Here is a 55293-nt window from a genome sequence, read left to right as displayed (position 1 = left end):
AACCGCGACCCGGTCCACATCTACTCCATAGTCGATCCGCGCGGGATCTCCCACCGGCGGCAACGACCTCGAACGAGACGACCACCCGTCGAACTGCTCTGCGGAACGGTTGGTCAAACCCCCGGACATGTCTGGGTATTCGTTACTGGAAGCGAAAGGCATTGCAGTGCAATGAGAACTTGCAACGAGACGTGTTCAGTGGGACGAATTGCCGGGCGCATGTTCGGGTGCCACTGATTGAGCGGTCGGGCCCGTTCGTTTTGGTGTGGCTCGTGGTGAGGTCCGCAGTGTTGCCGGTACCGTCGCTGTATGGCCTACACCGCCGAGCAGTTGCGTGGCCTCGTCGACGCCTGCGAACAGTTCCGCGGCTCCCGGGCGCCGTCGGGCTACCGCGAAGGCTTGGCCCTCTGTGTGATCGACTCGATCCAATCGACAGGGGTTAGGTATTCCAGTGTCGAGAAGGTCGTCACCCGCTATCGTGCGTACCGCCGCGAGCAGGGTGGTGACCCGAACCTCGACGGTGTCCTTGAGTTGCTGGCCACCTTCGATGAGCTAGATGGCCCGGAGGGGTGGGCATGCAAGATCGGCAACAACAATCGCACCTCAAGCCGCAGTGGGGTTCTCAAGTCCCAGGTGATCGGTGATGCAGCCAGCGTGCTCGACGAAGCGGGGATCCGTACCACCGCCGACCTTCGGGCGGCGGCCGAGGACGAGGCGCAGCTCGCAATTATCGAGGCGGCTTGGCGCGCGATGGCCGGTCAAAAAAGCGGCATCACCTGGCACTACATGCAGATGCTGGCCGGGATCCCGGGCGTGAAGCCAGATCGGATGATCTGCCGATTCATCGCCGACTCATTGGGACTCACTCGCCGCGGCGTCACGCCGCCGTTCGCGCTGAAGATCCTGACGGCCGCAGCGAAGGAGATGGGCATGTCGCCTACCGATCTGGACCACGCTGTGTGGCAATTCCAGCGAAGCCGTAAGTAGTGACCGCGCCCGGGATCCTGTCGCCTGTCACGCCCGGTATCAGGGTGCCGTTACGTCACTGGTGACGAAACATATTGCCGCGCAATCGGTTACGCCGATAATATAGATTATGTCAAGTAGTACTTGTCGAAAGTGCAATGTGTCTCTTGACTTCGTGAGGCGCCACCTCGATACTCAAGTTGTGGCAACGGCACGTCTTGTCGAACTGATCGACACCCACAAGCACACCTACGGCGTCAGTGACGCCGAGCTGGCTCGACGAATCGGTGTCTCGCGGCAGAACTTAAATCTCTGGCGGACCAACGGCGTGCGCGGGCTGCCAGCCCGGACCACACTCGACGGCATCGCTACCGTCATCGGTCAGCCGTACCTGACCGTGCTCCAAGCGGTCCTGCGAGACGTGGGTTATCTCGACGACGGCCGGCCATGCGAACTCTGAAAACCAACAAGTTGGCGTTAGATAGCAACGTGACCAGAGTCGTGACAAGGCCAAAACGATTGACAATCGCGATCTTGATAGGCGTATCACTGGCCATTGGTGCGTGTGGAACATCTGTGGAGACGGTGGTGGAAACTAGTACCGTGATGTCGGTGACCACTCAGACAGTCACAGTAACTGAAGAAAATCGGCCGAATTTGGACTGTCAGGCACCCGCAATCAATCTGTTTGAAGTGACCTGGGAGAGAAAGTTTGGTCCCGGGATCCCTCCTGCGCTTGGGCCGCGCGACCCGATGGGCTTCACCTACTTTGCGGTCTACACCCCGCGGACGGCCGAAGTTCGGTTGCTCAACCTATCCCCCCACCGGATCGATACGAGAGGGATAAATTTTCAGGTTTCCTGGCAAATCCCGGAAGGCGCCATCATCTCGAACCGATACAACTGGGGTTTGCCTGCCAATACGCTGGTGGATCGTGAGTTCGGTTCTGTGCCTGCGGAGCCGTCTGGGGTTACGCAATTCCGTGAGGCTAAAAAAGTGGACGGCGGCGAAATTATCAGCTTCTCGCGCGACTATTCTGGAGAGTGGGATGCGCGGGTTATTGGTGGTGCCGAGCCCAGGACCTGGATAGAGCCTGACGGGATTGACTGGTGGTTTGCAGACAAGGACGTGCGCCAGCGGTGTGGCCAGAAGGAACCTTGACTCGAGTTTCACCATGGCGACCTGAGTCAGGCCCGGTAGCCAAGACCGCTTGCGGGAGAACGTAAAGAAACATTTATTAGTGTTAGCGATGCTCTCGCCGGGAGCATAGTCGTCTCGCGAAACTGACATAGTGCAAACTGCATCGTGCAACCTTATTTCCTGTCCTTGGGTACGGGTTTGCCCACAACAACCGCTATCGAATGACGGGACGAGGCATGGCAGGCGAGGAAGCACGGTACGAGGTCACTGAGATTAAGGCGATCCGGGGCACTGAGTCGAAAACGATCACAAAGAAGCAGCAGGAAGGTTGGGAGTTGGTCACCCAACAGGAGGGCCGTCTGCGAACAACCATGACCTTCCGTCGACCGAAGCGAAAAACCCCTTGGCAATTGTGGGCCGCGCTCGGCGGCGCCGGTGTCATCCTGGCAGGCATCGTTACCGTGGGGGCGCTGTTGGAAGACGACAGCGAGGCTGCCACGGCCGATGCCGTGGCAGCCTCGAGCGCCGAGCAGTCCTCCCCGCCGCCTGCTCCGGAACGGGAAGCGGAATCCTCAGCGTCGGCTAACCCGATGATCTGCGATACGGAGCCAATTTTTGGAGATCCATGCAAGTTCGGCCAGACCGCGATCTACAGCGACACGGTGCGTGCGGGCGAGGTGAAGCTGGAGATCACCGTGGGCGCTCCGGTCGAGTTCAAGCCGAGTGAGGACGCGAGCACTCTGTATGACCGATCGCCGCAGGCCGTGAGCGTCTACTTCCCGGTCACCGTCAAGAACATATCGCCGGAATTACCCCTCACTGACTGGATCCATACCGATGCGACAAACGCCGAACAGGGTGAAGCCGACACCGCGTCAGTGAGCGACGGCGACATCGACTTTCAGGCGGTCGGTGGAGTTGGCGGACTGCCTGTGGGCGAGTCGTTGAGCGTCAAGGATGGCTGGACCATGGCAACGCTTGACGGTGTCGAGTACAGCCTGTCGATTGATGGTCTGGCCGGATACACCATCACGTTCACGCGGTGATCCTGAGGTGACGGGCTAGCTCGCCGGGAACGATCGTTACCGCGACCGCCAGGTCCGCAACCAAGCAGCCCTGCGCGCTCCACTCGCTGTCTGACCTCGGGCCTACTGTGTCAACAAACGGGGGAAGTGGCCGCCAAACCTGCCGAGAGGGGTTGTTGTGAGTCTTGCAGCGGATCGGGTGTGGAGCGTGCGTGACGCGGTGCTGCTCTGGCTTTACGAGACGAAAATGAAGGGGCACCGGGCCCCGGTCGTTAACCTCGAAGACGTCGAGACCACCGCGGAGTGGGCTGCCGAATCGATCACCCCCGCCGAGCTCGTCGACGCCACCAACTACCTCAAAGCCGAGGGATACATCGCTGGTAGTGGAGCATTCGGCGGTGGTATTCCTCGGCCGATGATCACATCGGCCGGCGAGAACCGTGTCGCGGCCGGGTTGTCGGTCCGTCCCGGCCCGGAACGGCCAGCAAACACCACCGGCGTCACCAACAACTACACCGTTAACACTCACGCCCCAACCAACGTCGCGATTGGCAGTTACGATTTCACCCAAACGGTAACGCCGTCTAGTGAGCAGGCCGACCGATTGCTAGCCGTCGCCGACGCACTCGACAGCTTGGTGGCCTCCTCGTTACCAGCGATTGACCCCGAACGAGCGCAAACGATTGCCGGCGATCTAAGAACAGCGGCCGCCGAGCCGGAGCAGGACAAGAACAGGCTCGTGGCTATGCTCGCGGCCGCCATCGGCACCGTCGCCACCGCGGCGGGGAGTGAGGTGGGCCAACAGGTGACCGAGTTAGCCGTCAGCGCAATACAATCGCTGGGCTGAGGAAACCCCGTTCGCGAAGACTAGCCGTCACACCCCGCGCTCCCAGCGACCCGTTCAGTCAGGGAGAAGGTCAAATGCACTCATGGTGGAGACGGTCGGGCCGGTTATCGCGCTAACCGGGACGCCAACCTAGCTAGGAACTCGTGCGTCGAGGCCGCTGGTGTGCAGTCACTGAGAGGTGTGCGACCGCCTGCATCTCCTGAGTGCCGGTCGCAGATCATCGACTCCTGCCCCGAGACGCAACACCGGTACCTTCCCGGTCGAGCCTTCCCCCGGGGCTCCTTCGCCACCGACTACGATCGCTCCATGACAACCGCGGCGAAGAACAACAGCCTTGGGTCGGCCAGAACGGCGAAAAACGACGAGTTCTACACGCAGTGGGCCGACATCGAGCGCGAGATGAACGCCTACATGGAGTACGACCCCGACGTATTCCGAGACAAGGTAGTTCTCCTACCCTGCGACGACCCGGAGTGGTCCAACTTCACGAAGTTCTTCGCCCTGCATTTCGGGGAGTACGGCCTGAAGCAACTAATCTCGACGTCATACGCTCCCGATAGCAACCTAGATCTCGCGACCTACCAGCCGACGCTCTTCGAGTCAGCCGACCCCAAGTTCGACGAGGCCAGGACCCGCACCAACGGCAAAAAATTCGTACTTGGCCCAGAAGACATCAACGGTGACGGCAAGATCGACTTCGATGACCTTCAGTGGGAGTACCTCGACGGCGATGGCGACTTTCGCAGCGACGAGGTCACGCTGCTACGCGATCAGGCCGACATCGTCATCACGAACCCGCCGTTCAGCCTCTTCCGGGAGTTCATCGGCTGGCTGGTCGAGGCTGACAAGTCGTTCGTGGTCATCGGTAGCGGTAACGCGCCAACGACCAAAGAGATCTTCCCCCTCATCCGTGACAACAAGCTCTGGCTCGGCTACGGATTTGCCCGCGGCAACGCGTACTTCCGCGTGCCCGAAGGTTGCGAGAACGAGTACGCCAGCGGCGTCTTCGACGTATCCACCGGTCTAGTCAAGTTCCGTAACGTCAACTGGTACACCAATCTTGAACATGGACGCCGCCACGAGCCGCTACAGCTGATGACGGAGTCCGACAACGTTAAGTTCAGCAAACACAAGGAGGTGCGCGGCTTTGGCTATCAGCGATACGACAACTTCGACGCCATAAATGTGCCCTTTACTGATGCGATCCCCAGCGACTACGAGGGCGTCATGGGCGTCCCTGTCTCATTCCTGAGTCGGTACAATCCCGAGCAGTTTGAGATCGTCGGCATCACGACTAGCTACGACGGGCAACAGTCCAAGCGGTACCCGAAGCAAATCCAAATCAGCCCCAATGGGACGCGGAAGGACGTCGGCAAGCTCAACGATGCACCTTCGATTAGAGTCGCCTCCCCACCGGAGGGAAAGACCTACTACGAAGTCGAGGGTGAGACGTACGTCCTTGCGTACCACCGGATTCTCATCCGACGGAAGACCGCCGCATGAAGACCGATCTACAGCAGTACACCGTCGCCCAGGTAACTGAGGGCTTCATTTACAACGAACACGAAGGCAAAGGCCTGTTTGGCCTCGACGGCAAGCTCATCATTCAACCCGAGTATCAGCGCCACTACATCTACGGAGACGGCAAGAAGGACGTCGCCGTCATCGACTCCCTGCTGAAGGGGTATCCACTTGGCCTGATCTACTTCAACGTTGCCGATCCGTCGACAGGTGTCATGGAGGTCCTCGACGGACAGCAGCGCATTACAAGCGTGGGCAGGTTCGTCGTCGGCAAGTTCGCAATCACTGTCAATGGCCGTATGCAGACCTTCAGCTCACTGCCCAAGAATCTTCAGGACAAAATCACCGAAAGCCAGCTCCTAGTCTACGCGTGCGAAGGCACCGAGACAGAGATCAAGGAATGGTTCCAGACAATCAACATCTCCGGCGTGGAACTGAAGCGCCAAGAGTTATTGAACGCCATCTACTCTGGTCCGTTCGTCACTGCCGCCAAGGCCGTGTTCTCGAACTCGAACAACTCGAACATGCAGAAATGGCAGTCTTATGTCAAAGGAGATCCGAAGCGCCAGGAGATTCTCGAAGAGGCACTTCAATGGATCTCCGACGCTCAGGGCGTCAGTGTCGAGACCTACCTCGCCACACACCGGCACGACTCCAATTGCAAACAGCTGGAGACGTACTTCCTGACCGTCATCGACTGGGTTAGCGCCACTTTCGTCCGACCTCCCGACAGAGAAATGCGTGGGCTGGATTGGGGCCGGATCTACGAGCGCTACCACTTGAAGTCGTACAGCCCGACGACGCTCGACGCCGAAGTCGACCGCCTCCGAGCTGATGAGGCTGCTACCAGCAACAAAGGCATTTACGAGTACCTCCTGAGCGGGGCCACCAGGCCAGAGTTGCTTACGATCCGGCTGTTCGACAAGAGGGTTCAAACCTCGGCATACGCGAACCAGACCAGCGCCGCCCAGAATGCCGGAATTTCAAACTGTTCAATATGCGCATCCGGCACTAACGCCAATGCCACCCGAATCTACAAACTGGGCGAGATGGAGGCCGACCACGTCACCGCCTGGTCGAAGGGCGGTGGCTCGGTGCTGGCCAACTGCGAGATGCTATGCATCACCCACAACAGGGCGAAGGGCAACAAGTAGAGGCTGCCGCGACATCAAGCCCTCTACCGTGAACACCTGGTTGCGACTGGTCAATACTGCGGGACAGCTACGCGTCGACCCTCGGGCTCGTTGCGGCACGTGACCCGGAAGGACGAGGGTGCATCTGCGAGTGAGAAATCAATCGTGGCATTGCGCTCAAGCTTGGGCGCGTCGTAGCGGACGCCGACAGTACCGCTGCGGCCCTCACGGTCGATCTCCACGTCGTACTGCGTCTCAGTGCCGCGGTTGCGTAGGCAGAAAACGTGCTCGCCGGAACGTTCTATCCCCCAATCGATTGACTGTGGTCCAGCGCCGACGACGGTCGCGCTCATTGCCTCGATGGCTACCGCCTGCCGGTTCGCGAGTGCAAGAGCAGCGGCCGCCCGCTCCTCGGCGTTGTTCGCGCGCGTCTCAGCCGCAGCGGCCGCCGCTTTAGCGCCCCTTGACTGCCATAACGCCAACAGTGCGAACACGGTGGGAATGACGAGCCCTGCAAGTGCGATTGTGTCCGACGATTCCATGATGGACATCGTCACAGACCACAGCGACCAACCGCAGCCTGAACAACGACCGCAACACAAAAGGCCGGCCACAGAGAGTGCGGCCGGCCATCTGCATCCCCCGCAGGTCTTAGTCGATGCGCGGGATCTCCACGCCCTTGCCCGCGAGCTCGTCGACCACCTCGGGCGACGCCGTATGCCAGGTGTCTGGATCCAGATCACCCCACGGAACCCCAGCCACATCACCATGAGTGACCTGCTGATACGCATACTCAAACCGATACTGCACCGCCAGATAGTCCATGCCGCCCTTGGTCAGCACGTGATAGTACGTCGGGACCGCCCGGTCAATCTTGACCCGATACTGCCGTGAGAAGCCAACTTTCAGCGCCCCACCCTCACCACCGTTGGTCCCCAGGACCCCGACGTCGGCCTTCCCCGACTGCGGATTGACCGGCAACACATTCGCCGACCAACCACCCACAGGCTTGCGTTCACTGTCCTGCCGCACCTGCAACGGCGTATCCCACCCAATCGGCGGAGACGCCGGATTCAACCCCTCCGGCCCCACTCGCACATCCGAGATCCGCAACGTCCCCCGAGAATCCCGAGCACCATCGCCATACAACGGCTCCCCCGGCAACCCCGAATGCAGCACAATTCATTTCGTCACGGGTGACGATACATAGGTGGATCTCAAGCTAGGCCGTCGTCGCCGAGCTCGGAAGTTTTGATAACGACGCCGTCTAGTTTTTGTTCAGGTGAGTAGCTCGACGAGGCCGACGACGCCGAGCAGCAGACCGATCACCGCCGCCATGGTCAGGACCATGGCGAGGTCGGCTCCGATCAACGACCCCGACGAGCGCGTTCGGCGGTGATCGCTGCGTGTGGTCGGCGGGCGCAGCGGTACCGGATCGACGGGATCGTCGGCCGCAGCGATCTCTTCGGGCGGGTTCGTGGTGCTCATCGAACACCCGGTGTCGTAGTGTCGTACCGTCCCGGGTGCTGTCCGGCCGGGATACTGATCATCGGGCCTACCACCAACGACATGGTCGGCACGCTCGCATGATGGCCGTCCTTCATCCTGCGGCGTGAAGGTGAAGGCACCTGTCTTGGCCACAGTCTTCAGCCGTCCTGTTGGCGGCGTCGACGTTCGAGTTCAGCCTGGCGGCGTTGCTGCTCGGCGCGTTCACGAACCTGCCGCAAAAACTGTGCATCAGCCGCGGGATCTGCCGGTTCGAACCGGCCCCGCTCGTCATACTCCGGAAAACCCAACGCACTCGCCCGCCCAGAGCCTGATGGCCGCCCATGACCACCCGATACCGGCCTACCGGCCACAAACCACACGATCGAACCCACCAGCGGCAACACGATCACCAGCAACAACCACCCCCACCGCGGCAACCCCCGCACACCCGCCTCACTACCGATGATGTCGATCAACGCCGCAATCATCACCACCAGCACGATCAAACCCATGTACGGCATCACCAACCCCCTTTTTGCCATTGATGCTAAACCACTGTCCCGCAGACACATTGTCAACACTGTGGCCTTGTTTCATCCATTCGCAGGACGCGAACCCCCACCGCACTGGTGTACACGCAAGCGGCCAGACGGAGTGGCCTCACCGACTCCCCAAGAGCTAAGGCCACCAAGCAAGTAACTCGCTGCGAAAAGTCACCCACGAAGGCCCCCGAACCGCTGATCCGCGGCAGGGACTACCCGCCCGCATCGAACCCATGATTGCAGTCGTACAGATTGACCGACCGATCCGGCAGCAGAATCTTTGGCCTGGCGGTGGCCGCGTGTACGTCTGCGACTACGAGGCTATCCGCCTTGCTTGTGATCGCTCGTGTAGCTTGAGCACGTCTTAGATCAAGTGGCGGCGGAAGACGGTCTGGTGAGTTCTGAGGTAGACGTATCGGCCCGGTTAGCGCAGATGGCCCAACAGCTGCGTGTCGCCGGCGAGGACGAGGCATCAGCAACGACCAGGGTCGCCCGGGCCGCGATCGAGACCATCGAGGGCGCCGAATATGCCAGCGTCACACTGGTCTCAGCGCGCGGGGTGATCACGACCCCGGTCGCAGTAGGTGATCTGGCCCGACAGTGCGACAGCCTGCAGCAACAATTCGGACAGGGACCATGCCTTACCGCAGCCGCGGGAAACGACACAGTCGTGTGGATCGATGACATGACCACCGAGACTCGGTGGCCCGCATTTTCCCGCGCCGCCGACGATCTCGGCATTGCAGCGATGGCCTGTTTTAGCCTGTTCGTCAGCGAGGACGGCACCTTCGGCGCCTTGAACGTGCACGGCACCACTGCTGGCGTGTTCGATACACAGGCGCGATCACTCGGGGAACTGTTCGCCGCCCACGCCGCAGTCGAGATGGCGTCGGTCCGCGCGAACGACCAAATCCGTGCCGCGCTGACCACCCGAGACACCATCGGCCAAGCCAAAGGCATGCTCATGGAACGCTACGGCGTCGACGACTCCCACGCATTCCGACTCCTGACCACAATTTCGCAGGAACGCAACATCAAACTCGCCATCATCGCCCAACACGTCATCGACGCCGGCCCAAACTGACCACCCGTTGACGGCCTGCCACGATCGCCGGGTCTCGTGCGGAATGACCGCATCGGACCAGCTTGGCCTCGCAGAAGACCTGGTGTCCCGCAGCAGGCCCCTTGCACGGGCTATCGAGGCGGCAACGAACCGGCCACCTGCACGGGCGGAGTAATTGATTAGTATATTTAACTTCTATGAAGCGATTGTTAGTCGGTGTGTGCTGTACAGCATCGCTAGTGGCATGTGGCAACGATACGCACGCGGCCGATCCGGCAGTTGTGGGTTCAGATGAGGTCCCGATGGCTGCCGTAGTGGATACGGGCATAGCTGGCGTTGTCATGCCGCCTGAGGCGATCGCTATCGGTGAGCCAACGGCGTCTACGGCGGCTTACGACCTCCCTGGCTGGCAGTTCGAGGACGCGACGAAGTGGATTGGAGATCGGCTTCCTCCAAAGCAGATCGAAGAGCTGCAGCTTCGCACTGCGCAGGCACAGCCCAATTCCAGCTTTGAGTGGTGCTGGCAATCCCCCGACCGCCCGTTTCAGGTGTTACTTGTCTCTGTCTTTCCGAGCGATCCCGTCAACGTGGTTGTCGCCGATACAGACGACAACCCGGCGGGGTGCTGACCTCTCAACTGATCGCTTACCCAGCCGTCTACACCGGGATTCGGTGAAGCCGCTCGCGGCGTCTGATTACGACCAGCCTTCATCAGGCCCTGACTGACCTGATCAGCGGCCGAAGTGGATGCGGGCCGACTAGCGGCGCTTCCCATTGGCACACGGTCGTGCGGAGTTCACACCACCACAGGCACATGGGGTCGGGACGAAGATAGGCGTGCAGCGATGGAGCGTTGTTACGATCTTTCGTGTCGGCACAGCCGATTCACCAGTCTTCCAACTCGAAGTTCTGAGGCGAGCAGCAACTATGGCGAAGAACAGACTGTGCAGTTCATCGACCTGTCGCGCCGGGGCAGGGCTGCCCATGCTTTGTCACAGGTGACGAAACATGGGTGGCCGAACCTTGTCCCACCACAGCGACAGCTGTTCTTCGAACGGGTCACTGTCGCGCGTCGGACATTCCCAAGGCGGCGAGCCCGACGGATTCGGTATCGGCCGAAGCGGTGCACGGGTCAGTCGACGACGACGTTGAGGCGTACGTCCCCTCACGTTGCATTACACAGACCGCGTTGGAACCCGGGCGCGTGTGGCGCCCTGTTAGCGATGTGCATGTGGCTGGAGGTTCGGCCGCCACTAATCCACGTAGTTGTCGAGGGTGCTTAGAAATGAGTGACGCGGCACGGGTTCACGTTCACCTACACAGGCCGAAAGTATTACGCGATGCCCCTCTCTCGCCTCGCTGCACAGCACGGTTTTCGAACTATCAAGGTCAGCTCGGACTCTCGTTGGTACTGGCATTACGGGCCCACGAGTGGGCCGGGGAGTTCCGGCAGGTGCCGATGTCCAAAGACGGCGTGGCGTTCGCCGACGTCAACCGCATCCCGGTGTACCTCCGGGACGCCGAACGTGTGGTGAAAGAGGTTCCCTGGCCGCAACTGTCGGCCGAGGAGTTCGCTGACCAAGCGGCCCGTGTGTACGCCAACATCAACTTCGCGCACGGCTTCCGGGAGGGCAACGGCCGGGTAGGGAAACTGTTCGTCGCCCAGCTCGCTGAAAAGACTGCGTACGCGTTCGACTTCGAGGCGATCGACCCGCGGCTATGGAACCAGCAGTCCAGGTTTTCAGTTCCCGACCTCGGTGAGCACACGCCCCACCACCACGAGCTCACCCCTGTCTTTGCGCGCATCATGATCGACCGGCCCACACCGCCGCCGGCAGTGACCGACGTCAACGAAGCAGCCCGGGCGGCCGCCCGGTTCGCCACCCGCGATCACCCCACCAATCCTCGACGTGCGGCCACCCGCCCGACGACCGGACAAGGCCCCTCGTCGACCTCGTACCGGCCGCCGGCGCACTATCGCCGAGACCCAGGCCGCGACAACGGAACCGGCTCCGGCCGCGACTGACCGGTCCTCACGCCTCTTTGGCGGTGGCGGTGTTGGTGGCCGGGTAGTAGCCGATCCCATCGGGGTAGGCGTACGTGACGACACCAATGATCGCCACCCATGCGTCCTCGAGTGCGGCGGCCACCTCAGCAGAGGTTGACGCCGCCAGAATGCGTGCGCAGTCGCCGACCGTGAGCATGGCGTGATGCTGATTGCCGATCGCGGTCAACCATTCGCGGCGGTGTCGATCGCCGAACACCGCGTGCATGATCTGCCGGCCGTGGTCGGTGGGGTGTGCATCACCGTTAATGGCCACCGCATGTGGATCGGAGATGTCGGCGGCCAGATGGTGCAGCTTGGGGATCGATGCAGCCGGATCGGCGCGCTGGCCCAGTTGCACGAGCCCTAGGCCGGCGAGGTCGAGGTGATCGGCGGCCGAGAAGTCGACGATCACCCCCGCCGAGGGCAACAACCCAGCGTCCCGGATCCACATACCGTGCGTGTCCGGTGGGGTGTGCGCCCGCAGCGCTTGCTTGCGGCGCCGGCGCATCCGCTCCGTGGTTTGGCGGCGTTTGCGGTCCCGGCTCATCGCAGGGTGCCCCCGCCCATCGACAGCACGAGCACGGTGGCGGCCACGATCACCGCGCCGCCCACGACCGAACCCACCGCGCCGCGGCGGTCCTGGGCCCAGCGCAGAGCAAACAGGCCAACCACAACGCTGACAGCACCGAAACCACACATGACTATGAGCAATTTTTCGTAAAACATGCCCCGCTACTCTGCGGCCGGTGACGAGCCCGCTGTCGTGGGCTCGCTGGCGTGGCTGGGTTGTTCGCTGCGATCGGAGTTCGCGACGGACGCGGGTCGTGTGGTGCGACGCGGGCGACGAGGGCTTGCCGGTTTCGCGGTGCCCAGTGGGTCGACGTCGAACGGTTTGAGTGTCTTGTGGTTGAAGCCGGCAGCCTTGGCTTCGGTGAGCAACGTGTTGAGCGTGCGCAGACGCTCAGAGTCGGCGGCCAGGAACGCATCGCGCTCGTGAGTCAGTGTCTTGTGGGTGTTCATGATCTCGCGCAGCACAGTGACTTTGCGTTCTGCTTCGGCGCGGACTTGAGCCTCGATGGACTCGAAATTGATAGCAGTCGATGACGACATGACGGTTTGTCTCTTCTCTCGTTGACGGCATAAACGGAGCCTGGAATTACCCGTCCAGTGGCGGGATGGTGTGTGAGCGCAGACGGCAAATCAGGCGTTCACAAACCTGAGGAACCAGGTGGTCCCTCACTGTCATCGTAGCGGTGCACGGTGACCGGTGACGAGGTTCGCGCGCGGGGGTCAGCACGGATCTGTTCGACCTTTCACGTCGGTACCTAGTTTGGTACCATTGTAGGTACCGCCAGGTAGTAAGAGTGCTGTCTGCAAGGGAATGGGGAGCCGTACTGATGCCGTCGTTGAACATCACTTTTACCGATGAGGAACACCGTTTGCTCGCCGAGGCTGCGGCCAAGAGTCAGGAGTCGCTCAAGACGTTTGTCCATGACGCGGCGATGGAGCGGTCGAGTGCGTACCGCGAACGCGTGGTGGAGATGTCGGCGCAGATTGCGTCGTGGTCGGCGGAGTTGAATGAACGGCTCGCGTGAGCGTGCCTGTGGTGTTTCTTGATCGGTTCGCTGTGCTGGCGGCCGGTTCGGCGGCGTGTGGGTTCACCCCGGTTGTCGGGGATGAAGGGTTGTTGGCGGCTGCGATTGCCCGCCCGCAAGCCACCGCGTTCGGGCTCGATGCCTACCCCACCTTGTGGGACAAGGCGGCGGCGTTGATGCACTCGCTGGCCAACAACCACGCGCTGCTTGATGGCAACAAACGCACCGCGTGGGCGAGCGCCTGGTTGTTCCTGGCGATCAATGACGTGGTTGATCTGTCGGCGCCGGCGGCCATGGATGTAGACGCCGCCGAACAGTTCGTGTTGTCGGTGTCGAGTGGTCAGATGCCGTGGCAGAAAGTCAGCGAAGGGCTCCGCACGTTCACGCCGTGACTACGGCCCCGGCGATCTGTGGCGGTCGGCGAGGTACACGATCAGCGCGCCGACCGTGTGGACGATGAACCATGCGTCGTCGAGGCTGGCGTCAGCGTCGCCCTTGTGTGCTTCACCGTGATTGCGGCGTGAAGCAATCCAGTCCCCGATCTTGAGTACGGCGGCGCTCAGGGGGCTGTCGGGACCGGTCAGAACGCCCGAGAACTTCACAGCTTTCATCTGCTCGCCCAGGGTGCTGCCGGAATAGCCCAACGCGGTCAGGGCATCTTGCAGTGCGGTGCCGGCGTCGGTGATGGCATCGCCGCCATCACCGTTACGAATCTCCTTCAGTGCTTTGAGATAGGTGCCCTCTGCGACCGCGAACTCCGGGCGGCCGTGCAGCAGATTCAGTGTTGGAGTGATGACGTTGTGGTGCAGAACCTCCGAGTTGCGGCTGATGATCTGACTCGTCGCTGTCAGTGCGAACGCAACGCCGTGCGCATCGAAGATGTCGTTGACCCGCCGCCGAAATGCCTCGGGGCTCGTCGCTTCACCATCGGGATTGATGACTGTCCTTGGTCCCCTTCTCGCCGGCCTTGGTTGCAGCCTTGAGTGCGTTCTCATACTCGGCGCGCAGCACCCGGTGCTGGGCCTCGAGTACAGAGAGCACGACGGCGTCGGACAGCGTCCACGTCTGGATCCCGTGCTCGGGGATCTCGCTTGGGCGCACGTCTGATTGGCCGAGTGAGTTCTCGATCATGTTGCTGACCTGATTGCTGAACGTGTACTCGACATCGCCGAATGTCTTTGACGCGGAAGGGTGCCACCAGATGGCACCGGTGTGATCGCGCCAGGCCGCATACAGCTTGACGCGCACCCGCTTGTCCAGCGATGTGGTGGAGAACGGATCGCCCGCCGCTGCTTGCTCACTCATCTCCTGGCGGCGAAGCCGCTCCATGTACAGCTCCCCGTCGTCACTCACCCAAACAGTCAAGCATTCGCCGACGACGGCCATACGACCACTGACGGGAGGCGGCCTCATCTCCCTCCACCTGCGCAGCTACCCCGCTTGTCCTAAGCCGACGTTTCGTCACCACGGACTCGGCCGGAGACGCGCGCTTAGCGCACGCCACAACCGGGTCCGGCGGTACCCGCCGAGAGGCGGAATCGCCCGAAGGGCGATGCAGTGTGTCCGCGCCGAAGGCGCGGGGTGTGAAACCAACGGAATCCGCTGGCGCGGATGCTTGCAGGCTTGCCCCGGCGGAGCAAGCTGTCGTTTAGGCATGCCTAAACGCTTGTCACCGTACCTGGGTCGCGGTACGGTGCATCCACCAACGGTGTTGGTGGAGGGTCCCCACGGGGTGGGTTCGCTGCGCTGAGCCGACAAGATTTCCCGCCGGCGGGCGGATTCCACGCACGAGGTGCGCGCTACAGAAAAGGGGCGGTGACGATGGCCGAGGGGAGTGAAGGTGCGGGACAGAGCGTGGGGTCGTCGCGGTCGATTCTGCGGCGGCGCAGGGCCAATACGCCGGGAGGCCGGCGGGACAAGATCGAGGTAAAGGTCACCGCCGATGAGGAGGCGTTGCTGCGTGCGCGGGCGCAGGTGGCGGGTATGTCGGTGCAGCGGTTGATGGTCTCGCGTGCCCTCGCCGAGAACCAGGGTCCGGCAGTGGATTACGAAACGCGTAGGGCGGCGTGGGCGCAGGCGTGTGAGGTGCGGGGTTTGATTGCCGCACTGGGGGTGAACATGAATCAGATCGCTCGCCAAGCCAACTCGGATCAGGAGATCCCGGCTGATTTTGCGGCCACGTTGGATGCAGTGATGCGCGCTCACCGCCGGGTGTTTGATGCCTTTGGTGAGACGTTCGGTTTTGAAGGTCAGCGCGGGTGATTCCCAACATTGAGACCGGCGCGAAGATGACTGGGCTGGTCATGTATTTGGCGGGCCCGGGGCGTGCCAACGAGCATGAGAATCCACATGTGGTGGCGGCTAGCAGCGCTGATCTGAGCATGGTCGGCGGTGCAGGTCTGGAGCTGGGGCGCGAGACCGCGTTGGCGTTGGCTGAGGAGTTGGACGCAGCCCGGGTGGTGTTCGGGACGCGGGTATCTCGGCGCGACAAGGGCGCGTTAGCGGCAGCACAGGAACGTGGTGTGACTGGTGAAGCGGCGATCGCGCTGGCGACCAAGGACGAGAATGTGTGGCACTGCTCGTTGTCGTTGTCGCCAGAGGAAACCGAGGCGCTGACGCCCGAGGGTGCGAGCACTGTCGGGTTGTCCGATGAGCGGTGGCAGCGCATCGCCGAAGAGTTCATGGCAGGTATGGGCTTTGACTCTGATGGTGATGCTCCGGCGCGGTGGGTCGCGATCCGGCACGGGATGTCCAAGGCCGGCGGCGACCACATCCATATCGCCGCCTCACGGGTTCGCGATGACGGCAGTGTCGTCAAACTGTGGTTCCCCGAACCGGGTGAAGAACGGCCCCGGGGCGATAAGTGGCGGGCCCAGAATCTATGCGCTCGACTCGAAGAGACACACGGGTTGAAGGTCACCGCGGGGCGGGCGAAGAACTTTCCCGCCAAGGGCACCTCCCCCGCTCAGGAGAACATTGCCCAGCGCACCGGGCGGGCTGAGCCGGCGAAGGCGACGCTGGCGCGACGCGTGCGTGGCGTGGCCGCGGCGGCAGAGTCCGAGGCGGAGTTCGTGCGCATGGCCCGCGCCCATGGATTGCTGGTGCGACCCCGCTACGCACCGGGCAGCAGTGAGTCGGTTGTCGGCTACTCGGTGGCCTTACCGACTACTGACTACGCCACCGCAGATGGCCGACCGGTGTGGCACGGCGGTGGCAAACTCGGCAACGATCTGTCACTGCCACGATTGCGCGAGCACTGGACCGCACCTGATGCCGGCGCACGCGCTGATGCGGTCAGCGCGTGGGCACACAACCGCGACGGTGCGCCCGCAGGCGAGCACTCCCCCACAGCGTCCGAGCCCACCGGCCAGGCACCGCGCCGGGGGGCGATGACCGCCGAGGCCGCGAAAGCCAGACTGCGCAAGACCGTGCTGCATGTGGCCGCAAACGCGACGAGCGAGGAAGACTTTATTCGGGGCGCGTACGGGCACGGGCAGTTGCTGATCCGTCCTCGTTTCGCGCCGGGCAGTACCGAGCAGGTGGTCGGATACTCGGTGGCGCTGCGACCGTCGATCTATGCCGACGCCGACGGGAAACCGGTGTGGCACGGCGGCGGGAAACTCGACAACACACTGGCGTTGCCGGCGCTGCGAGATCGGTGGCCGCGCAGCGCGGGTAGTGAGCGGCGGGCGGCCGCTGACTGGGCCAGCGCCGAAAAATGGGCGCGAAAGAACGTCGCTCCTGTCGCCTCGACGCGGTACTACAGCGCGTCCGAGGACGCCAAGAAGCTGCGGGCGAAGATGGCCGGTTTCTCCGGCACAGATGCGCGGTGGACACGAGCTAGTCGCGAGACAGCAGGGGTCGTGGCGGCGTGGGCATCAGCCGCCGAGGGCGACAGGCCTGCGGAGCTGTCCCGGTTGGCTGATGCCCTGGCCGCCACCACCGGTGAGCGTCGGCCACCGGAACCCCAGGGGGCGTACGCGGCGAGCATTCTGCGGCGGACCGCGGCGATGCTCGTGGCGACGAGCACCGACGATCCACGGTTCGCGTGGATGGCCATGTTCAGTCAAATCTCGGCGACGTGCCGGGCGATCAGTGATGCGGCCGAGGCGCGAGGACAGTTGGACCGGGCGCGGGAGTTGCGCGCGGCCATCGACGCCGCCGCCGCTCGCTATGGCGGTATCGCCGACAGTGCCCGCACCGACGGGCTGCGGTTGACCCGTCCCGCTACACACACTGCCCCGGCACGCAGCACTGCACCGCCCACGCCGGTGCGGTCACCGTCGACGACCCAGGAGCGGCGCGACCGAGACGACTACGGCCGATGAGCGCTCAGGGTGGCTCGACGGTAGCGCTCCCGACGGGCCGGATGGTGCTCGATTACGAGCGCGGCTCGGTGGCTGCGTGCAGCGCGGTGTACCCAATGCTGGGCTCGGAGTGGATCGATGCGGTCGCCAGGTTTGTGAATCAGCCACGGCGCGGTGCACGGGATCTGACCAGCCGCACCAGAGACGCGTTGCGGTCGAGTTTGCCGACCTACACCGTCCTGGACGATGCCATCAGTTCTGCTCGGGTAGTGCTGGTAGTCGATCCGGTGTCACAGCCCGGGCAGACGGTGGAGTGTTTCACCGTCGACTACTCCTCAACTGAACGAGTCGATCGGCTCGGTGAGCACTTGATGGGGGTGGTGCTCGGTGCGGCCGACAGTTCCACCGTCCGTGAGATGGAGCATCTATCGGGCCTGTACTCGATCGATGCGCTGACGGCGTTTTCCATCCGCTGCTACCGGCAGAATCACTAAAGAACGACCCGCCCCCGGCCATCACAGCCGGGGGCGGGTCGTTGTGTGCGAGATTCGCGCAGAGGAGGTTAGCGGCCGTGGCCGCGTTCACGCGCGGGTGCTGGTCGCGCCGCCGGCCGGGCGGCACGTCTTGATGTCGCGGTAGGGGCATCGCGTGGGTTGGTGGGATGGTCAATCGCTGCGGCTGTGGCGGCCTTTCCAGCGCTGGTGTTCCCGCGATGAGTGCTGATCTGCTCGGCCCTACTCGCGGATTTGTCGACCGACACCCCCGCCACTGCACGTGCAGGGTCGGCGGCCATGCGATCACCGGCGGCCCGCACCTCATCGCTGTAGTCGGCGTACTGATCTCTGCGGCGGTCCATCGCGTTCGCTTGGGTGACGAGCTGTTCGACCTGTTCGCCGTCCCGCGCGGCTTCGGCCTGCTCGGCGCTGGTGCCTTGCGGGTCGTATCCGCGTTCGGCCCACTGTTGAGCGCGGGCGTTGTGAATCTGTTCAGCAGCGGTCCCGGGCGGTTGCGAGGTCAGCTCGTCGACGTCGAGACCGTAGGCCGCCAGTTCGGCGGCAATGTTGGCCCGGTGCTCGGCAGCGACCTCGGAGAGCCCAGCCCAGCGGTCTGCGGCGGCATACACCGATAAAACGTCCGCGCCCAGGGCTCCGCTGAGCACCTTGCTATCGGCGGCGGGCTCGCCGACCCGGCGCGGGTCGATGCCATGCTCGGCGATGATCTGCTCGTGGAGCTGCTCGATCGGTGCGGTCCGCCAGAACTGCGCATCCTCGCGCCCGGCAGCCAGTGCCGCGCGCGCCGATGTCTGGATATCAACCTGCTCTTTAATGCTGTCGTTGGTGTCGGTGGCGTTGTCGCCACGGTCACCGTTGGTCAGCTGGCGGGCGGCGGCGCGGTCACGCTGGGCCTGGCGCCGTTGGAACGCCTCGATCAGTGACGCTGCAGCAGCGATCGCCGCGGCCAGGGCGCGTTCCATGCCCCCGGTCAGTTCACGTTCTTCGTTCTCATGGTCTTCCATCATCAGTTCCCTTCGTCGCGGTAACGGCCGGTCATCAGTTCACGCAAAAACTCGTCAGTCATCGGTTCCACCGGGAGTGCGTCGGCGGCCGGCTCGTGGCGGTCGAACTCGGCTGAGCACCCATCAAAGGGGCCCTCAGGGTCTAGGAGTACGGCCATCTGCCGGTCTGCGTGATCGAGCCACCAGCTCGACATGGCACTGCCGGGATCGGTGCGCATCTGTTCGTACGCCCGCCAGAGCGCTTCGAGACGGCTGACAGCCTCTTTGTGAGCCCACCACTGCTTGCACCAGCGGCGGCTGGGTTTGTTGACGTTGCGGGCGTACACCTGCACCAGGTGCTCTTCGACGAACTCGTACACCGACGCGAAGAACGGGCCCGGTGGTTCGTCGGCGTGAGTGTCAGCGGCGGCCACGAACTCGTCCTCGCCGGGATCGGAGGCGATCTCCTCGGCCAGATCGGGGTCAAGCTCATCCCATGTGGTGTCGGGGTGGGTACTCATCGTGGCAGCTCCGTCCTGGCGTGCTTGTCGGCTGGTTCTGCTGCAGGGACGGACGTTTCGGGGTCGTAGCGGCGCAGCGATTCCTCAACGAGGGCGGCGTAGGGCTTGCGGTCCCAGGGCACCGTTTCGATGAGAGTGGCGTGGTTGCCGGCCGAGAGCACCACGGCGCGGCCGCGCGGGAGGGCTTGCAGGTCGGCGACGGTGAAGATCCGTTCGCGGCTGATGTGCCGCGAGGTTGAATCTCCGCTTTTCGACCGTGACACGCTGGTGTGTTCGCGGTCGTAGTCCCCGATCAGCTTGGACAGGAACTCGAGGAAATCGTCTTCGGAGACGTTGCCGCCGTACACCTTGATGTTGGCTGCACCCCACAGTTGTTTCATCCCTTCTTTGCCCCATACCCGTTCGCCCTGGGACCAGTTCTGCAACACCGTCATGATGGTGATGCCGCGTGAGCCGTAGTGCGAGTACAAATCCGGGAGCCGTCGCCACCGGACAACGTTGGCGGCCTCATCCAGTGCGCACAACATGGGGGTGGGTAGCCGCCCTCCGGGGGACGCGGTCGCAATGTCTTCGGCCGCTTCACAGGTCGCCACCGTCAACGCAGCGATGAGCGGTCCGGCCGATCCGACCCCTTCTTTGGACAAGCAGTAGAGAGTCTCCCCGCCCCGCACCAGCTGATGCAGATCCAGCTGCGGGCGCGGATCCCCGTGGCTGGTGGTGATCCACTGCGAGATCTGCCGAGAACGCAAGCAATGCACCATTTTCAGGGCAGTACCGAAGATGCCGTCTTGCTGTTTGGCTGCCAATGCCAGGCGCGCTTCCAAGGTCGCCGCGATCTGGGTATACCGGTGCTGGTGCAAGATGCGCACCGCCTCAGCGCACCGATCACGCCGGGTCAATCGCTCGTAGACGGTGGTGATGGGTTCATTAGCGAGCGCCGAGGCAAGGATCAGGTTGGCCACCAGGTCTTGGCCCTCGGTGTCGAAGTACGGATCTTTGCGGCCGCCGGGGTCGCCGCTGCCGTCAGCGAATTGCTCTGCCAGCGATTCGGCCTTGTCCTCATCGGTGACGTACGACAACGGGTTCCAATAGAACTCGGGCTGAGAGTTCGCGACTCCCTGTGGATCGAACACCCACACTTTGCGGCCCATCTGCTCACGGACGTACCGGGTGTGATCGAGGTTGCCGCGCTTGTTCTCCGTCGCCAGCACAGCCCCAGGGGCTTCGCAGATCGCCGGGATCACTCGCGACCATGATTTGCCCTGCCGGGGTCCCCAGATGTCGATATGCATGTCCTCAAACGACCCGAACAGCTCAGTCCTGCCGGGCAGCGACGCCCCAATCGGCAATCCTGGACTGCAATACGGGCACGTTGCAGGGTCAGGCATCACCACCCTGAGCTTCTTCGCTTTCGCTGTCACCGCTGAACGACTCAGAGAGGCAAGGTCTCTAGCCCCGGCCAAGTGAGTGACGGCCGAGTCGACCCGCGTTCGAGACCCCCGACGCCGAAACCACCACACAGCGATCAGCGTCGCGACAGCGCCAAGCACCACCACCATCAACACCACCCACACGGTGGCCGCCGTCGTCCATTGAAGCTCGCCGCGAGCCAGCTGCCCGCCAGCAGTGAGCGGATTGGCAGGCACGGCCTGGCCGCCGGCCAACTTCAGTGCCGACCACCCCAGCCCAACAACCACCGCAAGCACACCTAGAACACCGAAAATCAGTGGTGCCTCAGAGGATTTCGGACTACGAATCTGTCCCGGAGTCGTAGGCATCTGTCTACACCGCCCCAGTTGGTGTCGCTTCGCCACGCTGCACTGGGCCGCGACCGCGGTTGGCCTTGTCAGGTGTCGGGTACTTGGTCATCTCGTGTCTCTTCTCGTTCGGTCGTTGCTCGCGGGCGTGAGAGGTGCCGCACAGGTGCGGAGCTCCAACGCGTTGCGGGGATGGGGTGGCCGCTGACACCTTCAGCGGCCCAAGGGTGTCGTTCCTTTGCTTGAATATTCTGATCGTGAATGCTGTTGTGCGAGAGTCACTCTTGCGGCCGTTGGCCTCCTTTCGGCAGGTTTTGCTGCGAGAGGGTGGCTTTGGGGCATTGGAATGTCAGGTGTGTGGTCGTCGAACGGGTGTGGTGCGCAGCACCGCTGCGGCGGTGCCTGCGGGAGCAAACAGATAGGCGAGCGCGGCCAGGACCGCGGCGGCCAGGACGATCGGGTGCCGACCCGTCTCGGCGTGGTGGGTGTACACCACCAGCAGTGCCGAGACCGCTAACACCACTGAGGCCACCTGCCGAATGCTCCTGTGGAGCACGAGCAGCCATCGGGGTTGATGCAGGCAGCCGGCCATGGAGAGGACTGCTCCGGCCGCGGCCGCGCACACCGCCACACCGAGCGGTACCGTGATTGCGACACTCGACGCCGCGAACTGGTCCAGGAGAACGCCGCTGGCCCGGTACAGGTCGTGGAAGGCGGTCATGGTTGGCCCCGCCGGTTCTGTTGGTAGCTCGCCTGCTCGCTCCGCTTTGACTACATCGGCGGCGACGTACCCGGTCAATGCAGGCAGCACCAGCACCAGGCACATCGCCTTGAGCCAGCGCAGCACCTGGTCGGCGGATACGGCGGCGCGGTAGCTCGCTGCCCCACCCCTTGCCGCCAGGAGCTTGTTGATACGCCCGGGGGTGCTTGCTTCGCCGGCGGTGACTTCTGGCGGCGGAGTCGATCGCAGGTGGTAGTCGGCCAACAGAGAGTCGAGGTCGGTGTATATCACCGCGTCGTGGCACTGGGCGGCGAGGACTTCTCTAGCGACCTTTAGGCGGGGGTGCGAAGACACCCAGTAGGCCACAACACGGGCGGCGCTGGTGCGCATGCCCCGATCGCCGATCATGGTGGGGCCTTCGGCGGCGATGACGGCCACTACGTTGCGGGCCAGAAGCGGGTACTGCTCGTGCAGGCTCAACAAGTCGGTGGTGGCATAGACGCCGCAGGTACAGTCCGCTACCGGCGCGAGGTGTTCTGGGTGATTGCGGCAGCGCGCGACGCACACACCGCCCTCCCATTGTCTGGTTGCAGCAGGCATCCCGGTGATCGCTCCCGCGCCCCCGGCCGTGATGGGCAGTAGGACGCGGTGTCGTCGATCGATGCGGAAGGTACGCAGGCCGTAGCGGCCGACCTCGATGTCGGCACCGGGGCCGGTCATGTCGGTACCTTCTGGGGCCGACGGTCTGGGACCGGTCGAGGGTCGGTCGGCCGTGGCTCTGTGGGCGGCGTGGTGCGTACGGGTGCGGTGGTGGGGATGACCTCTACCCGGCGCGGGTTCGGGCCGATATCCCCCATCACACAGCCTCTTTCCGCGACTGCGACGTTTCGATCGCGAGTCACGGCGCCACCTCCGTAGCGGTGAACAAGCTGTCGAGTTTGATCTCGCGCCAGGTGCGGTACCCCGGAGCGCGACACAGTGCGATGGCCGGGTTTTGGTCGGTGAGCTCGATGGTCACCGCGACCCGATGACGGCTGGCGGTCGAGGCCAGCAGCTCGGCCGATAGTTCGTGGTGGCTGGTGTGCAGGATCAGTCGCACGGTGTCCAGGCCGGCCTTTTCGCGGGCTTTGCCGGCGAGGTAGATGGCTTTGTCGGCGGCTGATCGTTCGGCCGACAGGTCATCACCTGGCCGGTACACGATGTCTTTATCGTGGAACTGGCCGTACCACGATTCGTGGTCGTCACGCACCGCGCACACAGCGTAGGTAGCTACCTCATCGTCACCGGCACAAAACAATTCGATGACAGGGGCGTCCGCTGCTGCGGCGTCCACTTCGGCGGCCTCGGCCGCCACGGTGTCGTCGCGGAGCCGGTCGTAGTCGATGTCGAGCTGTTTGCGAAGTTCGGTTTTGACTTTGGGCCACAGGCGTTTGGTGGCCACCCCGGCGTCTTGGGCCCAGGCACGAATGTCGCGGTGGGTGGTGGCCGTGCGCAGCTGGTCGGCTCCGTCGGTCACGGCTTGTTCTGCGGTGTCCCAGTCTTGGTCTTGTGTCATTGCGTGTCTCCTTCGTGGTTGTTTGCAGTGCAGGGTTATCCGGCGGTCACGGTGTAGTCGGTCAGCCGCCATCCGGACGGGGTGCGAGAGAGGGTCGCGTGAATGTGTGTGGGGGCCAGGGGTGTGCTGGTGCCGTCGGTGTGCAGGACGTGTTGGCGGACGGTGACCGAACGCGCAGCAGTACTAGAGGGGTCGAGGGTGCGAGCAGGGGCCACGTCGGCGGCAGCAATCACGACATCGCCTCTGCGCCGCCACGACCCCCAACGCGGATCGGGTTGCTCGGCGGCGGTGGACGTACCTGCGGCTAGGGTGCCGCCGAGCCAGGGCGCCGCCCGCTGCAGAGCCTGCCTCGAATCGTCCTCAGTGACCGGCTGCCAGGTGAACATGGTGGACAGTGCCTGGCTGGCAACGACACTGGCCACGGCGGTCTGCGGGGTGGGGACACTGGGTAAGTGGTCGTGTGCATCGTGCCCGGCCGGTGACGGTGCGGGCGCAGATTCGTGGCCGCTGCCGCAACCAGCCACAAGCAGGGCCACCGCGGCCACAGCGATGAACCCGCGCCACGGGCGGACCGTCCCTGCTCGGATCAGCCGATCATGTTCAGACATAGCAGTTCTCATTTCCGGGAGGTGTTTTTAGCGCTGGGTGAGCTGGCTGACCTGCCAGCGATCATCGGAACGGACGCAGATGACCCATGCCGACGTGGTGACCGGTACACCGACTTCATTGCCGGCGGGAGTGCGGGCGGTCTGGGTGACCTCGAAGACGAAGTACTTGCGGTCAACTGACTGGGGGGCCCCTTGATCGGGCAGCACCCGCATCGTGGGAGTCACGATGGCCTTGTGCTGGGCCCAGGTGAGCCATTGACCACCAGGATTGTTGGAGCCGGTGGCCAGCACGCTGTGTGCGAACGCCGGGGTCAGCAAGGGGGCGGTGCGGGCGGCGGCGTTGTTAGGGCCGGTATCGACGTCGGTGTTCCAGGTGAACCAGATGCGTACCGCGGCCTGGGCTACCTGCTGTGGATCGGTGCGATCGACGGCCGCTACCGCTGGGGGCAGGGTGGTTTCGGCTGTGGGGGCGGTGGGTTCGGCAGGTGCTGGGGGTAGTTGGTGGTGTGAGGACGCGGGCGCGGAGACGCCGTCCTGATCGCGTGCGCAACCGCTCAGCAGTACCAGTGCCAGGGCCGCGATGGCGGCCGCCGTGCGTGGGCGGTGTGTGGTGTGTGGCCGGTGGTCAGTCATCCGAATCTCCTTGCCTGGACGCCGTCTCCCAGAACCGACAGCGGCGATACTTTGACCACATCTCCGGATTGCGGGGCTTCCACGATCTGCCCGTCGCCGATGAACATGGCCACGTGCTGGGGGTCGCTCCCGGCGGGGAACACCACGTCTCCGGGCTGCAGAGCATCGAGGGGGACGGGCTTTCCGCGAGGGTCGTTGAGCTGATTGGTGGTGTAGTGGTCGAGAACGATCGTGTGGTTCGACGCCTGGGCGATGGCGTAGATCATCAGGCCGGAGCAGTCGAAACCGATCTTGTTGTAGTCGCCGAAGCTGTCGGCCACTCCCCCGTCACCGACCCCCTTGGTAGGTCCGTGCGCGTTGCCGCCGCCCCAGGCATAGGTGGTGCCGCGCCACTTCATGGCCGCAGCGACCGCCCGCCCCCCGAATGGGCCACCGGTCGGCAAATCTCCCGACACCGCAGCGGGCGCAGCGAACTTGGTGGCCGCATTGCGCGGAATGTCTTTGACGTAGGCCTGTGTCTCGGGGTTCTGGCACACCCCGCCCTGAGCTTGGGTGGCTCCAGGCCCGCAGTTGTACATCGACAACCACAGCTCGGTGAGATCGCCTGTGAGTTTTCCCTGCTGCAGATCGGCTTTCGCGATCTGGGCAAGCTCGCAGTCGTAGGCGGCCTGCGACATCACCGCATCAGCGATGTTGCGGGTGTCGCGGCGACCGTCACCGTCACCGTCGACCGCTTTGGCTTCCCACGTCTCGGGAATGAACTGGGTGGGTCCGTCGGCGCGTGAGGTGGCGTTGTGTGCTTCGACGTCCCAATTCGATTCGTTCTCGATCTGTGCGGCGATCACCGGTGCGGTGACCTCCGGGCAGGTGCCGGCGGCTTTGAGGATCCACGGCTCGAATGCCGGCGGTACCGATCCGGGTTTGAGACCGGACCCTGCCTGCTGCGGCGTGCACTGGTCGCCGGTGCTCGGAGCGGACGCGGCCGCGAGCTCGACCGGTGCCGCTTGAGCGGGAGCGCCGGCGTCGACGGGCGCGGTGATGAACGTGCCATCGGGTGCCGGGTTCTTGCCGGTGACCCCAGCTTCTTTGCTGGTGACCGGCCACGCCCCCCACCCTTGGGTTTTCAGTACCCGGTTGGCGACTTCCATCTGCTGAGCGGGCGTGGCGGTGTTGGCCGTCGGTGCGAACTCGGCGCCACCGTTACCGGTCCAGGTGGAGGGACTGAACTGCAACCCGCCCTGATATCCGTTGCCGGTATCGATGCTCCAGTTGCCGCCCGATTCCAGGTCGGCGACCTTTTGCCAGTCGGCCACAGACACCACGTCAGCGGTCGGCGGTGGACCAGGTGGTGCGCCGCCACCGGGGGACCCCGGTGCCGGAGCCTGCGAGAGCCAGGCCATTGGATCGACCGCGTGCCCACCTCCGAAGCGACCGCCTTCCCACACCTCGAAATGCAAGTGCGCCCCACCCGGACCTGGTGGGTAGACCTCCCCGTTCCATCCGACGTTCGCGATGTGCTGGCCGGCGGTGACCTTGTCGCCGACCTTGACCAGCAGGTCGTCGGGGAACATGTGGCCGTAGACGGTCGAGTAGACCTTGCCGCCGATGTTGTGGTCGAGCACGATCCACTGCCCGAAACCGCTGGCAGGACCGGATTGGTTCACCGTCCCGTCGGCGGCGGCGTAGATCGGTTGCCCGTCCTGGGATCCGTAGTCCTGGCCCTGGTGCATGGTGCCGTCGCGTGGCCCGAACGGTGACGTGAGTTGGTAGGTGCCCTCTTTCATGGGCGCAGCCCGCGATCCGGGTGCCAGCGTGCTGGCACCGGTCTGGGGCGAGGTGGGGACGACGCAGTCAGATCCGCTGCCGGTGAAGGCGAGCATGATGATCATCGGTATGGCCACGACCAAGGCCGCGGCGCCGGCCAGGAGCTTGCCGGCTCCTGCTGCGCTGTCCCCCTCCCCCATGGTTTAGTCGTCCACCCTGCCGGTGAGGTGTTCGGTCAGGGCCCGGTTCATTTCCGTGAGCGCGGCGATGGTGGCGTTGGCATCAGCAAGCCGCCGGTCGGTGAGGTGCTCGTGCGGGTCAAATCCGGCCCGGCGCATCCAGTTGCGCACTGAGTTGTCCGACACCCCGAACTGCTCGGCGACCAGCCGTACCGCTTCAGCGACTGAACTGCTGTGCGGCAACAGCTTTTTGAGATGAGCGACGGCCAGTGCGCGGGTCTCGTCGGTGATCGTGCGGTAGCTCTGCCCCATGGTCATTGGTCCTGCCCGCTCGCCGCGCCGGCTCGTCCCCAGCGGGTGTTGGTGTTGTGGACGCCTTTACCGCGCTCGGTGGCGGTGAAGGTGGTGCGAAACGGCATGCCGATCTGTTCGTCGGAGGTGCCGTACTTGAGGAGGAAACAGCCCAGCCCTTGGGGCTTTTGGCGTTCACCGCGTTTGATCTTGCGCAGCGTCGCCGGTGAGGGCGGGGGTGTGGACGCCAGCGAGGTCAGCCACGCCTCTTCGGTGGTGGTGAACTTTGTGACCTGTTTGAGTAGGGCGATCTCGTCGGGTCCGACCGGGCCGATGATCTTCGCTGGTGCCCGCTCGATGAAGCCGCGGGCGTTGTTCACATCGGCGGCCGACTCGAACGCGCCGAGGTCCTTCATCGTGTGGGTGATCATGATTAGCGCGGTACCGATGGTCCGGTTCAGGCGGGTCAACGCGTTGACGCGATCGACCATCCCGGCGCCGGCTTGGAGCACCCGCCAGAGCTCGTCCATGACGACGAGGAAGTTGCGTCGTGGTGCCAGTCCGGCGTCGGCGAGGATGTGTGCGGCTTCGACCGCACCGAACCCGTCTGACCAGCAGACCATCAACGCTGCGGCGAGCAGCTTGCTGTCGGATTCGCCGATGCCGGACAGGTCGACACAGATCGCGGGTGCATCCAGATCGATGGGCTGGGATGTTTGCGCGTTGAATACGCGGCCGAAGTTGCCGTCGATCAGGGCGGTCAACGATTGGCGCAGGGCGCGAGTGATGTCGCGGTATTGCTCGACGGTGTCCGCGCCGACTTTGGGCCACAGCACGTTGCTGTTGCCGTCGATGACCGCGTGTAGATCCGACAGGATCGGCGGGCGGTCGGGGGTGAATCCGCCGCCGGCAGTGGAGTAGAGGTGTTCGAGGGCCACCCGCACGAGGGTTTCCTCGAAATCGCGGACCGGCATCGCCCGAACCAGCTGTACCAGCCCCATCACCATCTGCACCTGTCGGGCGCGGACCTGCTCCCAGACAGCGGTTTTCAGGGCATGCAGGGTGGCGATGCGGTCCGGGTCGGTGGTCTCGATGATCGCAACGTCGAGTCGGCCGATGACCGATCCGAGGGCCCCGACCCCGAGCGGGTTGATGGTGCCGGATTCGTAGGACAGGTTGATGTGCTGGCCGCCGACGTGCGCGGTCAGGTCGGAGTACTCGCTTTTGGTGTCGCCCATGAACAGGGCGGTGTGGTTTTGGGCCATCACGCCGGTGGACATGCGCCGCACCAGCGACGACTTGCCGAACCCGTTGAGCGCCAACACAAAAGTGATGGGCGCGTTGATCAACCCGGCGTCGTCGAACCAGACGATCGGATCGAAACCGACATCCTCGCCGGTGATGGCATGCGCCCCCAGCGGGGTGCCGAGCATCGGTGCGGAGGCGCCGATCGAGAACGGCCACAGGCCGGCGGCCTGGGTGGAGGTGGCCCGCCACTCCGGGAGCCGGGCAATTGATCGCATGCGCCCACCGCCCCACCCGGAAAACCCTCGACCCCCCGAGGCCGGGACCGGCCGATCGAAACCACCAAACTCGGTGACACGCTCGATCGACAGGGACCGGGCCCGCTCCTCGCGGCGCAGCGCGGCCCGCGCCCGGCGACCTTTCATCCCGGGTTGTTTCGCCGCCTGCTGCAGCTCTTCCCAGGCCCGTTCGGTGCGGATCTTGACACCACCGATCCGCACGAACGCCGGGGAGGTGTCTGTGCCGCTTGGGTCGATGTCGCTGTCAGGGTCGCGGTCTGCGGTGTGCACGCCGGGTCCGGACTGGGCGGGAGCGTCGAGCGTGCTGTGGCGGCCGGTGAGGGTCACGTGGGTGGGCCTTTCTCAAGAATGCGGCAGGAAGCCTGGTCAGGCGGAAATCTTGGAGCTGGTGGAGGCGTATTCGGGCAGGATGATCCCGATTCCCAGGGAGCCGGCGAACGCGGCGTCCTGGTAGCCGTAGCAGCGCCGCAACCCGATGTGAGCGCTGTCGGCCATGCCTTCGATTTCGGCGCGGATGGACGGCAGGTCCTCATCGGGGCCGGCGGTGGCGGTGACGAGCATCCCGAACCGGGTCAGTCCCGCGCCCAGGGCTTGTTCGCGGCGGGCCGCTCCGGTGTTCTCCACCCGGACGGTGGCACTGGCGGCCACGACACCTTTTTTGGACTGTTCGGCGGCGAGGGCTTCGCGGTAGTCCGAGTCGACGAGTTTGACCGCCTCGGCCGTGTTGTGGACGCGGTAGATCATCGCGACCCGTTTGCGGCGTACGTCGGCGCGTGGGATCAACAATGGCCGCAGCACATTGGAGGGCACCTGGCCTGCCGGGGCTGTCGACATCTCCCAGGTAATCGACCGGTACCCGTTGTGCACCAGGTGGTCCCACTTGTTTTCCGAGGTCACCGGTCCCGCACCTTGCCAGCGCAGCGCGTCCTCACCGCTGACACCGGTGATCTGCTCGAGTTCTTCGGTCAACTGCGGGTTGTAGGCCCGCGTCGGGGCCACGCACCACTCCCCTGCTGTCATCGGAGTGGCATCAAGGCCGGCATGAGCACAGGCGGCCATCAGTGACGACATCTTCCGGCCGATCTCGGCGGCCTGATCGGCCACCTCTTTGCCTGCTGCCTCGCGCATTCGGCCGAATGTCAACGTCAACCGGATCTCTGAGCGCACAATGGCTGCTTCTGAGCCCATGGCGGCCTCGGCCATCACCTGCCGGGCATAGGCCGGTGCGTCCGGGTGGGTGATGCGTTTGACCTCTGCGGTGATCCGGGAGCGGTTATCGGGTACCGACTCCACGACCACGCAGGCGCCGACGGCGCCGCGGTCGCCGCCGAGCTGGGCCAGAAAGTCACCCCACCCCGACACCCAGTCGTTGATCTGCCACTGATCGACTCGTTCCTGGCCGCGAGGCTGGATCGAAAAGGACACAGCGAAGTGGTTTTTCGCCTTCAAATGCACCAGCCCGAACCGGTCTCCGTTGCGGAGCTCGTACTCGTACAGGCGGGTGTCTCCGGCGATACCGGGCATCCGGCCCACCCCTGGAACCACGCCGAATGCGCCACCACGAAAGGTGGTCTCACCCCGCCACTTTGCCCACCAGAACTGGCCTCGCAACATCAGTAACTCCCATCCTGTTCGGCCACCGATACGGGCCACTAGTGGGCCGACCAACAGCGCCGAGAGCGGCACTGAAACGACCATCACTGCAAACGAATTCGTGATCAGAAACAGCAGAATGTTGGCGATGACCAGGCCGCCGGCGAAGACGGTCACACCCCAGGTCATGCCGTACAGGCCCGTGGTGCTTGGTCGTTCCCAGCGCCCGTAGAGGATCAGCACGTTGCGGTCGGCGTTGCTGCTCATCGACGCACCCGCCGACGTTGCACTACGACCCCGGCCGCAGCCGCTGCCATGCCCCCGACGTAGAGCACGAGCACCCACACGGCGGGGACCGGCGCGAACGCTGCGACCAGCAGCAGCACCATGCCGGTGGTCACACCCACCGTGAGGGGGGTGACAGGGACCGCGAGAGCGCGAAAAGTGTTGTGTTTGGCTCTCATCGGGGCTCTCCTGCCATCGCTGGGGCGTTGTCGTCGAAGAAGTCTTCGGCGGCTTGGGACATCTGCATCGCGCCCGAGACGTTGCTCATCGCGTCGGCCATCGTCGATCCACCGCCACCAGATCCCGATCCGCCACTGCTTCCACCGGAGGAACCGCCGGTGGGTGTGCTCGCACCGGCCTCTGCGCCGGTAGGTGTTGCACCCGAGAGGGTTCCGCTCGACCGGCCACCCGAGCCCTGCTGGTCACCGCTGCCAGAACCAGAGCTGTTGCGCCCGCCTCCGCCGGTGTTTCCCCCGCCGCCACCGCCGCCACGGTTCCCACCACCACCGCCGCCGCCCGAGGGGACTCCCCCAGCGCCAGCTTGACCACCCGTCGCCGGTCCGCCTGGAGTTGCCCCAGCGCCGGCTCCTGCCCCCGCGCCGCCCCCGGCGCCGGCGGCGGCGATCGAGCCTCCTGCGGCGACCACACCCATCGTCATCATCGCGGCCTGCAAACCGGAGCCGCCGGACATGGCCATGCCGCCCGACACCAACTTGGTGAGCATCGGAAGCACCGCCGCTGCCAAGGTCAGCAGCAGCACGCCGTACAGGATCTGGGCGCCGTCATCAGATTTGGTTCCGGCGAGCATGAACGCGACCGAATAGGTCAACGCGGCCACCGGTTTCCACAGCAGCAGAGCGATGGTCCACGAGATGGTCTTGCTGAAAGCGTTCTTGCCCATCTTCGTTCCCGATGCGGCACCGATGATCGGGATGATGGCCACGACCACGATCAACATGGACTGGCGGGCCACCAGCAAGATCGCTTGCAGCAGAGCGCCCAAGATCCCGACCACAGCGATGACGAAGACCAGGCCTACGCCGAGGTAGCCCATCATGTTCGCGACATCGAACATGTTCTTGGCGGCCTCGACGGGAGTCCCATCGGTCACCGACAGCTCGAGGATCTTCGTCGAGATCTTGTCGACGCCAGCGGTCAACCCGATCATGATGCCGCCGAACATCCACGCACCAAACACCGCGCGCTGCAACGAGAAGAACAGCTCCTCGCCCTCGGCGTACACCGCCTGACGCTTCGCCAGCTGCAGTCGGATCCCGCCGGCGACAATCGACGCAGCGAGGCCCAACAGCTGGATCTGCACCGTCCACTGCTGAATCTCTTGCACCGGATCCCACTGATTGGCAGCCGGTGTCGGCAACTGAATGAACCAGGTCAGCGACTGCTGGATCATCTTCGAGAAGCCATTGACCAACGACTCAGTCATCGACTTAAAACCGTCATTGGCAGCGTCTTTGACCGTCCCGCCTGGATCCATCACCGCGCCTGCGATATCGGTGACTGCCTCGCAAACCTTGTCACCAATGATGGGAATACCTGAGGCTGCGCCTGCACCGTCGCAGGGGTCTGCTGCGTGCGCAACCGAAGGCCCGGTCACTGGGGAGCTGATGTTTGGTGTGAGGGTAATAACTGCTAGAGCCGCGATCACGGCAATGACAATTCGTCGAGCACGCACCGTCAGCGACGAAGCCGATCTACGAGGGCGACGAGCGTGTCCTCCGGGCATATCGGGCCAATGACTACGGCGAGGAAGCGTGATGGCGGAGGTCATTTCCATTGCGTCCACCCGGCGACCGACTCGATGCGGGTATCTGCTGTCGCGGCCGAGAATCCCTCATCTGGGATCCGCCATTTCCACTGCCCTTGGTCCCACACAACTGTCAGCGTTGTGACGCTGTAATAGACCCCGGATGCGTACTCGGCACTGTCGCGAGGGCCGCTGGCTAGTGAGACCCGCGAGAAGGTGTCGGTGTACTGGGGATCGATGCGAATGAACTGATCCCTCGGGTACTGACGGGGCGGGAGAACAAGGTCAAGAACGCTTTGCTTGGCCGACTCTGGGCCGATGACCTGCTCGGTCATAGCTTCTCGGCGCACCTCGGGAGGCCCGTAGAACGATCGCGCGATGATCTGGCTGGCTGCGATCACCGAACCCTGTGGCGTGTGCGCGATGCCCCGCGCCAGTCCGTCAGCGTCGATCCGGTCAGGACCGTCCGACGTTGAAAACAACGCGGCCCCGAAGTCGTATATGCGCTGGCATTGCACCCCTGCTGCCGGATCAGTCAGCCCACGTGTGCCCTTGACCGATACCTGCGGTAACGCGAACCCGGCGGGGTTGCGAGGAACCCGGATTTGTTGTCCGAACCGATCAACGGTGTCGGGAAGGTATCCCTGCTGCCCATTGCTGACCGGGGGTGTGCTCGTCGCCGGCGACGGAGTGGGCGCGGCGCTGTCGTCGTCGTCACGTAGTCCCCACCAGGTCGCGGTGGCGACGGCGAGGGACACCACGACCAGGGCCGCGACGATGACCCAGTGCCGGCGGTGCCAGGGCCGTGGCGTGTTCGGGTCGTCGTCGTAGTGGGGCGCGGTGGCTAGGGGTGGTGTTCCCATCATGGGGTTCTCCTCAGCGGTGGGTGCAGGGCCACGGTCAGGCTGGTAGCGGAATCATCTGCGGTGGAACGGAATCGAGGACTGCCACCGGGTTGGCGGTTGAGGTCTGTGGATCCGGGATCAGTCGCCGCCAATCACCGGGCGGGGTCCAGACGACGGTGGTGGTCGTCGAGGTGAGTGATTGATCGGGTTGGCGGGTGATGATCGCGATGACAGCCCGCTCGGGGGTGTACTCGGTGACCGTGTATCCCAGGACCGTCGGTGCTTGACCGGCGGGGACGTCGCTGGTGATGGAGATCCGGGACCGCTCGATCGACCAGGCGTCGCGGCCGGGGCCGGGTGCAGCGAGCGCACCGGCGACCAGTGCCCACTGGTCATCGTCGGCCACTGACATCCGGATGGTCGAGGAGATCGCGGCCAGCGCAGCACCGGGTCCGTTGTGGGCGTATCCGGTCGGGGCCAGGGCTTGCGGGTTGGAGGTGGGTCCTTCGGCGGCCTGGGGAATGGCCATGCCCGCGAACTGAACCCACCGCAGGTCGGTGGGCGGGGCAGTCGGGGTGACCTGGACTTGCGGGCCGCTGCTGTTGGTGGCTGGTGTGTCCTCGGATGAGCCGCAGCCGATCAGCCCCGCCACCAGGGCCACGAGGATGGCTAGGCCAGCAACGCGGTGGCGATACCGACGGAGCTGGACATGATGATCAGGGCGATGAGCTGGGTGGCGATGCCCGTCACTCCGTCGGTGTTCCCGGTTTTGCGGGCTTCGTAGAGCATCCCGCCGAGCCACATGATCCGCATGATGGCGATCACGCACCCGAACCACAGCAGGTAGTTCAGCGCCGTCCAGAACTCTTTGAGGTCGTCGCGGGTGATGCCTTCGGCAATCACGGTGCTCATACATGTTCCTTCTCGATTCGTGGTGTGGGAGAACGGTTATCCGACCAAGGCCCCGACGAGGCTTCCGGAGATGGCGATCAGGACACAGCCGATGAGCGTCCAGGCGACTTTCCCGGCTTCCTCGTTTGATGCAGTGCCGTGGGACTTCTGGAATCCGAAACGAGCGCCGGCGACGACCAGGGCCACGATCGCGGCGAGGGTGGCGCCCCAGCCGATCCAGGACACGATGGTCAAGAACTTGTCCGACCCCGGAGGCGGTGTGGGATCGGGGTTCGTGGGACCTTCGCTTAGGTACAGGGCGATCTGGGTGTTGGTCTGGGCGAGTAGATCTTTCATGGTGTTCTCCTTCACTTGGGTGGGATAGCGGGGGGTGTTTGGGTTGTGTTTGGTCAGGTTCAGACGCCGGCGAGAATGCCGGCCACGGAGGCGGATACGGCAACGAAGAATGAGCCGAGGAGGGTCCAGGTGAGGCGGGCCCCTTGCTCGGGAGACAGCGTGCCGCAGCCCCTGTGCACGGCCCACCCAAAGATGGCGCTGACACCGATCAAGATGAGTGTCGCGAGGAGCATGGCCCCCCAGATGAACCACTCCCACAAACTCATGGCCGCACCCCCGAGCCGGTGTGGCTGGGTTTGTGGTCGTTGAGTAGGTCGGTGCAGATCTGCTGTCCAACGGCGGCGATCTGTTTGGGGACGACGTCGGGGAACTGGGCCTTTTTCGGTGGTGGCAGTTCGTCGGGCCGTGGCGGTGTCCAGACCGGGAGGCGTTGGGGTTCGGGTGCGCACATCAGCGGCTCGCACCAGTCGACGTTGTAGCGGTGCGGTACCAGCTCGGAGACGGTGTTGGCGTAGCGGCTGATTTCTTTGGGGCAGTTGCCGGGGCGCGCGGCCACGACGACGAGTCCGCACACGCGCACTCCGTCAGGGATGTCGCCGCGGTCAGCGGCGCGTAAGACGTTGGCAGCGGCTCGGATACCGTCGAGGGTGCCGCGGGCGGCGACGATGACCAGTTGGGTGGTGGCTCGGTTGGCGGGCCAGGACGTTCCGGTGTCGGCGGCTGGTGCCCACATCTGCGCCAAGGTGGTTGTGCCGGCGAAGCCGTGCGCGCCCATCACCGCGAACAGCGGCGGGTAGGGGCCGGTGACGGGCAGCGGCTCGCGTCGCCACGTCAGGGTTCCCGGCGGTGTGTGTTCGGGCGGGTAGTGGTCGTAGGCGGCGCTCATGAGTTGGCCTCCGCAGCGATGTCATATTCGGTCTCGGTGTTCCGTAGGCCCGCGAGATCCTCGACCACTGTGGTGGTCGAGGAGGCGAGCCGGGTGGGGTCAATCGGGCCGCCAGTGCCCAGGTGCGGGTCGTAGTCCCACAGCAGAACTCGGCCCATACGGGCGGTCAGGGACTGCACGAGCCTTTGTCCGACGAGGTGGCTGGCCCACGGGTCCAGGCAGGCCACCACTGCGGTGGCGCGGGTGAGTACACCGGCGGCGGCGAGCATCTGCAGTCCGGACCGGGACCGGTTGGCGGTGTCGGGTCTGGCCGCGATCACCAGCACCACTGCGGTGTCGGAGGTCAACCAGGCCGACCCTTTGCCCACCACCCCGGCATCGACGATGACCGACCCGCCAGCGGAGATGCTGTGTGTGGGGATCTCATCGAGTCCTTCGGTGCGGCGCAGCAGTGCACCGCCGGCGCTGTATTCGCTGGCGGCATCGGGTGATGCGATGCGGGTGGCGACATCACCCGGTGTGGCTGCGGCATCGAGCCAGAGCGCCTGTTGTCCAGCTCGGGCGCGGGCGTCGGCCACCAACACCGACAGGACACTGACCCCCGCTCCCCCAGCGGCACCGATCATGGCCACCGTGGGTACCGATCGAGGCCGTTGCGGAAGCTGCACCACTGCGGCGGGAGTGGGCTCGTTGTTGTCGAGCCACCCCCACGGGCTGTTGGTCGCTGTCATGAATCTCCCTCTCGGGTTGGTGATGTTGTGTGTGGCCGACGCCCGGGCTCGGGTGTCGAGCTACTGGTCTGGCTGGGTCTGCGGGTAGGCGATATGCAGGCCGTCGACGATCTGGGTGAGTCCGTCACCGATCTGCTTGGTGGCCCCGGCGATTGCGTCCTTGGCGGGTTGCTCGAGCGGGCCCAGCGCCTGCAGCGGTGCCTCGGCCTGCTGCGCAGTCCACCCGCCGCTGATCGGCGGGATGCCGGCGATGTTGGTCGAGAAGGACACATCACCCTCGGTGTCGACGGTGTAGTCGACCGCTGGCAGACCCGCCTCGGAGGCGGCGGGCGCATCAAGAACCAGCTGGTACTGATCACCTTCGGGGTTGGGCAACGGTGCGGGCGGCGGTGGTGGTGCCGGCGCCCAGGGGGCGGCCGGGTCTGCGTTCGGGTCGCCCGCGCCGAGCGCCCACCCCAACAGGCCACCGGCCAGAGCGCCTGCTGCGCCACCGGCCGCTGCGCCGGCAGCAAAGCCCAGTGCTGCGCCACCACCGGCGCCGATACCGATACCGGGCAGGATGTTGAAGGGGGTGGGCGGCACGACCGAGCCGACGATGCCGCCGCCGACACCGCCCACGATGCCGAAGAGAATGGCGGTCGGGATGCCGGCCGCCAACGCTCCAGCAAGCCCGCCCACACCCGCGCCGGCCGCTGCCGCTGCGGCCCGGCGTGCAGCTTCATCGCGGGGGAAGCCAATCGACTCGAAGTACTGTGCGGCTTCGGCCTCGAAGTAGGCCATGTACTCGTTGGTGGTGATCGCGGCTTCGGGCGACACCCAGTCCGGGCGGTCCACGATGTAGTTGCCCGCGCGGATCTCGGCGGCCGGGTCCTTGACCAGGATCGGAGCGATGGGGCCTGCGGGCTGTACCGGCGCGGGCGCAGGAGCTGCTGGTGCCGATTGCGGAAGCGGGGTGTACGGAGTCGACGGCGGACCAGACGGTTCGGTGTAGATGACCGGTTCGGTCTCCCACTGCGGAGACGGCACGAGTCCGGGCCCGTAGTCGGGCACGGGCTCTGGGGCAGGAGCCGGCGCGGGGGCGGGTTCGGCGATCACGCCACCCTGTTCAGGTGCCGGTTCACTGGTGACACCACCCTGCTCGGGGTCGGCGAACGCTGGGCCGGCGAGCGCGCCCGCGCCGCCCATCGCGACCGCGGCCACCACTACAGCGGCCATCGCCCGGGCGCGCACCGGCATATGCGCATCGCGTGGAAGTGGGGCCTTGCACGGCGTCTCGGGTAGAGCGTGACGTGGAGTTTGCATGAGCGGTAATGCCTTTCGTTGGTTGTCGAACAGGGATCTAGCGGTGACAGGCGGATCGGGGGCGATGGCTATTGGTTGGTGTCTTTGGTGATCGCGGTGATGAGGGTGCGGCCCTCGACTTCGGCGGTCTGGACGAGCTGGCGAATGAGAAGGGGTTCTCCTCCACCAGGCGGGATTTCGTTCAGTTCGAGAGAGAACAGGCCAGCGCCGCGATCGGTGATGCGAGTGCAGTACGTCGTGCCCGGCGGCAACTGGGTGTCGATGAACGCTTGCATCGAAGCTGCTGTGCCCATTCGGGCCAGCTCGGTGCCGTAGCTGCGGGCCTTGGCACCGTTGCGTTCGACGTAGTAGGCATGTTCAAACGCTTTGATCACCGCCGGGCCACTGGTGGTGCCACCCGCGTCTCGTCCGGTGCTCACGCCGTTCTCGCTGCGGTTGGGGCAGTCCGCGTCCTCGGGCGCCACTGGTGCTGCAGGCGCGCCGACACTGACCGTGCTCTGCGGGGTGGCTTGGGGAATGTCCGTTGTCGGGGAGTTGCCGGTTCCGCCGCCGCCAAAGGCCAGCAGTGCGCCGATCCCGGCCACGACAAGCACGCACGCCAGCAGCGCGGCGGCGATGATGTAGCCGCGTTTGGATCTGCGGCGGGGTGCAGGACGGGTGCCAGGCCCCACCGGCTGCACGGCTGGGTTTGCGTAGTCCATCGGGAACCGTTGTGGCTCTGATGCTTCGGTGTCGTAGGGGGTGAAGTCATCGACGTAGCCGCTGGCCGGGGTTTGCTCTGCAGCAATCCATGCCCACTGACTGGTTGCAGCGTCGGTGGCCGGTTCGGCGGGTGTCCCGATGGTGGCGCGGTCGGTCGCCACCACCGGGATCTCTCGCGTGGGCTCTTCTCCGGAGGGATCGGAGCTGCCCACCTCGTCGGCGGCATCTGGTGCGGCAGATGCGGCCGACTGGTCCTCGGCGGCCGTGGGGTCGGCGGACAGTGGAGCGAAGTCATCGAACCAGTCATCAGTGTTGTCGTTCAACAAGATTCCTTCTCCCTCCTCGGGAAGCCCCGTGGGGAATGGGTTGGGATGTTATGAACCGTTGTCAGTGAGTGCGGGACGAGACAACGTCGGCAGCGCCGGCGCCGACGAGGATGTCGAGGGCTCGTCTGTCTGCGATTCGGACGACGACACTGCCGGGGTCGTGCTGGGCACCGACGGCACCGGGGCACCAGAGACCGGGGAGGCGGAGTCGTAGTTCAGGAGCCCGTCCGCGTTGTACGGAGTGAACGTGTCACCGGCGAGATCGTTGGCCAGCGCTGCAAACCATTGCGCCACATACAGGGTCGAGTTCGCCCCCGTCGTGGTCGCGGCGTCGTTGGTGTACGAGCCGTGCGCAGCCGTGGTCTTCCAGTAGTTGATCATCGTCGATACGTCCAGGAGCTCTTCGTTGTCCTTGACGTTGGCCTTCACCGCGTCGAAGGCCTCGTTGGCCCACCGGTTGACCGTGGTCGGCGGAACCAGGTCCACGACCGCAGCACCGAGCTTTGCGGCCAAAATGCCCAGGGCAGCAGGCGGATTAGCCAGGCCGACCGTTGCCAGGGCGCCGATGGTGTCGGGTGTGAACGTGGTGCGCAGCACCGTGGTGACTGCGTTGAAGCCGATGGTGCCGACCTTGACCACAGCGTTGATCGCCTCGGGGATCGTCGGCATCGGGGTGCGCGGGTCAGAGGCGGTGGCTAGTCGCTGAGAAATCGTCTCGGTCGGTGAGTACGACAGGTCAGCCAGCGTTTCGCCCTGGACGTCTTCGTTGATGACCTCGACGCCGGCCTTGATCGACGTCAACGCCAACGCTTGACCGAGGGAGGTCAGTGAGCCGACCGGGTCGGCCTGGTCGAGTTCGGACTGGCCGCCGATGTTGGCCACCAGATGCACGATCGGTGAGTCCGCTGGTGCAGCGCACGCCAAATCGCCGGGGGCGCAACGATCCATCACTCGGCCGGACAGCTCTCCGTATCCGCTGGACTGATCTGCCGTGGGGCCGATTCCCCCGCCGCTCACCTCACCCTGCTGGGGTGCGGGGATCTGAGCGAGCGATTCGCCGCTGCTACCGGGTGCAGGTTCGGGGGCGGTCTGATCCGATGCACCGGGGAACAATGGTGCGTTCGTCGGGCGGGCCGGGTTGCCGAACAAGGCCACACCCGCGACCCGGTCAGCATCGATCGGGCCGTTGCCGGCACCGATCTGTTTAGCGACGTTCGCCGCCGCGTGCGCGCCTTGGGAGTAGCCGGCGAACGCGAAATCAGTGTCTTCGCACTTGTCGGCGATCTGAGTGATCATCGACGACAACCGGTCCATCGCGGTGGTCACCGATGCCGCGTACGGTTCCTTACCGCCCTCGACCGCTCCACCAAACCCAGCCGGATACGGCACATATGCCCGGGCCACCTTCGACCCCGCCAAGGCCAGCAACGGCCGCATCACTGACCCGAGCATCCCGCCGTCAGTGTCGACCGGAGCATCTTCTGAGGACTCCCCCGTGCCCTGAACACCGAGGACATACAACGTCGGGCAGCTGCCCGACGTGCTCGGCGCAGCCGCTGCCGGCCCGGCGGCAGCGGCCACCGTGACCGTCGCGACGGTCAGAAACGCCGCTAGGAGAACGGCGAGGCGGGAAGCTGTTGAACGGCAGCAAAAGACGGGCATAGAAGTGCCTTCCAGGCAGGTGGTGCGTGCGGTTAGGTCAGCGGGTACGGGGAACGCGCACCCGGCGGGTGACAGCGCGTTCCATCGAGTGGCCAACCGGGCACGTTTGGACGGTTGTCTCTCGCGGTGGCAGACAGATGTAGCCGACTGGCTGGGCCGGGCAGTGGACCCGGCTGGATGGGGCACAAGAGGTCGCCGCGGCACCTAAACTGGAAGAGCTAGGTGAGTGTTTAGACGGCAAATCTTGAACACTTACTTGGTGCTTCTCGCCCTGGGAGAGGTCAGACGGCAAATCAGGCCCTCTCCCAGGGCGCCCCCGACTTTCGAGGCTTTGTTCCTTCTCAATGCTGTGCGCTGCGACAACATCAGTTGGCGGAGCTATAGGTGCGACGGAAGTCACCATCTTTGACCTTCAAAGGGTTGTGAGTGGGTCGAACCGCCTACCCTTGAAGGGTCAGCAGTCCGTTGGAGCGGTCGCTGATAGACCCCGGGTTCCTTAGGACGTCCAAATCTCAGAGGAACTCGGTGTCGAGCAATTCAGGGTGGTGTCAGCACAGCTGCACCACCTTGGCGATGAGGACCGGGAACGTCGTACGGAGCGCCAACTCACCGACGTTTCCGGTCTCTCTAGCTTGTTCTTTCGAAAGAAGACCTCTCTTTCCAGGAGAGTGTTCGCTTCCTAGGTCGTTCTCACTATAACATCTCAACAAAGCGTTCTCTAGTGATTGCGAGGAGAGGTCTAGTGCAGAGTGTCTAGCTATGACGCCCCAGTGCCTAGCGGCGGTTCCGTGAGCCGTCGAGTACTGCGAGGCTTCTCCCCCAGTGCCCTCACGGAGGCTCGAACGCGAGCTGGCCTGACCCAGGGCGAGCTGGCTCGCATCGCTGGCGTGGGTAGGACGACGCTGTACCAGTGGGAGATGGGCGTGCGCTCGCCCCAGGTCGACGTTCTCGCCAGTGTTGCCCGCGCGCTGGATATTTCGCTCTCTGAGCTGGTGAGCGTTCCCGTGGATGAACGTTTTCCTGGCGACTGGCGCGTTCTGCGTGGTTTGACTCAACCCCAGCTTGGAGTTGCGGCCGGCATCAGCACCACGATGGTCGGTGCAATCGAGCGCGGCGAGGCCGAGTTGAGTGAGCAAACCGCGCGCGCATTGGCGGATGCGTTGTCTGTCAACGAAACTGAGTTGCGCGCTGCTTACCGGCGAGCGAGGAACCGTCCCACTGGAACGCCTGCTTAATATCGCCATAAATCCCCCCGGATGGTTGATGCACGAAACGACGCCCTGGAAAGCGGTCGTCACAAAATGACTGACCGACCAGTGCGTCTAACCATCCGAGTCTGGAATCCCAAGATCCGGGGTGTGCCGACATGGCAATCGATGCCAATGTCTGCGTGAAGAAGCAAACCACAGGGTCGCCGGGCGTGCAACGTGACCCTCAGGATCACGTGTGATCGAGCAGGCCTCGCATTCTGTATCAGCTACACCGCGTGTCGCTCGCTGTAGCTGATACACATTCGTGCCAGTATTCGACCTGGCGCTCCTTTTCAGTTCGATTCGGAGAGAAAGGACATCACATGGCTCGCCGTTCCCTCGGCCCCCGAAAGGGTTACCTCGTTCGTGTGCCTGAGCCCGTTGACCTTCAAGCCTTGGCCCAAGAAGCTGGCTACTCGGCGTACTCGCGTTATGCAGCAGATGTGTTCTGCGAGAAGGCCGGTCGCCCAGATCTGATGATCGGGCCAGACCTCAAAGTAGCTGAGCAGCAGCTTCGGTTGCCCGCATGACATCACAGGATGGTGTGACAGAGCACTCGTAAAAAAACGAAAGGCTCTCCGGTTGGAGCCGGAGAGCCTTTCTAAAGCTTGAGAGTCGAGCGCCACACTCGATCTCTCGGACCCCGAAGGGACTGTCTTGCCAGACAGGTCTCAGGGTACCGCGCACCCTTTTGTGCGTGCAATCCCTGCACATCACGTGTCGGACACAGAATCCGGCCTAGCTCTCAAACCGCGGGTGTACTGCGGTTCTTCTCCGAAGCAACCCCGGCGCGGTCACGCGACCACGCGCTTCGGCCCCTTGACAGCGATCATCGCCCGGTCGCGGCCGGGAGCAAGCAAAGACAAGATCCTCGAGGTGCTGCGCACACGTGACCGCATCGCGCTTGATGTCGGTCGCCGCGCTTACGCCGGCGTCCCCTGCTGGCATACCGCCGAGCAGTGGCTCACTTGGGACGTTCAGGTTGCGTATGCCCTGCACTACGACCGGATCCGGCCCTTGGTCGGCGCGCACGGAACGTCCCGAAAGAGCGACATCGCGCTCAAAACGCTGGTGAAGATTGCCGCCGCACACGCAGTGCATGCCGATTTCGGGACCGGGCGCAATTGCCGGCCGACTGTAGAGCTGATCGCCCGCATCACCGGGTACAAGCCACGCACCGTGTCCCGGGCCCGCAAAGTCCTCGTGCACCTGGGCTTAGCAACCGAAATCCTGCGCGGACGCCAACGGACCCTAGGCGAACGCCTGGCCTCACACCGGGTCGGAGACAGCAGCCAAGGCTGGGCCAGCGTCTACGCCCTGCACGGTGTTCAGGTTGTGGATAAACGCCGAGGTCACACCCAAGCGGCACCCCACCTCGTAGAGCGCCCTTTAGGGCGTACCTCCCACCCCCGTAGCTACTCACTAACCCACACCGGCGATGCCGGAAAATCCAAAGGCCGCGCTGCGCGCGACCGAGCTCCGGACGAGAAGAGGGTCCGCCGTCCCGAACCTGACCAGAAAGGCGCGTTACTGGCCATCAGATGGCGTCAGAACCCGCAATCACCGCACTGGTCGCGCAAGTACTCCCCCGCTGCCTGGTCTCACGTACTCGCCAAACCAGCAGCTCACGGTTGGACCGACCGCGACCTCAACGCACTGCTCCGCGACTACACACTCACCGGCAACGGCAACTGGATCGCAGCAAACCCCCACCGCCCCATCCCCCTGCTGGCCATGATCCTCAACAAACATGACGACCTGCAGAACCGACCAGCCGCGATCGACGACGCCCGCGAACACGAGGCCCGCCAAAAACAGATGGCAATTCACGCCTGCGGCAGGTGCGACGAACAAGGATGGCAACTGCCCTACGGCGATACCGCGGTGCGCTGCGCCCATCCGAAGGACCTTGTTGGCCAATGAATGCGGTATGGAAACCTAGCCCCATGGCCACAGATCTGAGCAGGCTTCCGCATGCTCCTGGACGACTCCCACTTCTCGGCGACGTCACAAGCGTGGACCGCCACAAGCCCACTCAGCATGAAATGGCGCTATCACGAGACTTAGGGCCGATATTCCAGCGCAAACTTTTGAAAGATCGGCTGGTCATCGTGGCCGGCAGTGAACTGGCGAACGAGTGCGCCAACGAAGACAACTGGGCGCGAGCTCTGCTCGGGCCAGGGCTGAGCCTGCGGAAAGTCGCCGACGATGGACTGTTCACCGCGCGCACCTCAGACCCAGCATGGGGACACGCTCGTCGAGTGCTGACGCCGGCCTTTACCCAAGACGCCATGCGCGTGCACCACGAGGCGATGCTCTCTGTGGCCGACGACCTGCGCGACAGCTGGACGGGTTCTGCCTCGGACCTCGTCGATGTCACCACTGCGATGACGCACACGACACTCGAAGTGATCGCACGAGCCGGATTCAGCATGGGTTTTGGCCTATTCGGTGATCAAGGCGGTTCAGTCGAGAACGCTCGGGCGTTCCTGGATGCACTAGGTCGCACACTGGTGTGGGCCTCCGAGTCCACCAACGACCTTCCCATCATCGGGCACGTGCGAGAGGCATTGCGCCAACGCCAGCTACACCGCGACATCGCCACCGTGCAATCGACGGTCGATCACATTATCGAGATCCGCACAGACGCTGACCAGGTTAAATCGACTGATCTGCTCGATCTGATGCTCTCCACCGCTGACCCGGAAACCGGGGAGTTGCTCGACCACAACAACGTTCGCAACCAAATCTTGACGTTTCTCGTGGCCGGCCACGAGACCACCGCATCACTGCTTGAAACCACGCTGTTCTATGTGGCCCAAGATGCTGGCCTTCAAGATCGGCTGCGCACGGAGGCAGCAACACTGAAGGTTGCGGATTATGCATATACGGGCGTCGCAGGTTTGCGGGACATACGCGCCACTCTGAACGAGGTCCTGCGTCTTTGGCCTCCCCTTCCCGGTCTCTTCCGTGTGTCGCGCCGCGATCAAACGCTGGGCGGGTACCACGTCCCAGCAGGGCGAGCGGTTTTCGTGCTGGCCCTGGCAGCGCAGCGTGATCCCACTGTGTGGGGTGATTCTGCTGACGATTTCGACCCGTTCCGGCCTAAACCGGCGCGGAACGCGTTTTTCCGGCCGTGGGGTATTGGCCCGCGAAGCTGCATTGGCCGCGCGTTCGCCTTTCACGAAGCAACATTGCTTATCGCGCACATTCTCAACAATTTTGAGCTGTCCGCGCCGGCACCAGCGCAGCTGGATATCCGCGAGCGCGGCGCGCTACGTCCTGAACCGTTCCACGTGAAAGTTGCTAGCCTCGCTAAGTAGCAGGTCACCCATGGTTTTCGTGCGGACCGGTACAGCTAGCATGGCCCCCCATGAGCTGGTACATCATCGAAACCCTCGAGCGCCCGCCCACTATGTCCGTGGTTTTCAGGGACGGCAGTCGACGGGATTGGGCCAACGTTCAAGGCCTACGACGTGACACGAACGTTCACTCTGAGACGCTGGTCAAGGTCTTAGAGGAGGTCCGGCAGAGCGGGAAACCGGTCAAACCGATTGAAGTCCCCGGCTATCAGGGACCAAGACTGGTGTCCGCAATCCCGATCTTGAGCTACGACAGAGAGGTCTACGGAATCCAGTTGTGGGTGGGCGGACTCCAGGAAGAAATTCCCCACCCCCGAATTACCGCCGCGACCACCTGGGATGCGAAAACATTGCAGGTCAGCCAGGGCTTGGAGTCGTGGCTGATGAGCACAAACGACGCTGACGGGTTTCGGCGCAATCGGAACTCCGGTGAGTTCATGCGGAAAGTCGTTCGGTTTGACGGAGTTGACGAGCTCACCGAGCACGCAATTAACCCCATCGAAGGCCGAACCCTGGAATCCGACGTCGTCGTCCTCCACGACGAGGGTCACTTGATGCGGTGGCATTCAGTCGTGCGAAATCGCAACGATGACGAGGCATTTGGACTCCGAAGCATCATGCATGACGTATCGGACACGCACGATCCACAGGTAGGCGCTCTTGAGCACTTAGGAGTGACCGAGGCCGACCCAAATGGGAACGTTTCTGCGCTCATCGCTTTCCCAAATGGAAACGAGACGGTTGTCGTGGTCAAGTTTCTGACCCAACCTCCACAGTGGATTGATTACCGTCTTGACGGCTCGAACGACATCATCCACCCAGAGGACTGGCCGCTCCTTCGGCGCAACCAGAACATACTCTCGGCCGGGACCCCCGGCGCCCGGGTCAAATCTCAGGTGCGGATTCGTACCTCCGACCCAGAAAAATGGGTCGCAGTGAACCTAGTGGAGTGGCGGTACCCAGGCACCGTTGGCGACAAGCTCCACATTGTCCAGTTTTCTCGCGTCACCCCCGCCAGCGAAACTTGATCGCCGTGCGGCCCCCCACGATGGGACGGAGTCGTGAGGGGGGACGCACGCTTGGCTCAAGCGTGCGCCAGGGGGGTAAACGACAGACCCCGGCCCACCGGAGTTTTTGCAGGTAGCCCCGGATCGCACGCGATCCAAATGCATGTATGCATGTATGCATCCAGATCGTTCGGGAGGTCATCGCTTTTCCATAGGTCGTACTTGCACGCATACATGTATGTATGCCTGCAAACAGTCCTGCTTGTCAGTCTGTAAACAGTCTTGCGTGCACACTTGCAGGCATGGCAGTATGTGTGTATGTCGTCGAACTCGTACATTCTTGCGGTAGCGATGCAAAAGGGCGGCGTGGGCAAGACCACCACCGCGAACAACATTGCTTACGAACTCCACCTCGCCGGTCTCAGCGTCCTTCTCATTGATCTTGATCCGCAGGCCAACGCCACAGACGGGTACGGCGTGGAGCTCGGTGACGACGACGGCACGATGTACGAGGTGCTCGTGCCGGACCGGGGGCTACGGATGCCTCTGGCGGAGGTGGTCCAACGGACCGAAAACGGAGTCGACATCGCACCGTCATCCGACAGTCTTTATGCGTTGGAACGGACCGGGCTCGGCCCAGGGGGAGAGAATCGGCTCAAGGTCGCTATTGACGCGTTGCCCGACCCGTACGACGCGATCGTCATCGACTGCCCGCCGGCACTAGGTCCCATGACGACTTCGGCGTTCGCGGCGGCAACGGATGTCCTGGCCGTCGTTTCGCCAGGAGGTCCAGACGAGCTCAAGGGGCTCACTGCTCTGGCGAACAACGTCTACGACGCCCAGGAGCTTCTCAACCCACAGGTCGACATCCGCCATGTGCTGCTCGCCAACTACAACGGTGGCTCGGCGCTGGCGAAGGGAATCCGTTTAAACCTCGAGCGGGACTGGCCAAACGAGTATCTGGGCGAAATTAGCCGCACCGTTCGAGTGGGGGAGGCTAAGGATAAGCGCGTACCCATCGCCGTCTGGTCCCCAAGCTGTACAGCCGCACTCGACTATCGAACTGTGGCTAAGGAGCTCCTCAAGCGCCTCGACAACGCCCGCTCCGCTTAAGTGGAAGGAAAGTCAATGACGAAGACACCTGGTATTACGCCCCAGTCGACGCGGCCGACAAGACGTCAGGCCCGGGAGCAGGCCACCAGCTTGGCCGCGGTTGTTGCCCCAGTTAGCAGCCCGGATCCGGTGCAAACGCCCCCAGCGCTGCAAGTCGAGCCCGAGCCAACAGCGCCGACCGAGCCGGCCACGGAACGCAAAACACCCCGGAAACCGGCTGTCACCCCGTCTGACAGGGGAGCGGGCAAGCGGCTAACGGCGCCGAAGCGAACCCCCAAAGTTCCGTTCTCCACTCAGATCGAAATCGGCACGGCTCGCCGCCTGGACTGGTTGGTGCGCGAACGGCGCTACAAGCTCACAGATATCACCGGCGATGCGCTCGATGAGCTGTTCGACAAGCTTGGCGTGCCAACCGCGGACGACCTCGCCTAACTGCATGCATGTCTACATGTATGTAGATGCACCCTGAGCGGGTTGCTTCCAAACGGTCCTGACCAGTGATTCCAGCACTGGCCAGGACCTCGACCACAGATTGGAGTCTCAATGAGAAAGTCAATCTGCCGGCGGGCTTCGCATCAACCTGCCCTGGCGGGTCCACGAACACCGTCGTTTGCGGTTAGTCAGTCTGCAAAACGTTCGACCTGGTCATAAAGGGGCAGTGCGGTTGTCTTGCTCCAACCTCTGTCGGGAGCGCCGTGGAAGAACCTCTTGGTTGAGCCTGCAGTAGAGATGACAGGGAATCCTCGCCGTCGGAATGCATTCAGTGTTTGTTTAGCGGGGTGGCGGTGCTCGGGGTTCTTAAGTGGTACTGACGCATAGGCATGGCCGCGTTGTGTGCTGGTGATGTCACCGAGAAGATCATCGAGGAGCGTGGGGGTTACGTTTTTCCTGCTGCCGTGGTGGGGCACTTGCACGAAGGTGAGGCCGCCTGGGGCAATGCCGTCTTGGACGAGCCGGTCTACGACTGGGCGTAGGGCTTCGTCTCCAGCATCTCCAGTGAACAGTATTCGGCGGCCGTCGATTTCAAGCATGGAAATAACGCTGCTGTTGTTGCTTGCCGATGTCTCACTTTGCTCGGAGAGGATCTCGGTATGTAGGTCCTCATGGCTTGTTCCGATGGGTCCTTTCGCTGTCTTGAGGGCCATCTCCCTTGCGGATAGCGATCCAGCGAGCACGTCTCGCCCTCTCATCTCGTCAAGCAGGGTTTCGTAGTAGGACCAGGTCGGTCCCAGGATCCGAAAACCGTCGATCGGGGTCGGGAGGGTGTCGGCGAACGGTTCCAGTACTTCGATTCCCCGTCGTTGAGCGAGGTCGTACAGATCTTCCGCCTGTGTCAGAGACTTCGCGAAAGTCTCACCGACAGCAGCAGTTTTCTGTTCGAATGAAGACTGGTGGCCGAAGAACGGATCGTGTCGTTCGGGAACGTGCATCAGCAGCGCCCCTACCGAAAGCTCCGTCAGAACTGTCGACAAGCCGGCGATGTGGTCACGGTCTGGATGCGTCGAAACGACCAGGTCGACGTGATTGGTGTCGTAGTAGCGGTCTAGGTGCTCTACCAGTGCTGCGCCGTCGTCTTGGTAGCCACCGTCGATGACGATGACCGTTTGTTCATCACGATGCCCGTCGAGGTTGCCGTACCGGAGCGCGATGGCATCTCCTCCCTTGGACTCATTTCCTACAGGGAGAAGGTCGATTTCGAATCCCATGCGTCTGTCCTCGCGTAGTGGAAGCCTGAATCAGGCGTTGTCGGTGGTTTTGCTTGGTAGCAGAGGCAGCGATTGAAGGACTTCACGGGCATAGTTGTTCGCCGCACGCTTGACAGAACTCTCAGTGATAACCCAGACGGCGAGCGCGATCCAGAACAGACTCAACGCGGCCTCGAAGACCAGCCAGGGTTTGGAGGTGTTGAACATATCTTGCACATCGAGGCAGAAGAGAATGCAACTAGCTGCGAAACCGACTGCACCGGTGATGATTACGTACATCCGAAGTCCGTAAAGGTTGCGCCAGAAACCGTAGTGCGCGTTCTCTCGCGACACTAGGTGCTGCTGGTTGGCGTAGGGCCGCAGAAGCGCAATCGCAGCGTCGTAGATGGCCACCGTTGTGGCATCGGTCTGTTCTTCTTCGGCTGTGGGTAGGGTTAGCCCAGTGATGCGCTGGACGTGGAGATGGCGTTCGGCACGAAGGACGGCGTTGTTCTCCTGATCGTTGCTGGTTGATGGATGGTGCCGCAAGAACTGGGTGGTCGGCGTTCCTCCCCAGTTGTCAAAGAGTTCGGCCTGGTTGGTCTTTCCCAGTTGCCGGACGACGTCAGAGAGCAGAACCGGAATCCCGGCCGCCACGACGACAGCGATGATTTGCTGCCACCAGTCTTCCCTCCCGAAGAGAGCAATGACGAGCACCAGCAAAGGGAAGAGTGTGAGGTAAGCCGGGGCGAGGCGCGCAATCCGGTCGTACTCGTCCATGTCAGTCCGACTCGTCCAACCAGTTCAGCGAGGTCGCTGGCCCCCAACCGAGACGGTGGGGTGCGTTCTGCTGCCAGCACACAATCTGTCCGCGTACCTCGAAGACGGGGTAGCCGCGCCGCTTGAGGGCGTTGGCGACCTCGGGTCGAGGGTGGTCCTTGGCCTTCTTTCCCACAGTGACGTATGCGCCGCCCTTGTGGACTTCCCCCACAACCGGGCCAAGTAGTCGGTCGCAGAGGTCCTTGGTGAGGTTGTGACGCGAACCGTGGTGCGGAACATCGAACAGATCGATGTCTTTGCCGCTCAGGGCTGCGCTGTCTAGATAGTCGGCAGCAGCAGTCAACGCAGGTGCGCCGGCGTCACCGGTAAACAAGACGCGATAACCATCTACGGCGAGGTTGCAGATGATGCTCGTGTTGTTGCGGGGGGACGTGCCACCGTTGTCGTCTGTAAGAGTCTCCCCAGGGTCATAGAAGAGACTGCGGAGAGCGCGCTTGACCGTACCCGCCTTCTCAAACAGTGCTCGCGCAACCTGGTTGGCAGTGGAGTCCCATACGGCATGATCGCTGAGGAACGCTGTGTAGTCGGTCTCCGTTGGGCCAGCGATCGTCAGCGCGCCGCCAAAGTAGCTGGTCCCGGCGAAACCCGAATCTACAGCGGTATTGTTCGCGATAGCGGTCGCCACCAGATCCTCGACTAGCGGCGACTTGTACTCGTCGCCAACGGACCCGTACTGGCTCGGTCGGTGGATGAGCAAACGACGTACATCCAACTTTTCGAGCACCGTGAAAAGGCCCTTGATGTGGTCGTCGTCGGGGTGCGTGCAAATGACCAGATCCACAGTCGAGGTGTTGTAGTAGCCCTGGACATGGTCGACGATCCGGTCACCGGTCTCGACGAAACCACCGTCGATCAGCACCACAACGTTCTCGCCGGTCTGCGGATGGGTGAAGTGGCACCCAATTGCATCGCCCGTCTTAGTTTCCTCACCGACCCACAGGAAATCGATCTCGATCAATGTGCCTCCCCGGTCCTTGGTTTCAGCAAGTCTAGGCGGTGGTACCGACACCGACGGCGTTCATCAAGACACTCGGTATTGGTCCATTCCCGAAGTTCGCGCAAACCGCCGAAATGAGTCCGCGTCGCCAAGCACTAGGCGGCTGCGGTCGCCGTATGGGGCGCGGAAAGCTGAGGTCGGGGAGTCCAGTCTCGGCCGTCGCGAATGAGGGCCCACAGAACGTTGGTGCGGCGGCGAGCCAGAGCCATGACGGCGGCGGTGCCGCGTTTTCCTTCGGACTTCTTCTTCTCGAAGTAGGTCTTTGACTCTGGGCAGTACCTGATGCTGTTGAGGGCGGACAGGTACATCACCCGTCGTAATTGCCGGTTGTATCGGTGCGGGCGGCGGTGTCGTCCCACGGTTTTCCCCGAGTCATGAGAGACCGGAGCCAGGCCCGCGTAGGAGGCCAAATGGTTCGCTGAGGCGAACGAGTCGATGTTCCCGATCGCGGCCAGGAACTCGGCACCCAGTCGAGGCCCCATGCCCGGCAGACTGATCACGATATGAGCGAGCCGATGCTGACGAAAACGGGTATCGATCTTCGCGTCAAGCTCAGCAAGGAGAGCGTCGAGTCGTGAAACCTCCTGGGCCAATTCGGCGACCAGCTCTGCGGCCAAGTCGGCTGCGGGCAGCTTCACAGTCTGGGATTTGGCTGCGTCCACCGCGGTGGTAGCTATTTTCTGCGCTGTCGCGGCTCGTAGCCCCGCGTTGGTGAGCATCGTCGTCAACCGCGATACTCCAGCACGCCGAATGGTCTTGGGGTCCTGGTAGCGGCGCAGCAGGATCAGCCACCCGTGATGGTCAGCGACCTTCGCCGCACGTTCCAACGCCGGGCACACCGACGTCAGTTGCTGGCGGAGTTGATTAATGGTCCGTATCCGGTCGGCCACGACATCGGCGCGCCGAGTGATGAGGATGCGCATCTCGCGAACCAATGTGTCATCGGGCTCCAATTGAATCAGGTCGCTCCGCATTCGCGACTGATCAGCGATCACCCGCGCATCCCTGGCATCCGTTTTGCCCTCACCCCGGTACCCCGCGGATGCCCGGTGGACAGCACTGCCCGGCAGGTACCGGACCTTATGGTCGGCACCATGGAGCACTGCCAGCAGCAGCGATGCTTCTACAGCGATCAGATCCACTGTCCAGGCGATCTCACTCGCTCCCACTGCCTCGGTCTCAGCGACCAATGCCCGAAGGTCGGCCTCGTCGTTGAAGACCCTGCGGGACAGAAGGATTTCGCCGGTACTGTCGAGGCAACAGGCCCAGTGCACCTCTTTGCCGACATCAACACCTACGAAGATCTTGTCCATTCACTCGCCTCCAGCGCAGTTCGTACAGGTCAGCCCGAGACGATCCACCCGCAGATCCTTAAACAGCGACGATTTCGCAGGTCTCAATAGTGCGGCCCGGAAAGTCCGGGCTGGGCGGGCGGCCACTCCAATCGAGCCTCACCCCACGCGGTAGGCAACCTGTGACAAGCCATACCCGCCCAGCCTGGGCGTCCAGCAAACTACCGGACGAAAATACGTTAAGGACCTGTGACCGTGAATACCGATACTAAGCGCTCAACTGTGCAGCAAATGGCGGTTGTCACCGCCATCGCCGTGACGGCGTTGCTTGCACTAGGCAGCTTCATCTTGAGCTTCTCAGCGTTGTGGGACATCGCAACCGAAATCTGGCCACAGCGAGAGCTGTCCTGGATCGCACCGGTCATCGTCGACGGCACCATCTTGCAAGCGACCATCTCGCTGGTCGCAGCCGCCGACGACGAATCACGCCGATCGCGACAATTCTTCTGGTTCCTACTGACCACCGCGGCCGCCATCAGCATCGCCGGCAACGCCCTGCACGCATACATCTCCGACACCGCACGCCTTGATCCGATGGTCGCCGTCATTGGCGGCACGATCCCGCCCGCGTTCCTGCTCCTGTCGACCCACGGTCTCGTTCTGCTCCTTCGGCTTCGACCAGAACATGCTGCGCCGAGCGTCCAGGACGCCGGCGACGACCTCGCGACCGAACCGCAGGAGATCGCCCAGGCCGACTACCGCGAGCCGGTGGACGCCCGAACCGTTGGTGACTTCGTCGAGCCAGCCCGCCGACTCCGGGAAGTCACCAACGCGACCACCGAACCGTCCACCATTGCGCACATACTGTGGCTCAACCACTCTCAGCCCCACCAGACCCGCCGAGCGCTCGCCAAAGCCGTGAACGTTCACCACGGCACCGTCAGCCGCATCCTGGATGCCTGGGGAGAACATCGCGAGGACATCGACGGGGCTGAACAGGAACCGGCACGGCAACCAGCCATGGCATAGCAGCCCAGGACGGGCTGTCCGAGTACATTGTTCCTCGTTGTTGGCTACCGGGCGCCAAACCGAACTGATCTGTTCTGCACGAGGTTATGGGCCATAATGAGTACATTCCGGATATGCCATCACCGGTCTCGAATAGCTCACCGGAATTCTGGGACTTGTTTGCACAGCCAGTGGCGACAGTTCTCACGGGAGTTCTCGCCCTAGGGGCTGCCTTCATCGCGTGGCGTGGCGTCAAACGAACGATCGCAGCCAACGCGGAGAACCTCGAGAAGCAGCTCGCAGAAGCGCGAGCACAACAGGCTGTTGCTCAGGAGCGAGCCGAGCGTCAAGCGCGCAATGAGCTACTTCAAAGCACAGTCGACCTTGTATACGACATCGCGTATGCGCTTCCGCGACTGGCTGTTACTCAGGCTTTCCTCGGCGCGTGGGGGTGGCCGCGAGCCATGCAGATCGAACACGCAACCCGCAGCCGGATCCGGTCGGCTCGAGCGAAGCTGCGCGCGGCTGGAATGGCCGATCTTGATAAGACCGTCTCTCAGTTTGAGGCTGACGTCGACAAGCTGCTCACCCGTTATCGCCCGAACGATCTGTCCTGGCGGCAGCGACTGGTGCTGTGGATTCCGTTCCTCGCTGTCTCGCCCAAGGCGCTTGGGAAGCAACTTGCTGACATCTCCACCTCGGGGACAAAAGCCATCGAAGAGATGGTTGATCGAGTTCAGTCCAAGCCGGTGGTCGTGGATTCGGAAAACGAACCACCGGCTCGTTTCGAAGGCGGGCCTGTCTAGACGATCACTGTCAACCCGGGACCGAACCGTTCCTGAGCGTCGGAGATCGCTTCCTGTGCAGTTGAGAAACTGATCGAGGAGTGCACTGCGCCATCGTCGCCGGAAGGCAACGATTTCCACGACCACGTCCGGGAGTCGCGGTCCAGACGCACGCGTACTTTCATCATTCGTTCGGAGTACCCACCCAGCGAAGGGTGATTGCCTCGGCCGGCACCCACAGACATGACGCCACCGTGACAGCGGCATTGGAGCTGGCGATGTCGACTCGCACCACACCCATCCACACCCCGCGCGACGACAACGCCCACGCGAGCTGTTCGCCAGCCTGGTAGTGCTCGATTCTGAGCCCGTACGCGCGCTCAGCCAGGGTGACCGGCCGGGCGCCCACCATCGGAAAAGCCCAGCCCAAGGCCGCGATCATGTCGACCATGACGGGCCGCGGGGGAGTGAAGACCCGCACGGTGGGGGCCATCCCTCGCATGTCGAACATAGGTTCGATACTATCTCAGTAGGCGTAGGCCGATGGGTGTGAAAAGCCTGGGAAGCATCGGTCTGCGCCGACACTTTCTCCACCCGCGACTATGGGTCTGACCTGGTTAGGGTGGCTGCCATGGGCGAAGTGACGTACCGGGACTACGCGTGGACCAAAAAGGCACCGGATCTGTTCTACGGGTTCTGTTTGACGTTCATCCGCAACGCCACGGTGCCCGAGGTGATCGACGCTCTGCCTACAGTCGGGCAACCCGAGCAGTGCGACCTCACCACGCTCCTGTCGCGGTCGCGAGAGTCGTGGGAGGAGATCGGTGACAACAATCTCCTGGTCGGCCTCGTCCAGCATGGCGACTGGGTCATCATGTACGAAAACAACGGCTATATCGGTGCGACTCCCGAACTGATGCAATCACTTTCAGTCGGCAGGGAAGTAGTCGTCCATCACGGCAGCGAGAATTCGTACTTCTTTCGGTACGTCGACGGCGAGAACCGAACGTGGTTTGAAACGCTGTTCGCCGCCGAGCGGAACGGATCGACACCTGACGAGCTCGTACCGATCATGCGTCAGATCGGCGGATTCGAACTCGAACCCGACGAGTCGGCCAAACGCACCGAGTTTCACCACGACGAAGCGACCTTTGCTCTCTGTGAGAGCCTGGCAGGTCTGCGCGTGACTGCGCAGCTGTTGCGCGCTGCCACCTTCACGGTCGTCGAGGTCGTCAACAGGCCAGGAACGCCCGCGGCCGCCGACCGCCAGCCCCAACGGTCTGCAGCGGACGAGCAGACGCAGGGGATCCGGGACTGGGCCCGCAGGCAGGGCCACAACCTCCCCTAATGGTCGCCGGGCCACCCGACTGTGGATGCGGGTATGTCGCGCAGTCCTTTCCAGCTGGGATGACGCAGGTGGCCGGTGAACTCGCGGTACTCAATGTCCCCGACGTAGACGGCGCTGACCCACCGCATCGACGAGCCGGCATCGGCCGTGAACGGCTGGGTGAATGGTGGGGTTGGTTGCTCGATTGCCTCGAGCTGCACGCGCAGAGTGCGCCGGTCTTTGGCGCTGAATCCGGTACCGACATGCCCGATGTAGCAGAGGTCGCCGGCAGGGTTGTGGGCGCCGAGCACTAGCGCCCGGAGTCCACCGCGCGGACCGGGATCCCAGCCGCACACCACCACTGATGTCGCTTTCCGCAACGGTGTTTTCAACCTTGACTGCACTAGTCAAGAGCTGCTGCTCCAACCTCCGATTATGGTTAGGCGAGCGATACGCCCAGGAGTTCTCGGTTCTGTCGCAACATTATTGGTGGCGGGCCGATGAAGGCTACACCGAGTCCGTGAAGCCATTGCTGGGCGG

The 55293-nt window shown here is 63.5% G+C and carries 64 protein-coding genes; 25 read left to right on the top strand and 39 right to left on the bottom strand.

All coding sequences use genetic code 11. The features are described from left to right. Positions 1–309: 309 nt before the first annotated feature. From KXR83_RS25935 to KXR83_RS25905, 7 genes are all read left to right on the top strand, one after another. A complete protein-coding gene (locus KXR83_RS25935) occupies positions 310–987 on the top strand; it encodes a hypothetical protein (RefSeq protein ID WP_247207387.1) in 678 nt (225 codons plus the stop codon). A 181-nt stretch (positions 988–1168) separates the two neighbouring features. Continuing rightward, positions 1169–1426 (top strand): helix-turn-helix domain-containing protein, encoded by a 258-nt coding sequence (locus tag KXR83_RS25930; protein ID WP_437427185.1) that lies wholly within the window; start codon positions 1169–1171, stop codon positions 1424–1426. Between the two features lie 152 nt (positions 1427–1578). Next, positions 1579–2127, top strand: coding sequence for a hypothetical protein (locus KXR83_RS25925; RefSeq protein ID WP_437427184.1), 549 nt, complete (start codon positions 1579–1581; stop codon positions 2125–2127). Between the two features lie 215 nt (positions 2128–2342). Continuing rightward, on the top strand, positions 2343–3152 hold the full coding sequence (locus KXR83_RS25920; RefSeq protein WP_437427183.1) for a hypothetical protein: 810 nt from the start codon (positions 2343–2345) through the stop codon (positions 3150–3152). A 187-nt stretch (positions 3153–3339) separates the two neighbouring features. Beyond that, positions 3340–3978, top strand: a complete 639-nt coding sequence (locus tag KXR83_RS25915; RefSeq protein WP_437427182.1) for a serine recombinase — start codon at positions 3340–3342, stop codon at positions 3976–3978. A 306-nt stretch (positions 3979–4284) separates the two neighbouring features. Beyond that, on the top strand, positions 4285–5481 hold the full coding sequence (locus KXR83_RS25910; protein WP_437427181.1) for an adenine-specific methyltransferase EcoRI family protein: 1197 nt from the start codon (positions 4285–4287) through the stop codon (positions 5479–5481). Then, positions 5478–6653 carry an HNH endonuclease family protein gene (locus KXR83_RS25905; RefSeq protein WP_437427180.1) on the top strand — a complete coding sequence of 392 codons (1176 nt, stop codon included), beginning with the start codon at positions 5478–5480 and terminating at the stop codon, positions 6651–6653. The genes KXR83_RS25910 and KXR83_RS25905 overlap by 4 nt, the downstream gene beginning before the upstream one ends. Positions 6654–6703: 50 nt before the next feature. On the opposite strand, the gene KXR83_RS25900 is transcribed toward KXR83_RS25905, so the two are convergent. From KXR83_RS25900 to KXR83_RS25885, 4 genes are all read right to left on the bottom strand, one after another. Next, the gene (locus tag KXR83_RS25900) at positions 6704–7174 is read right to left on the bottom strand and encodes a hypothetical protein (protein WP_437427179.1); all 471 of its coding nucleotides are present in this window, start codon (positions 7172–7174) and stop codon (positions 6704–6706) included. A gap of 109 nt (positions 7175–7283) precedes the next feature. Continuing rightward, positions 7284–7664, bottom strand: coding sequence for a hypothetical protein (locus KXR83_RS25895; protein WP_437427178.1), 381 nt, complete (start codon positions 7662–7664; stop codon positions 7284–7286). Positions 7665–7910: 246 nt separating this feature from the next. Continuing rightward, positions 7911–8120, bottom strand: coding sequence for a hypothetical protein (locus KXR83_RS25890; RefSeq protein WP_437427177.1), 210 nt, complete (start codon positions 8118–8120; stop codon positions 7911–7913). Between the two features lie 158 nt (positions 8121–8278). Continuing rightward, entirely contained in the window at positions 8279–8641 is a 363-nt protein-coding gene (locus tag KXR83_RS25885) for a PLDc N-terminal domain-containing protein (protein WP_437427176.1), read from the bottom strand. A 415-nt stretch (positions 8642–9056) separates the two neighbouring features. Between KXR83_RS25885 and KXR83_RS25880 the strand changes: the two genes are divergently transcribed. The 3 genes from KXR83_RS25880 (at position 9057) to KXR83_RS25870 (ending at position 11751) form a co-directional block, all read left to right on the top strand. After that, positions 9057–9746: a GAF and ANTAR domain-containing protein gene (locus KXR83_RS25880; RefSeq protein ID WP_437427175.1), complete on the top strand. Its 690-nt coding sequence runs from the start codon at positions 9057–9059 to the stop codon at positions 9744–9746. Positions 9747–10027: 281 nt separating this feature from the next. Then, complete coding sequence (locus tag KXR83_RS25875) at positions 10028–10354, top strand: hypothetical protein (protein ID WP_437427174.1); 327 nt, start codon at positions 10028–10030, stop codon at positions 10352–10354. Between the two features lie 656 nt (positions 10355–11010). Continuing rightward, positions 11011–11751 carry a Fic family protein gene (locus tag KXR83_RS25870; protein ID WP_437427173.1) on the top strand — a complete coding sequence of 247 codons (741 nt, stop codon included), beginning with the start codon at positions 11011–11013 and terminating at the stop codon, positions 11749–11751. A gap of 7 nt (positions 11752–11758) precedes the next feature. Here KXR83_RS25870 and KXR83_RS25865 read toward each other — a convergent pair whose 3' ends face one another. From KXR83_RS25865 to KXR83_RS25855, 3 genes are read right to left on the bottom strand one after another with little or no spacing between them, the layout of a single operon-like run. Continuing rightward, on the bottom strand, positions 11759–12319 hold the full coding sequence (locus KXR83_RS25865; RefSeq protein WP_437427172.1) for a hypothetical protein: 561 nt from the start codon (positions 12317–12319) through the stop codon (positions 11759–11761). Beyond that, the gene (locus KXR83_RS25860; protein ID WP_437427171.1) at positions 12316–12498 is read right to left on the bottom strand and encodes a hypothetical protein; all 183 of its coding nucleotides are present in this window, start codon (positions 12496–12498) and stop codon (positions 12316–12318) included. The genes KXR83_RS25865 and KXR83_RS25860 overlap by 4 nt, the downstream gene beginning before the upstream one ends. Positions 12499–12504: 6 nt before the next feature. Beyond that, positions 12505–12882 (bottom strand): hypothetical protein, encoded by a 378-nt coding sequence (locus KXR83_RS25855; protein ID WP_437427170.1) that lies wholly within the window; start codon positions 12880–12882, stop codon positions 12505–12507. A gap of 287 nt (positions 12883–13169) precedes the next feature. Here KXR83_RS25855 and KXR83_RS25850 point away from each other — a divergent pair, with 287 nt between their 5' ends. Then, entirely contained in the window at positions 13170–13367 is a 198-nt protein-coding gene (locus KXR83_RS25850) for a type II toxin -antitoxin system TacA 1-like antitoxin (RefSeq protein ID WP_317714964.1), read from the top strand. After that, complete coding sequence (locus KXR83_RS25845) at positions 13364–13759, top strand: type II toxin-antitoxin system death-on-curing family toxin (protein ID WP_437427169.1); 396 nt, start codon at positions 13364–13366, stop codon at positions 13757–13759. Before KXR83_RS25850 ends, KXR83_RS25845 begins: the two co-directional genes overlap by 4 nt. On the opposite strand, the gene KXR83_RS25840 is transcribed toward KXR83_RS25845, so the two are convergent. Both KXR83_RS25840 and KXR83_RS25835 read right to left on the bottom strand, forming a co-directional pair. Beyond that, complete coding sequence (locus KXR83_RS25840) at positions 13760–14362, bottom strand: hypothetical protein (RefSeq protein WP_437427168.1); 603 nt, start codon at positions 14360–14362, stop codon at positions 13760–13762. Beyond that, complete coding sequence (locus tag KXR83_RS25835; protein ID WP_437427167.1) at positions 14289–14720, bottom strand: hypothetical protein; 432 nt, start codon at positions 14718–14720, stop codon at positions 14289–14291. The genes KXR83_RS25840 and KXR83_RS25835 overlap by 74 nt, the downstream gene beginning before the upstream one ends. 468 nt (positions 14721–15188) lie before the next feature. Between KXR83_RS25835 and KXR83_RS25830 the strand changes: the two genes are divergently transcribed. Genes KXR83_RS25830 through KXR83_RS25820 form a run of 3 tightly spaced genes read left to right on the top strand, consistent with a single transcriptional unit; the run spans position 15189 to position 18168 of the window. After that, positions 15189–15629, top strand: a complete 441-nt coding sequence (locus KXR83_RS25830) for a plasmid mobilization protein (protein WP_437427166.1) — start codon at positions 15189–15191, stop codon at positions 15627–15629. Next, positions 15626–17695, top strand: coding sequence for a relaxase/mobilization nuclease domain-containing protein (locus KXR83_RS25825; protein ID WP_437427165.1), 2070 nt, complete (start codon positions 15626–15628; stop codon positions 17693–17695). Before KXR83_RS25830 ends, KXR83_RS25825 begins: the two co-directional genes overlap by 4 nt. Continuing rightward, on the top strand, positions 17692–18168 hold the full coding sequence (locus tag KXR83_RS25820) for a hypothetical protein (protein WP_437427164.1): 477 nt from the start codon (positions 17692–17694) through the stop codon (positions 18166–18168). Before KXR83_RS25825 ends, KXR83_RS25820 begins: the two co-directional genes overlap by 4 nt. A 68-nt stretch (positions 18169–18236) precedes the next feature. Here the strand turns inward: KXR83_RS25820 and KXR83_RS25815 are convergent, their stop codons facing one another. From KXR83_RS25815 to KXR83_RS25705, 23 genes are all read right to left on the bottom strand, one after another. Beyond that, the gene (locus tag KXR83_RS25815; protein WP_437427163.1) at positions 18237–19193 is read right to left on the bottom strand and encodes a hypothetical protein; all 957 of its coding nucleotides are present in this window, start codon (positions 19191–19193) and stop codon (positions 18237–18239) included. Beyond that, positions 19193–19690 (bottom strand): DUF4913 domain-containing protein, encoded by a 498-nt coding sequence (locus KXR83_RS25810; protein WP_023961900.1) that lies wholly within the window; start codon positions 19688–19690, stop codon positions 19193–19195. The genes KXR83_RS25815 and KXR83_RS25810 overlap by 1 nt, the downstream gene beginning before the upstream one ends. After that, positions 19687–21387 carry a type IV secretory system conjugative DNA transfer family protein gene (locus KXR83_RS25805; RefSeq protein ID WP_437427162.1) on the bottom strand — a complete coding sequence of 567 codons (1701 nt, stop codon included), beginning with the start codon at positions 21385–21387 and terminating at the stop codon, positions 19687–19689. Before KXR83_RS25805 ends, KXR83_RS25810 begins: the two co-directional genes overlap by 4 nt. 409 nt (positions 21388–21796) lie before the next feature. After that, complete coding sequence (locus tag KXR83_RS25800; protein ID WP_437427161.1) at positions 21797–22888, bottom strand: hypothetical protein; 1092 nt, start codon at positions 22886–22888, stop codon at positions 21797–21799. Between the two features lie 178 nt (positions 22889–23066). After that, positions 23067–23723, bottom strand: a complete 657-nt coding sequence (locus tag KXR83_RS25795; protein ID WP_437427160.1) for a hypothetical protein — start codon at positions 23721–23723, stop codon at positions 23067–23069. A 35-nt stretch (positions 23724–23758) separates the two neighbouring features. Further along, positions 23759–24331 carry a hypothetical protein gene (locus KXR83_RS25790; RefSeq protein ID WP_437427159.1) on the bottom strand — a complete coding sequence of 191 codons (573 nt, stop codon included), beginning with the start codon at positions 24329–24331 and terminating at the stop codon, positions 23759–23761. 27 nt (positions 24332–24358) lie between these two features. Continuing rightward, entirely contained in the window at positions 24359–24964 is a 606-nt protein-coding gene (locus KXR83_RS25785; protein ID WP_437427158.1) for a hypothetical protein, read from the bottom strand. Then, positions 24961–26928 carry a transglycosylase family protein gene (locus KXR83_RS25780; protein WP_437427157.1) on the bottom strand — a complete coding sequence of 656 codons (1968 nt, stop codon included), beginning with the start codon at positions 26926–26928 and terminating at the stop codon, positions 24961–24963. Before KXR83_RS25780 ends, KXR83_RS25785 begins: the two co-directional genes overlap by 4 nt. Positions 26929–26931: 3 nt before the next feature. Then, positions 26932–27225: a transposase gene (locus KXR83_RS25775; RefSeq protein ID WP_437427156.1), complete on the bottom strand. Its 294-nt coding sequence runs from the start codon at positions 27223–27225 to the stop codon at positions 26932–26934. Further along, positions 27222–29069, bottom strand: coding sequence for a hypothetical protein (locus KXR83_RS25770; protein WP_437427155.1), 1848 nt, complete (start codon positions 29067–29069; stop codon positions 27222–27224). The genes KXR83_RS25775 and KXR83_RS25770 overlap by 4 nt, the downstream gene beginning before the upstream one ends. 39 nt (positions 29070–29108) lie before the next feature. After that, positions 29109–30602 (bottom strand): SCO6880 family protein, encoded by a 1494-nt coding sequence (locus KXR83_RS25765; protein WP_437427154.1) that lies wholly within the window; start codon positions 30600–30602, stop codon positions 29109–29111. Next, positions 30599–30799 (bottom strand): hypothetical protein, encoded by a 201-nt coding sequence (locus KXR83_RS25760; RefSeq protein WP_437427153.1) that lies wholly within the window; start codon positions 30797–30799, stop codon positions 30599–30601. Before KXR83_RS25760 ends, KXR83_RS25765 begins: the two co-directional genes overlap by 4 nt. Continuing rightward, a complete protein-coding gene (locus tag KXR83_RS25755) occupies positions 30796–32064 on the bottom strand; it encodes a hypothetical protein (protein ID WP_437427152.1) in 1269 nt (422 codons plus the stop codon). The genes KXR83_RS25760 and KXR83_RS25755 overlap by 4 nt, the downstream gene beginning before the upstream one ends. Positions 32065–32405: 341 nt before the next feature. After that, a complete protein-coding gene (locus tag KXR83_RS25750; RefSeq protein WP_437427151.1) occupies positions 32406–33251 on the bottom strand; it encodes a hypothetical protein in 846 nt (281 codons plus the stop codon). Positions 33252–33285: 34 nt separating this feature from the next. Further along, positions 33286–33891, bottom strand: a complete 606-nt coding sequence (locus tag KXR83_RS25745) for a hypothetical protein (RefSeq protein ID WP_437427150.1) — start codon at positions 33889–33891, stop codon at positions 33286–33288. Positions 33892–33899: 8 nt separating this feature from the next. Beyond that, complete coding sequence (locus tag KXR83_RS25740; RefSeq protein ID WP_038254297.1) at positions 33900–34142, bottom strand: hypothetical protein; 243 nt, start codon at positions 34140–34142, stop codon at positions 33900–33902. Between the two features lie 36 nt (positions 34143–34178). Next, a complete protein-coding gene (locus KXR83_RS25735) occupies positions 34179–34478 on the bottom strand; it encodes a hypothetical protein (protein WP_437427149.1) in 300 nt (99 codons plus the stop codon). A 59-nt stretch (positions 34479–34537) separates the two neighbouring features. Further along, positions 34538–34744 carry a hypothetical protein gene (locus KXR83_RS25730; RefSeq protein WP_437427148.1) on the bottom strand — a complete coding sequence of 69 codons (207 nt, stop codon included), beginning with the start codon at positions 34742–34744 and terminating at the stop codon, positions 34538–34540. Then, complete coding sequence (locus KXR83_RS25725; RefSeq protein ID WP_437427147.1) at positions 34741–35364, bottom strand: DUF6668 family protein; 624 nt, start codon at positions 35362–35364, stop codon at positions 34741–34743. Before KXR83_RS25725 ends, KXR83_RS25730 begins: the two co-directional genes overlap by 4 nt. Continuing rightward, complete coding sequence (locus tag KXR83_RS25720; protein WP_437427146.1) at positions 35361–36095, bottom strand: hypothetical protein; 735 nt, start codon at positions 36093–36095, stop codon at positions 35361–35363. Before KXR83_RS25720 ends, KXR83_RS25725 begins: the two co-directional genes overlap by 4 nt. A gap of 60 nt (positions 36096–36155) precedes the next feature. Next, the gene (locus KXR83_RS25715; protein WP_437427145.1) at positions 36156–37397 is read right to left on the bottom strand and encodes a hypothetical protein; all 1242 of its coding nucleotides are present in this window, start codon (positions 37395–37397) and stop codon (positions 36156–36158) included. A gap of 68 nt (positions 37398–37465) precedes the next feature. Further along, complete coding sequence (locus tag KXR83_RS25710; RefSeq protein ID WP_437427144.1) at positions 37466–38422, bottom strand: hypothetical protein; 957 nt, start codon at positions 38420–38422, stop codon at positions 37466–37468. A 51-nt stretch (positions 38423–38473) separates the two neighbouring features. Beyond that, positions 38474–40006 (bottom strand): cutinase family protein, encoded by a 1533-nt coding sequence (locus KXR83_RS25705; RefSeq protein ID WP_437427143.1) that lies wholly within the window; start codon positions 40004–40006, stop codon positions 38474–38476. An 830-nt stretch (positions 40007–40836) separates the two neighbouring features. Here KXR83_RS25705 and KXR83_RS25700 point away from each other — a divergent pair. The 7 genes from KXR83_RS25700 (at position 40837) to KXR83_RS25670 (ending at position 47251) form a co-directional block, all read left to right on the top strand. Then, positions 40837–41322, top strand: a complete 486-nt coding sequence (locus tag KXR83_RS25700) for a helix-turn-helix transcriptional regulator (RefSeq protein WP_317714822.1) — start codon at positions 40837–40839, stop codon at positions 41320–41322. A gap of 338 nt (positions 41323–41660) precedes the next feature. Next, positions 41661–41867, top strand: a complete 207-nt coding sequence (locus KXR83_RS25695; RefSeq protein ID WP_437427142.1) for a hypothetical protein — start codon at positions 41661–41663, stop codon at positions 41865–41867. Between the two features lie 289 nt (positions 41868–42156). Further along, positions 42157–43260 carry a hypothetical protein gene (locus KXR83_RS25690; RefSeq protein WP_437427141.1) on the top strand — a complete coding sequence of 368 codons (1104 nt, stop codon included), beginning with the start codon at positions 42157–42159 and terminating at the stop codon, positions 43258–43260. A 23-nt stretch (positions 43261–43283) separates the two neighbouring features. Next, on the top strand, positions 43284–44660 hold the full coding sequence (locus KXR83_RS25685; RefSeq protein WP_437427140.1) for a cytochrome P450: 1377 nt from the start codon (positions 43284–43286) through the stop codon (positions 44658–44660). 50 nt (positions 44661–44710) lie between these two features. Then, positions 44711–45727 (top strand): GAF domain-containing protein, encoded by a 1017-nt coding sequence (locus KXR83_RS25680; RefSeq protein ID WP_152538078.1) that lies wholly within the window; start codon positions 44711–44713, stop codon positions 45725–45727. 297 nt (positions 45728–46024) lie between these two features. Beyond that, positions 46025–46819, top strand: coding sequence for a ParA family protein (locus KXR83_RS25675; protein ID WP_437427139.1), 795 nt, complete (start codon positions 46025–46027; stop codon positions 46817–46819). Positions 46820–46834: 15 nt separating this feature from the next. Next, entirely contained in the window at positions 46835–47251 is a 417-nt protein-coding gene (locus KXR83_RS25670; RefSeq protein WP_437427138.1) for a hypothetical protein, read from the top strand. A 188-nt stretch (positions 47252–47439) separates the two neighbouring features. Here KXR83_RS25670 and KXR83_RS25665 read toward each other — a convergent pair whose 3' ends face one another. From KXR83_RS25665 to KXR83_RS25650, 4 genes are all read right to left on the bottom strand, one after another. Next, a complete protein-coding gene (locus KXR83_RS25665; RefSeq protein WP_437427137.1) occupies positions 47440–48525 on the bottom strand; it encodes a ComEC/Rec2 family competence protein in 1086 nt (361 codons plus the stop codon). A gap of 30 nt (positions 48526–48555) precedes the next feature. Beyond that, entirely contained in the window at positions 48556–49284 is a 729-nt protein-coding gene (locus KXR83_RS25660; protein WP_437427136.1) for a hypothetical protein, read from the bottom strand. A 1-nt stretch (position 49285) separates the two neighbouring features. Continuing rightward, positions 49286–50302, bottom strand: a complete 1017-nt coding sequence (locus KXR83_RS25655) for an MBL fold metallo-hydrolase (protein ID WP_437427135.1) — start codon at positions 50300–50302, stop codon at positions 49286–49288. 134 nt (positions 50303–50436) lie between these two features. Next, positions 50437–51654, bottom strand: coding sequence for an IS110 family transposase (locus tag KXR83_RS25650; protein WP_437427134.1), 1218 nt, complete (start codon positions 51652–51654; stop codon positions 50437–50439). A gap of 270 nt (positions 51655–51924) precedes the next feature. On the opposite strand from KXR83_RS25650, the gene KXR83_RS25645 reads away from it, so the two are divergent. Both KXR83_RS25645 and KXR83_RS25640 read left to right on the top strand, forming a co-directional pair. After that, positions 51925–52662 carry a DUF2637 domain-containing protein gene (locus KXR83_RS25645; RefSeq protein WP_437427133.1) on the top strand — a complete coding sequence of 246 codons (738 nt, stop codon included), beginning with the start codon at positions 51925–51927 and terminating at the stop codon, positions 52660–52662. Between the two features lie 113 nt (positions 52663–52775). Next, positions 52776–53447: a hypothetical protein gene (locus KXR83_RS25640; RefSeq protein WP_437427132.1), complete on the top strand. Its 672-nt coding sequence runs from the start codon at positions 52776–52778 to the stop codon at positions 53445–53447. Here the strand turns inward: KXR83_RS25640 and KXR83_RS25635 are convergent. Further along, positions 53444–53614 carry a hypothetical protein gene (locus tag KXR83_RS25635; protein WP_437427131.1) on the bottom strand — a complete coding sequence of 57 codons (171 nt, stop codon included), beginning with the start codon at positions 53612–53614 and terminating at the stop codon, positions 53444–53446. The two genes, KXR83_RS25640 and KXR83_RS25635, sit on opposite strands and share 4 nt — an antisense overlap. Next, on the bottom strand, positions 53611–53937 hold the full coding sequence (locus KXR83_RS25630; RefSeq protein ID WP_437427130.1) for a hypothetical protein: 327 nt from the start codon (positions 53935–53937) through the stop codon (positions 53611–53613). Before KXR83_RS25630 ends, KXR83_RS25635 begins: the two co-directional genes overlap by 4 nt. A gap of 120 nt (positions 53938–54057) precedes the next feature. Between KXR83_RS25630 and KXR83_RS25625 the strand changes: the two genes are divergently transcribed. Beyond that, positions 54058–54774 carry a DUF6461 domain-containing protein gene (locus tag KXR83_RS25625; RefSeq protein WP_437427129.1) on the top strand — a complete coding sequence of 239 codons (717 nt, stop codon included), beginning with the start codon at positions 54058–54060 and terminating at the stop codon, positions 54772–54774. Here the strand turns inward: KXR83_RS25625 and KXR83_RS25620 are convergent. After that, positions 54771–55133 carry a hypothetical protein gene (locus KXR83_RS25620; RefSeq protein WP_437427128.1) on the bottom strand — a complete coding sequence of 121 codons (363 nt, stop codon included), beginning with the start codon at positions 55131–55133 and terminating at the stop codon, positions 54771–54773. The two genes, KXR83_RS25625 and KXR83_RS25620, sit on opposite strands and share 4 nt — an antisense overlap. Positions 55134–55293: the final 160 nt, after the last annotated feature.

This window comes from Williamsia muralis (assembly GCF_051487485.1).
Taxonomy (GTDB): Bacteria; Actinomycetota; Actinomycetes; order Mycobacteriales; family Mycobacteriaceae; genus Williamsia; species Williamsia muralis_B.
This window is presented reverse-complemented; position numbering and strand designations above follow the sequence as displayed.

What these genes read in the sequence shown, in the direction of transcription:
- KXR83_RS25680 (WP_152538078.1), top strand. Translation starts at nt 44,711, where the DNA reads ATGAGCTGGTACATCATCGAAACCCTCGAGCGCCCGCCCACTATGTCC.
- KXR83_RS25900 (WP_437427179.1), bottom strand. Translation starts at nt 7,174, where the DNA reads ATGGAATCGTCGGACACAATCGCACTTGCAGGGCTCGTCATTCCCACC.
- KXR83_RS25645 (WP_437427133.1), top strand. Translation starts at nt 51,925, where the DNA reads ATGGCGGTTGTCACCGCCATCGCCGTGACGGCGTTGCTTGCACTAGGC.
- KXR83_RS25850 (WP_317714964.1), top strand. Translation starts at nt 13,170, where the DNA reads ATGCCGTCGTTGAACATCACTTTTACCGATGAGGAACACCGTTTGCTC.
- KXR83_RS25660 (WP_437427136.1), bottom strand. Translation starts at nt 49,284, where the DNA reads ATGGACGAGTACGACCGGATTGCGCGCCTCGCCCCGGCTTACCTCACA.
- KXR83_RS25720 (WP_437427146.1), bottom strand. Translation starts at nt 36,095, where the DNA reads ATGACAGCGACCAACAGCCCGTGGGGGTGGCTCGACAACAACGAGCCC.
- KXR83_RS25735 (WP_437427149.1), bottom strand. Translation starts at nt 34,478, where the DNA reads ATGAAAGATCTACTCGCCCAGACCAACACCCAGATCGCCCTGTACCTA.
- KXR83_RS25640 (WP_437427132.1), top strand. Translation starts at nt 52,776, where the DNA reads ATGCCATCACCGGTCTCGAATAGCTCACCGGAATTCTGGGACTTGTTT.
- KXR83_RS25630 (WP_437427130.1), bottom strand. Translation starts at nt 53,937, where the DNA reads ATGTTCGACATGCGAGGGATGGCCCCCACCGTGCGGGTCTTCACTCCC.
- KXR83_RS25905 (WP_437427180.1), top strand. Translation starts at nt 5,478, where the DNA reads ATGAAGACCGATCTACAGCAGTACACCGTCGCCCAGGTAACTGAGGGC.
- KXR83_RS25910 (WP_437427181.1), top strand. Translation starts at nt 4,285, where the DNA reads ATGACAACCGCGGCGAAGAACAACAGCCTTGGGTCGGCCAGAACGGCG.
- KXR83_RS25855 (WP_437427170.1), bottom strand. Translation starts at nt 12,882, where the DNA reads ATGTCGTCATCGACTGCTATCAATTTCGAGTCCATCGAGGCTCAAGTC.
- KXR83_RS25695 (WP_437427142.1), top strand. Translation starts at nt 41,661, where the DNA reads ATGGCTCGCCGTTCCCTCGGCCCCCGAAAGGGTTACCTCGTTCGTGTG.
- KXR83_RS25715 (WP_437427145.1), bottom strand. Translation starts at nt 37,397, where the DNA reads ATGCAAACTCCACGTCACGCTCTACCCGAGACGCCGTGCAAGGCCCCA.
- KXR83_RS25780 (WP_437427157.1), bottom strand. Translation starts at nt 26,928, where the DNA reads ATGGGGGAGGGGGACAGCGCAGCAGGAGCCGGCAAGCTCCTGGCCGGC.
- KXR83_RS25730 (WP_437427148.1), bottom strand. Translation starts at nt 34,744, where the DNA reads ATGAGTTTGTGGGAGTGGTTCATCTGGGGGGCCATGCTCCTCGCGACA.
- KXR83_RS25920 (WP_437427183.1), top strand. Translation starts at nt 2,343, where the DNA reads ATGGCAGGCGAGGAAGCACGGTACGAGGTCACTGAGATTAAGGCGATC.
- KXR83_RS25865 (WP_437427172.1), bottom strand. Translation starts at nt 12,319, where the DNA reads ATGAGCCGGGACCGCAAACGCCGCCAAACCACGGAGCGGATGCGCCGG.
- KXR83_RS25755 (WP_437427152.1), bottom strand. Translation starts at nt 32,064, where the DNA reads ATGACTGAGTCGTTGGTCAATGGCTTCTCGAAGATGATCCAGCAGTCG.
- KXR83_RS25775 (WP_437427156.1), bottom strand. Translation starts at nt 27,225, where the DNA reads ATGACCATGGGGCAGAGCTACCGCACGATCACCGACGAGACCCGCGCA.
- KXR83_RS25800 (WP_437427161.1), bottom strand. Translation starts at nt 22,888, where the DNA reads ATGACCGGCCCCGGTGCCGACATCGAGGTCGGCCGCTACGGCCTGCGT.
- KXR83_RS25760 (WP_437427153.1), bottom strand. Translation starts at nt 30,799, where the DNA reads ATGAGAGCCAAACACAACACTTTTCGCGCTCTCGCGGTCCCTGTCACC.
- KXR83_RS25820 (WP_437427164.1), top strand. Translation starts at nt 17,692, where the DNA reads ATGAGCGCTCAGGGTGGCTCGACGGTAGCGCTCCCGACGGGCCGGATG.
- KXR83_RS25765 (WP_437427154.1), bottom strand. Translation starts at nt 30,602, where the DNA reads ATGAGCAGCAACGCCGACCGCAACGTGCTGATCCTCTACGGGCGCTGG.
- KXR83_RS25875 (WP_437427174.1), top strand. Translation starts at nt 10,028, where the DNA reads ATGGCTGCCGTAGTGGATACGGGCATAGCTGGCGTTGTCATGCCGCCT.
- KXR83_RS25740 (WP_038254297.1), bottom strand. Translation starts at nt 34,142, where the DNA reads ATGAGCACCGTGATTGCCGAAGGCATCACCCGCGACGACCTCAAAGAG.
- KXR83_RS25685 (WP_437427140.1), top strand. Translation starts at nt 43,284, where the DNA reads ATGGCCACAGATCTGAGCAGGCTTCCGCATGCTCCTGGACGACTCCCA.
- KXR83_RS25935 (WP_247207387.1), top strand. Translation starts at nt 310, where the DNA reads ATGGCCTACACCGCCGAGCAGTTGCGTGGCCTCGTCGACGCCTGCGAA.
- KXR83_RS25870 (WP_437427173.1), top strand. Translation starts at nt 11,011, where the DNA reads ATGAGTGACGCGGCACGGGTTCACGTTCACCTACACAGGCCGAAAGTA.
- KXR83_RS25785 (WP_437427158.1), bottom strand. Translation starts at nt 24,964, where the DNA reads ATGACTGACCACCGGCCACACACCACACACCGCCCACGCACGGCGGCC.
- KXR83_RS25790 (WP_437427159.1), bottom strand. Translation starts at nt 24,331, where the DNA reads ATGTCTGAACATGATCGGCTGATCCGAGCAGGGACGGTCCGCCCGTGG.
- KXR83_RS25725 (WP_437427147.1), bottom strand. Translation starts at nt 35,364, where the DNA reads ATGAGCGCCGCCTACGACCACTACCCGCCCGAACACACACCGCCGGGA.
- KXR83_RS25860 (WP_437427171.1), bottom strand. Translation starts at nt 12,498, where the DNA reads ATGTTTTACGAAAAATTGCTCATAGTCATGTGTGGTTTCGGTGCTGTC.
- KXR83_RS25675 (WP_437427139.1), top strand. Translation starts at nt 46,025, where the DNA reads ATGTCGTCGAACTCGTACATTCTTGCGGTAGCGATGCAAAAGGGCGGC.
- KXR83_RS25635 (WP_437427131.1), bottom strand. Translation starts at nt 53,614, where the DNA reads ATGATGAAAGTACGCGTGCGTCTGGACCGCGACTCCCGGACGTGGTCG.
- KXR83_RS25670 (WP_437427138.1), top strand. Translation starts at nt 46,835, where the DNA reads ATGACGAAGACACCTGGTATTACGCCCCAGTCGACGCGGCCGACAAGA.
- KXR83_RS25750 (WP_437427151.1), bottom strand. Translation starts at nt 33,251, where the DNA reads ATGATGGGAACACCACCCCTAGCCACCGCGCCCCACTACGACGACGAC.
- KXR83_RS25650 (WP_437427134.1), bottom strand. Translation starts at nt 51,654, where the DNA reads ATGGACAAGATCTTCGTAGGTGTTGATGTCGGCAAAGAGGTGCACTGG.
- KXR83_RS25810 (WP_023961900.1), bottom strand. Translation starts at nt 19,690, where the DNA reads ATGAGTACCCACCCCGACACCACATGGGATGAGCTTGACCCCGATCTG.
- KXR83_RS25885 (WP_437427176.1), bottom strand. Translation starts at nt 8,641, where the DNA reads ATGCCGTACATGGGTTTGATCGTGCTGGTGGTGATGATTGCGGCGTTG.
- KXR83_RS25665 (WP_437427137.1), bottom strand. Translation starts at nt 48,525, where the DNA reads ATGGGATTCGAAATCGACCTTCTCCCTGTAGGAAATGAGTCCAAGGGA.
- KXR83_RS25830 (WP_437427166.1), top strand. Translation starts at nt 15,189, where the DNA reads ATGGCCGAGGGGAGTGAAGGTGCGGGACAGAGCGTGGGGTCGTCGCGG.
- KXR83_RS25815 (WP_437427163.1), bottom strand. Translation starts at nt 19,193, where the DNA reads ATGATGGAAGACCATGAGAACGAAGAACGTGAACTGACCGGGGGCATG.
- KXR83_RS25795 (WP_437427160.1), bottom strand. Translation starts at nt 23,723, where the DNA reads ATGACACAAGACCAAGACTGGGACACCGCAGAACAAGCCGTGACCGAC.
- KXR83_RS25890 (WP_437427177.1), bottom strand. Translation starts at nt 8,120, where the DNA reads ATGAGCACCACGAACCCGCCCGAAGAGATCGCTGCGGCCGACGATCCC.
- KXR83_RS25840 (WP_437427168.1), bottom strand. Translation starts at nt 14,362, where the DNA reads ATGAGAACGCACTCAAGGCTGCAACCAAGGCCGGCGAGAAGGGGACCA.
- KXR83_RS25625 (WP_437427129.1), top strand. Translation starts at nt 54,058, where the DNA reads ATGGGCGAAGTGACGTACCGGGACTACGCGTGGACCAAAAAGGCACCG.